General features: G+C 62.2%; 64 protein-coding genes and 2 pseudogenes. 56 read left to right on the top strand and 10 right to left on the bottom strand.

Annotated elements, in window-relative coordinates:
• Positions 1-1,141: 1,141 nt before the first annotated feature.
• From HRF45_05740 to HRF45_05750, 3 genes and pseudogenes are all read right to left on the bottom strand, one after another.
• Positions 1,142-1,348: pseudogene (locus HRF45_05740) on the bottom strand (prepilin-type N-terminal cleavage/methylation domain-containing protein).
• Positions 1,349-1,455: 107 nt separating this feature from the next.
• Positions 1,456-2,430, bottom strand: a complete 975-nt coding sequence (locus tag HRF45_05745; protein MEP0766030.1) for an ABC transporter ATP-binding protein — start codon at positions 2,428-2,430, stop codon at positions 1,456-1,458.
• Positions 2,423-3,385: an ABC transporter ATP-binding protein gene (locus tag HRF45_05750; GenBank protein ID MEP0766031.1), complete on the bottom strand. Its 963-nt coding sequence runs from the start codon at positions 3,383-3,385 to the stop codon at positions 2,423-2,425. Before HRF45_05750 ends, HRF45_05745 begins: the two co-directional genes overlap by 8 nt.
• A 58-nt stretch (positions 3,386-3,443) precedes the next feature.
• Here HRF45_05750 and HRF45_05755 point away from each other — a divergent pair, with 58 nt between their 5' ends.
• From HRF45_05755 to HRF45_05810, 12 genes are all read left to right on the top strand, one after another.
• Positions 3,444-4,097: a response regulator transcription factor gene (locus HRF45_05755; GenBank protein ID MEP0766032.1), complete on the top strand. Its 654-nt coding sequence runs from the start codon at positions 3,444-3,446 to the stop codon at positions 4,095-4,097.
• 141 nt (positions 4,098-4,238) lie between these two features.
• The gene (locus tag HRF45_05760; GenBank protein MEP0766033.1) at positions 4,239-4,823 is read left to right on the top strand and encodes an NADH-quinone oxidoreductase subunit B; all 585 of its coding nucleotides are present in this window, start codon (positions 4,239-4,241) and stop codon (positions 4,821-4,823) included.
• Complete coding sequence (gene nuoI / locus HRF45_05765; GenBank protein MEP0766034.1) at positions 4,820-5,326, top strand: NADH-quinone oxidoreductase subunit NuoI; 507 nt, start codon at positions 4,820-4,822, stop codon at positions 5,324-5,326. The genes HRF45_05760 and nuoI overlap by 4 nt, the downstream gene beginning before the upstream one ends.
• Before the next feature lie 109 nt (positions 5,327-5,435).
• Entirely contained in the window at positions 5,436-6,494 is a 1,059-nt protein-coding gene (gene rpsB, locus HRF45_05770) for a 30S ribosomal protein S2 (GenBank protein MEP0766035.1), read from the top strand.
• Between the two features lie 2 nt (positions 6,495-6,496).
• A complete protein-coding gene (tsf, locus tag HRF45_05775; GenBank protein ID MEP0766036.1) occupies positions 6,497-7,348 on the top strand; it encodes a translation elongation factor Ts in 852 nt (283 codons plus the stop codon).
• 6 nt (positions 7,349-7,354) lie between these two features.
• Positions 7,355-8,098, top strand: coding sequence for a UMP kinase (locus HRF45_05780; GenBank protein MEP0766037.1), 744 nt, complete (start codon positions 7,355-7,357; stop codon positions 8,096-8,098).
• The gene (frr, locus tag HRF45_05785) at positions 8,091-8,648 is read left to right on the top strand and encodes a ribosome recycling factor (protein ID MEP0766038.1); all 558 of its coding nucleotides are present in this window, start codon (positions 8,091-8,093) and stop codon (positions 8,646-8,648) included. The genes HRF45_05780 and frr overlap by 8 nt, the downstream gene beginning before the upstream one ends.
• Complete coding sequence (gene uppS, locus HRF45_05790; protein MEP0766039.1) at positions 8,648-9,439, top strand: di-trans,poly-cis-decaprenylcistransferase; 792 nt, start codon at positions 8,648-8,650, stop codon at positions 9,437-9,439. The genes frr and uppS overlap by 1 nt, the downstream gene beginning before the upstream one ends.
• Complete coding sequence (locus HRF45_05795; protein ID MEP0766040.1) at positions 9,432-10,580, top strand: 1-deoxy-D-xylulose-5-phosphate reductoisomerase; 1,149 nt, start codon at positions 9,432-9,434, stop codon at positions 10,578-10,580. The genes uppS and HRF45_05795 overlap by 8 nt, the downstream gene beginning before the upstream one ends.
• A 6-nt stretch (positions 10,581-10,586) precedes the next feature.
• Positions 10,587-11,657 carry a site-2 protease family protein gene (locus HRF45_05800; protein MEP0766041.1) on the top strand — a complete coding sequence of 357 codons (1,071 nt, stop codon included), beginning with the start codon at positions 10,587-10,589 and terminating at the stop codon, positions 11,655-11,657.
• 124 nt (positions 11,658-11,781) lie between these two features.
• A complete protein-coding gene (locus tag HRF45_05805; GenBank protein MEP0766042.1) occupies positions 11,782-13,089 on the top strand; it encodes a UDP-glucose/GDP-mannose dehydrogenase family protein in 1,308 nt (435 codons plus the stop codon).
• 20 nt (positions 13,090-13,109) lie between these two features.
• Complete coding sequence (locus tag HRF45_05810; GenBank protein MEP0766043.1) at positions 13,110-14,015, top strand: tetratricopeptide repeat protein; 906 nt, start codon at positions 13,110-13,112, stop codon at positions 14,013-14,015.
• A gap of 68 nt (positions 14,016-14,083) precedes the next feature.
• Here HRF45_05810 and HRF45_05815 read toward each other — a convergent pair whose 3' ends face one another.
• From HRF45_05815 to HRF45_05830, 4 genes are all read right to left on the bottom strand, one after another.
• Positions 14,084-14,941 (bottom strand): hypothetical protein, encoded by an 858-nt coding sequence (locus HRF45_05815; GenBank protein MEP0766044.1) that lies wholly within the window; start codon positions 14,939-14,941, stop codon positions 14,084-14,086.
• Complete coding sequence (locus HRF45_05820; GenBank protein MEP0766045.1) at positions 14,938-15,597, bottom strand: HD domain-containing protein; 660 nt, start codon at positions 15,595-15,597, stop codon at positions 14,938-14,940. The genes HRF45_05815 and HRF45_05820 overlap by 4 nt, the downstream gene beginning before the upstream one ends.
• Before the next feature lie 61 nt (positions 15,598-15,658).
• Positions 15,659-16,771 carry a tRNA guanosine(34) transglycosylase Tgt gene (gene tgt, locus HRF45_05825; protein ID MEP0766046.1) on the bottom strand — a complete coding sequence of 371 codons (1,113 nt, stop codon included), beginning with the start codon at positions 16,769-16,771 and terminating at the stop codon, positions 15,659-15,661.
• Positions 16,772-16,776: 5 nt separating this feature from the next.
• A complete protein-coding gene (locus HRF45_05830) occupies positions 16,777-17,157 on the bottom strand; it encodes a hypothetical protein (protein MEP0766047.1) in 381 nt (126 codons plus the stop codon).
• A gap of 128 nt (positions 17,158-17,285) precedes the next feature.
• On the opposite strand from HRF45_05830, the gene HRF45_05835 reads away from it, so the two are divergent.
• Positions 17,286-19,157 (top strand): GAF domain-containing protein, encoded by a 1,872-nt coding sequence (locus tag HRF45_05835; protein MEP0766048.1) that lies wholly within the window; start codon positions 17,286-17,288, stop codon positions 19,155-19,157.
• Positions 19,158-19,631: 474 nt separating this feature from the next.
• Complete coding sequence (locus HRF45_05840) at positions 19,632-20,411, top strand: hypothetical protein (GenBank protein MEP0766049.1); 780 nt, start codon at positions 19,632-19,634, stop codon at positions 20,409-20,411.
• Between the two features lie 75 nt (positions 20,412-20,486).
• Here HRF45_05840 and HRF45_05845 read toward each other — a convergent pair whose 3' ends face one another.
• A complete protein-coding gene (locus HRF45_05845) occupies positions 20,487-20,669 on the bottom strand; it encodes a hypothetical protein (GenBank protein MEP0766050.1) in 183 nt (60 codons plus the stop codon).
• A 531-nt stretch (positions 20,670-21,200) separates the two neighbouring features.
• Positions 21,201-21,931, bottom strand: a pseudogene (locus tag HRF45_05850) (site-specific DNA-methyltransferase).
• 255 nt (positions 21,932-22,186) lie between these two features.
• Here HRF45_05850 and HRF45_05855 point away from each other — a divergent pair.
• The 42 genes from HRF45_05855 (at position 22,187) to HRF45_06060 (ending at position 48,987) form a co-directional block, all read left to right on the top strand.
• Positions 22,187-22,486 carry a hypothetical protein gene (locus HRF45_05855; protein MEP0766051.1) on the top strand — a complete coding sequence of 100 codons (300 nt, stop codon included), beginning with the start codon at positions 22,187-22,189 and terminating at the stop codon, positions 22,484-22,486.
• Between the two features lie 646 nt (positions 22,487-23,132).
• Positions 23,133-23,396 (top strand): hypothetical protein, encoded by a 264-nt coding sequence (locus HRF45_05860; protein MEP0766052.1) that lies wholly within the window; start codon positions 23,133-23,135, stop codon positions 23,394-23,396.
• Positions 23,397-23,865: 469 nt separating this feature from the next.
• Complete coding sequence (locus tag HRF45_05865) at positions 23,866-24,246, top strand: 30S ribosomal protein S12 (GenBank protein MEP0766053.1); 381 nt, start codon at positions 23,866-23,868, stop codon at positions 24,244-24,246.
• Positions 24,247-24,260: 14 nt separating this feature from the next.
• On the top strand, positions 24,261-24,731 hold the full coding sequence (gene rpsG / locus HRF45_05870) for a 30S ribosomal protein S7 (protein MEP0766054.1): 471 nt from the start codon (positions 24,261-24,263) through the stop codon (positions 24,729-24,731).
• Between the two features lie 3 nt (positions 24,732-24,734).
• On the top strand, positions 24,735-26,849 hold the full coding sequence (gene fusA, locus HRF45_05875) for an elongation factor G (GenBank protein MEP0766055.1): 2,115 nt from the start codon (positions 24,735-24,737) through the stop codon (positions 26,847-26,849).
• A 59-nt stretch (positions 26,850-26,908) separates the two neighbouring features.
• Entirely contained in the window at positions 26,909-28,117 is a 1,209-nt protein-coding gene (gene tuf / locus HRF45_05880; protein MEP0766056.1) for an elongation factor Tu, read from the top strand.
• Positions 28,118-28,168: 51 nt separating this feature from the next.
• Positions 28,169-28,477 (top strand): 30S ribosomal protein S10, encoded by a 309-nt coding sequence (gene rpsJ, locus HRF45_05885; GenBank protein MEP0766057.1) that lies wholly within the window; start codon positions 28,169-28,171, stop codon positions 28,475-28,477.
• A gap of 105 nt (positions 28,478-28,582) precedes the next feature.
• Positions 28,583-29,209: a 50S ribosomal protein L3 gene (rplC, locus tag HRF45_05890; GenBank protein MEP0766058.1), complete on the top strand. Its 627-nt coding sequence runs from the start codon at positions 28,583-28,585 to the stop codon at positions 29,207-29,209.
• Between the two features lie 2 nt (positions 29,210-29,211).
• Positions 29,212-29,889, top strand: coding sequence for a 50S ribosomal protein L4 (gene rplD / locus HRF45_05895; protein MEP0766059.1), 678 nt, complete (start codon positions 29,212-29,214; stop codon positions 29,887-29,889).
• Positions 29,886-30,191, top strand: a complete 306-nt coding sequence (locus HRF45_05900) for a 50S ribosomal protein L23 (GenBank protein MEP0766060.1) — start codon at positions 29,886-29,888, stop codon at positions 30,189-30,191. The genes rplD and HRF45_05900 overlap by 4 nt, the downstream gene beginning before the upstream one ends.
• A gap of 2 nt (positions 30,192-30,193) precedes the next feature.
• Entirely contained in the window at positions 30,194-31,024 is an 831-nt protein-coding gene (rplB, locus tag HRF45_05905; protein MEP0766061.1) for a 50S ribosomal protein L2, read from the top strand.
• Positions 31,024-31,305 (top strand): 30S ribosomal protein S19, encoded by a 282-nt coding sequence (gene rpsS, locus HRF45_05910; protein ID MEP0766062.1) that lies wholly within the window; start codon positions 31,024-31,026, stop codon positions 31,303-31,305. Before rplB ends, rpsS begins: the two co-directional genes overlap by 1 nt.
• Before the next feature lie 2 nt (positions 31,306-31,307).
• Positions 31,308-31,886, top strand: coding sequence for a 50S ribosomal protein L22 (gene rplV / locus HRF45_05915; protein MEP0766063.1), 579 nt, complete (start codon positions 31,308-31,310; stop codon positions 31,884-31,886).
• Positions 31,887-31,890: 4 nt separating this feature from the next.
• Positions 31,891-32,646, top strand: coding sequence for a 30S ribosomal protein S3 (gene rpsC, locus HRF45_05920; protein ID MEP0766064.1), 756 nt, complete (start codon positions 31,891-31,893; stop codon positions 32,644-32,646).
• A 3-nt stretch (positions 32,647-32,649) separates the two neighbouring features.
• Positions 32,650-33,231, top strand: a complete 582-nt coding sequence (gene rplP, locus HRF45_05925) for a 50S ribosomal protein L16 (GenBank protein MEP0766065.1) — start codon at positions 32,650-32,652, stop codon at positions 33,229-33,231.
• Positions 33,218-33,427 carry a 50S ribosomal protein L29 gene (gene rpmC, locus HRF45_05930; protein ID MEP0766066.1) on the top strand — a complete coding sequence of 70 codons (210 nt, stop codon included), beginning with the start codon at positions 33,218-33,220 and terminating at the stop codon, positions 33,425-33,427. Before rplP ends, rpmC begins: the two co-directional genes overlap by 14 nt.
• Before the next feature lie 8 nt (positions 33,428-33,435).
• Positions 33,436-33,687 (top strand): 30S ribosomal protein S17, encoded by a 252-nt coding sequence (rpsQ, locus tag HRF45_05935; GenBank protein MEP0766067.1) that lies wholly within the window; start codon positions 33,436-33,438, stop codon positions 33,685-33,687.
• Between the two features lie 6 nt (positions 33,688-33,693).
• Positions 33,694-34,062 carry a 50S ribosomal protein L14 gene (rplN, locus tag HRF45_05940; GenBank protein ID MEP0766068.1) on the top strand — a complete coding sequence of 123 codons (369 nt, stop codon included), beginning with the start codon at positions 33,694-33,696 and terminating at the stop codon, positions 34,060-34,062.
• Positions 34,062-34,421 (top strand): 50S ribosomal protein L24, encoded by a 360-nt coding sequence (gene rplX, locus HRF45_05945; GenBank protein ID MEP0766069.1) that lies wholly within the window; start codon positions 34,062-34,064, stop codon positions 34,419-34,421. Before rplN ends, rplX begins: the two co-directional genes overlap by 1 nt.
• Positions 34,422-34,440: 19 nt before the next feature.
• Positions 34,441-35,061 (top strand): 50S ribosomal protein L5, encoded by a 621-nt coding sequence (rplE, locus tag HRF45_05950; protein MEP0766070.1) that lies wholly within the window; start codon positions 34,441-34,443, stop codon positions 35,059-35,061.
• 15 nt (positions 35,062-35,076) lie between these two features.
• Complete coding sequence (gene fusA, locus HRF45_05955; protein ID MEP0766071.1) at positions 35,077-37,143, top strand: elongation factor G; 2,067 nt, start codon at positions 35,077-35,079, stop codon at positions 37,141-37,143.
• Positions 37,144-37,186: 43 nt separating this feature from the next.
• On the top strand, positions 37,187-37,372 hold the full coding sequence (locus tag HRF45_05960) for a type Z 30S ribosomal protein S14 (GenBank protein MEP0766072.1): 186 nt from the start codon (positions 37,187-37,189) through the stop codon (positions 37,370-37,372).
• 9 nt (positions 37,373-37,381) lie between these two features.
• The gene (gene rpsH, locus HRF45_05965) at positions 37,382-37,777 is read left to right on the top strand and encodes a 30S ribosomal protein S8 (protein ID MEP0766073.1); all 396 of its coding nucleotides are present in this window, start codon (positions 37,382-37,384) and stop codon (positions 37,775-37,777) included.
• Positions 37,778-37,790: 13 nt separating this feature from the next.
• Positions 37,791-38,351, top strand: coding sequence for a 50S ribosomal protein L6 (rplF, locus tag HRF45_05970; protein ID MEP0766074.1), 561 nt, complete (start codon positions 37,791-37,793; stop codon positions 38,349-38,351).
• Positions 38,352-38,364: 13 nt separating this feature from the next.
• A complete protein-coding gene (rplR, locus tag HRF45_05975) occupies positions 38,365-38,724 on the top strand; it encodes a 50S ribosomal protein L18 (protein ID MEP0766075.1) in 360 nt (119 codons plus the stop codon).
• A gap of 9 nt (positions 38,725-38,733) precedes the next feature.
• Entirely contained in the window at positions 38,734-39,282 is a 549-nt protein-coding gene (gene rpsE / locus HRF45_05980) for a 30S ribosomal protein S5 (GenBank protein MEP0766076.1), read from the top strand.
• Positions 39,275-39,478, top strand: coding sequence for a 50S ribosomal protein L30 (gene rpmD, locus HRF45_05985; protein MEP0766077.1), 204 nt, complete (start codon positions 39,275-39,277; stop codon positions 39,476-39,478). Before rpsE ends, rpmD begins: the two co-directional genes overlap by 8 nt.
• Complete coding sequence (gene rplO / locus HRF45_05990) at positions 39,471-39,911, top strand: 50S ribosomal protein L15 (protein MEP0766078.1); 441 nt, start codon at positions 39,471-39,473, stop codon at positions 39,909-39,911. Before rpmD ends, rplO begins: the two co-directional genes overlap by 8 nt.
• The gene (secY, locus tag HRF45_05995; protein ID MEP0766079.1) at positions 39,908-41,215 is read left to right on the top strand and encodes a preprotein translocase subunit SecY; all 1,308 of its coding nucleotides are present in this window, start codon (positions 39,908-39,910) and stop codon (positions 41,213-41,215) included. The genes rplO and secY overlap by 4 nt, the downstream gene beginning before the upstream one ends.
• Complete coding sequence (locus tag HRF45_06000; GenBank protein ID MEP0766080.1) at positions 41,215-41,865, top strand: adenylate kinase; 651 nt, start codon at positions 41,215-41,217, stop codon at positions 41,863-41,865. The genes secY and HRF45_06000 overlap by 1 nt, the downstream gene beginning before the upstream one ends.
• Positions 41,862-42,617, top strand: a complete 756-nt coding sequence (gene map / locus HRF45_06005) for a type I methionyl aminopeptidase (GenBank protein ID MEP0766081.1) — start codon at positions 41,862-41,864, stop codon at positions 42,615-42,617. Before HRF45_06000 ends, map begins: the two co-directional genes overlap by 4 nt.
• Positions 42,618-42,646: 29 nt before the next feature.
• The gene (infA, locus tag HRF45_06010) at positions 42,647-42,883 is read left to right on the top strand and encodes a translation initiation factor IF-1 (protein ID MEP0766082.1); all 237 of its coding nucleotides are present in this window, start codon (positions 42,647-42,649) and stop codon (positions 42,881-42,883) included.
• A 106-nt stretch (positions 42,884-42,989) separates the two neighbouring features.
• Positions 42,990-43,103, top strand: a complete 114-nt coding sequence (gene rpmJ / locus HRF45_06015) for a 50S ribosomal protein L36 (GenBank protein MEP0766083.1) — start codon at positions 42,990-42,992, stop codon at positions 43,101-43,103.
• Between the two features lie 13 nt (positions 43,104-43,116).
• Complete coding sequence (rpsM, locus tag HRF45_06020; GenBank protein ID MEP0766084.1) at positions 43,117-43,494, top strand: 30S ribosomal protein S13; 378 nt, start codon at positions 43,117-43,119, stop codon at positions 43,492-43,494.
• Between the two features lie 6 nt (positions 43,495-43,500).
• A complete protein-coding gene (gene rpsK / locus HRF45_06025) occupies positions 43,501-43,896 on the top strand; it encodes a 30S ribosomal protein S11 (protein ID MEP0766085.1) in 396 nt (131 codons plus the stop codon).
• A gap of 17 nt (positions 43,897-43,913) precedes the next feature.
• On the top strand, positions 43,914-44,552 hold the full coding sequence (gene rpsD / locus HRF45_06030; protein MEP0766086.1) for a 30S ribosomal protein S4: 639 nt from the start codon (positions 43,914-43,916) through the stop codon (positions 44,550-44,552).
• 40 nt (positions 44,553-44,592) lie between these two features.
• Positions 44,593-45,588, top strand: a complete 996-nt coding sequence (locus HRF45_06035; GenBank protein MEP0766087.1) for a DNA-directed RNA polymerase subunit alpha — start codon at positions 44,593-44,595, stop codon at positions 45,586-45,588.
• A gap of 12 nt (positions 45,589-45,600) precedes the next feature.
• The gene (rplQ, locus tag HRF45_06040; protein MEP0766088.1) at positions 45,601-46,032 is read left to right on the top strand and encodes a 50S ribosomal protein L17; all 432 of its coding nucleotides are present in this window, start codon (positions 45,601-45,603) and stop codon (positions 46,030-46,032) included.
• 12 nt (positions 46,033-46,044) lie between these two features.
• A complete protein-coding gene (gene truA / locus HRF45_06045) occupies positions 46,045-46,836 on the top strand; it encodes a tRNA pseudouridine(38-40) synthase TruA (GenBank protein ID MEP0766089.1) in 792 nt (263 codons plus the stop codon).
• Positions 46,833-47,261: a 50S ribosomal protein L13 gene (gene rplM / locus HRF45_06050; GenBank protein MEP0766090.1), complete on the top strand. Its 429-nt coding sequence runs from the start codon at positions 46,833-46,835 to the stop codon at positions 47,259-47,261. Before truA ends, rplM begins: the two co-directional genes overlap by 4 nt.
• A gap of 7 nt (positions 47,262-47,268) precedes the next feature.
• On the top strand, positions 47,269-47,664 hold the full coding sequence (rpsI, locus tag HRF45_06055) for a 30S ribosomal protein S9 (protein ID MEP0766091.1): 396 nt from the start codon (positions 47,269-47,271) through the stop codon (positions 47,662-47,664).
• An 87-nt stretch (positions 47,665-47,751) separates the two neighbouring features.
• Complete coding sequence (locus HRF45_06060; GenBank protein MEP0766092.1) at positions 47,752-48,987, top strand: MFS transporter; 1,236 nt, start codon at positions 47,752-47,754, stop codon at positions 48,985-48,987.
• Here HRF45_06060 and HRF45_06065 read toward each other — a convergent pair.
• The gene (locus HRF45_06065) at positions 48,984-49,394 is read right to left on the bottom strand and encodes a hypothetical protein (GenBank protein ID MEP0766093.1); all 411 of its coding nucleotides are present in this window, start codon (positions 49,392-49,394) and stop codon (positions 48,984-48,986) included. The two genes, HRF45_06060 and HRF45_06065, sit on opposite strands and share 4 nt — an antisense overlap.
• Positions 49,395-50,183 lie beyond the last annotated feature (789 nt).

Raw genomic sequence — 50,183 nt, forward strand, 5'->3', positions numbered from 1 at the left:
CGGCGGACGCGGGCCGGGGCATGGGTTTCGGAGCCCCGGCGCGGTCCTTGGGTTCGCGGTGTGCGGGCGGTGGTTGCATAGCGGCGGACGCGGGCCGGGGCATGGGGTTCGGAGCCCCGGCGCGGTCCCTGGGTTCGCGGTGTGCGGGCGGTGGTTGCATAGCGGCGGACGCGGGCCGGGGCATGGGGTTCGGAGCCCCGGCGCGGTCCCTGGGTTCGCGGGGTACGGGCGGTGGTTGCATAGCGGCGGACGCGGGCCGGGGCATGGAGATACCACTCGCAATAGCGAGAGACGGGACTCGGGCGACAAAAACGATTGGGCGGCGCTGAACGCGCCGCCCAGGTAGGCGAAACCGACGAGAAGAAGCGACCTACTCCAGAGTGTCCCAGAGGAAGCGGTCGTAGTCGATTACGTTGTCGTAGTTCGCATTCATGCCGTCCACGAGCGCCCCACTACGCAGATTCTTCACGTGGCCGTCGAGGAATGCAACCGTAAAGCCCTCACCGAACGGGTGGAACGGGAACGCCTTGCCGAAGGCCGTAGCTGCAGTGGCACACGCCGCGTTGTTCAGGTCGCCCCTGGCGATCGAATAGCAGCCCCAACCGAGCTGGCTGTTGAGGAACGGCGGGGTCATGCCGGCGGGCTTTCGGATCGTGGTGGGAGCGAACGGCGAGTCCACGATGAAGCAGCCGCCACCAGTCGGAGAACCGTCACTGGTTCGACCGTAGATGCTGTCTATGAACAGAACCGTCATTGCTGGAGCTGCGACGCCCGACTGCGTGGCGATGTGGTCCTGTCGGGCAGTGCCGGTACCGGTTACGTACGCGAGCCAGTTGTAGTTATAGCCAAGGTTGGTGTGGAAGCCCTCGCAGATGCGCTTAATGCGCTGAGCGGTATTCGCCGGGACGTCGCTGATGTTTCGCGGGTTCTTAGCGTGATTATCCTCGGGGTCCGCGGGGCAGATCAGAATCTCATAGCTTTTCATGTACCCCTGCATGAGGCTCGGCCAAGCCAAGTCCTCATTGCCCGCAGGAATGGTCAATCCCCATTGGACGTTGTCCAGGCCACGGCGGTTTGTGGGGACGAGGTAGTCGTCGTTGTCGTTCGCGTACATGATCATGGACTTGATGCCCTGGTTGTGGTTCGACTGGCAGCCGGATTGGCGCGCCTTCTCCCGGGCTTGCGCGAAGACGGGGAAGAGGATGGCGGCCAGAATCGCGATGATCGCGATGACCACCAGCAACTCGATGAGGGTGAACCCTCGCTTCACGTTTCTCACCTCTGAATACTTCTGTGGATTGGTGTTGCCCCCGCTGAGCGGGAACGATCGTTGCGCTGTCTCTATCATAGGGACGGAAGAAAACCGCGAATCGTTCGAATGGCCGGACGCTTACGACTCGTCGCAGTCCAATCTAATCGCCTACTATACCCACCCAAGAGCACGGTTTCGTCAAATCAAGCCCGACTCCAACCAGACTCGGCAGCAATCTCCGCGGCGAAGTGGCATCGGACGCGGACTGTACCGTACTCCTGTGGCTCCGGGTCCGACTCGGCGCAGAGATCTCTGGCATATCGGCATCGGGTGCGGAAGGCGCAGCCGCTCGGAAGCCGACTCGGGTCCGGCACCTCGCCCTCCAGCACCGGCGGCAAGCTCCCAAACTCGCCGACCTCCGGCATGGAGCGAACCAGCGCCTGGCTATACGGGTGCAGGGGCTGCCCGACCACCTGCTCCGCTGGACCCATCTCGACCAGTCTGCCCGCGTACATCACCGCCACTCGGTCGGCCAGGTATCGCACCGTCGCCAAGTCGTGGCTGACGAACAGGACCGCTAGGTGCAGGCGCTGCTGGAGGTCCCTGAGCAGGTTGAGCACCTGCGCGCGGATGGACACGTCCAGAGCCGACGTCGGCTCGTCTGCAATCAGCAGCTTCGGTCCCGCCGACAGCGCCCGTGCGATGGCTACGCGCTGCCGCTGCCCGCCCGACAGCTCGTGCGGACGGCGAGAAAGTAGCTCGATATCCAGTCCGACGAGATCGGCCAACTCGCGCGCTCGCGCACGCAGATCATCCCGGCCCGCTCCGCCCTGCACCGCGAGCGGCTCGGTAATCAGCGCCTGAACGCTCCATAGCGGGTCGAGCGAAGCGAACGGGTCCTGAAACACGACGCCGATGCAGCGCCTCCATGCCCGCCAATCCTTTTCTTTGCGCGGAAGCGGCAACCCATCGAATACGGCCTCGCCGCTCGAGGCAGGCACGAGGCCGACAAGGGCCATCGCTACGGTGGTCTTCCCGCAGCCCGACTCCCCCACCAAGGCCAACACTTCGCCCTGCGCGATCTCGAAGCTGACCCGGTCTGCGGCTCGGAAACTGCGTCCGTCCGCGCCGACGTACTCCACGGTCAGGTCACGGACCGAGAGAAGCGTCTCAGGCACGAACGGGCTCCTCCACCGGCGACCAGCATGCCACGGTTCCCCCGCTGAGCGGCTCTAACGTGGGCGGCTCTGCGGCACACCGCTGCAGCCGTCTCGGGCACCTCGGCTCGAACGGGCAGCCGGCGAGTTGTTCGAACGGCCCCGGTGGCTGGCCCGGAATCGGTTCGGGCCTCACGTGCTGCCGCGGGAGAGAGTTCAGCAGGCCCACGGTGTACGGGTGCCTCGGTGCACCAATCACCCTCTGCGGGGTGCCTGCTTCGACGATGCGCCCAGCATACATCACGGCCACCGAGTCGCAAAGTGCGCCGACCACTCCGAGGTCGTGCGAGATGAACACGCAAGCAAGCCCCAGCTCTCCTTGCAGGTCACGCAGGAGCGCCAGAATCTGTGCTTGCAATGTCACGTCGAGAGCGGTCGTGGGCTCGTCAGCGATCAGCAGCTTCGGTCGGCAGGCCAGCGCCATGGCGATCAGCACGCGCTGCTGCTGCCCGCCGCTGAGCTGGTGGGGATAGCGCCGATATGTGTCACTGGGAGCCGGGAGCCGAACGTGCGCAAGTTCCTGTTCCGCGAGCCGTCTCGCTTCTCTTGCCGACACGCTTCGATGCAGCCGAATCGACTCGGCTACCTGGTCTCCCACGCGCATTAGGGGGTTGAGAGAGGGCGAAGGATCTTGGAACACCATGCCGATATCACTTCCGCGAAGCCTGCGGTACTCTCGCTCCCCGATGCCCACCAACTCGCGCCCTTTGAGGCGGATGCTGCCTTGCACGCACGCTCCCGCAGGCGGCAAGCCGATAATCGCGAGGCCGGTCATTGTCTTGCCGCAGCCCGACTCGCCCACCAGGCCTAACGTCTTTCCTTGCTCCAGGGTGAACGAAACGCCGCGAACCGCCTCCACCAAGCCCCGGGAAGTTGGTATAGTTACGCGGAGGCAGGTCACCTCGAGCAGAGACATCGCGGGACAGGATACCAGAGCCGCATCACGGCCTTAGTGAACGCGGAGGACGCACAGAATGGACACAATCCGAGTGCTCGTCGCAGACGACGAGCCGAACTACCGGTCGGCGCTTCAGAAAGTTCTGAAGCTCGCGCCGGAAATCGAGTTGGTCGGCATGGCCGCAGATGGGCGGGAGGCATTCGATTTGGCTCAAGAGACCGAGCCGGATGTGCTCCTGACCGACATCAACATGCCGTACCTGAATGGTCTTCAGCTCACGAACCGACTCACACGCATCATGCCGGAGCTCCAGGTGGTCATCCTCACCGTGAGCGAGGACTCGGAAGACGTGTTCGAGGCCATCCGCTCCGGAGCCATTGGATACATTCTGAAGGACAGCACTCCGAAAGACGTGATCGAGGCCATTCGCGAGGCAATGCGGGGCGAATCGCGCATGACGCCGCGTATCGCGAAGCTGGTGATCGAAGATTTCCGAAGGCTGGTCGGGGCAGGGCGTCCCACCGAGGAAGAACACTTCTACGAGTTGAGCAAGCGTGAGCGCGAGATGTTACAGTTCCTCGCGGAAGGGAAGAAGAACAAAGAGATCGCTGACGCACTATCCCTCGCCGAGAAGACCGTGAAGAATCACGTGTCGAGCATCCTCCGTAAATTGCACGTAAATACGCGGACGGAGGCGGCGATGAAGGCAGTCCGCGAAGGCCTTGTCTAGCGCTCTGCCCTGGGCTGATAGCGCCGGGCCTACGGGGTCCCGGTCATCGCGCCGACATCTCGACAGCCAGTGGCGTAGCATTGAGGGGTCAGACCTGTCGGACTCATCCGACAGGTCCAACTCACCCACTACGGAGTGCCCATGCCGAGAAGAGTAGAGGAAATCATCCTTCACGACTCAGCAACGCCACCCATCGGGGATGTCAATCACGGGGGCGGGGTGTTGATTGGCGTGTTGGACGACCTGATCCGAGAGGCTCGCATCAATAGCCTGTGGCCGCTTACCTTCGGCCTCGCCTGCTGTGCCATCGAGATGATGTCCACCGCAGCCGCGCGGTTCGACATCTCGCGCTTCGGCATGGAGGCTTTTCGCGCGACTCCCCGACAGGCCGACGTGATGATCGTCGCGGGGCGTGTGAGCAAGAAGATGGCGCCCATCCTTAGGCAGATTTACGATCAGATGCCCGAGCCGAAATGGGTCGTCTCCATGGGGGCCTGTGCCTCTTCGGGCGGGGTTTACAACAACTACGCCATAGTGCAAGGTGTGGACCAGGTGGTTCCCGTGGACGTGTACGTTCCCGGTTGCCCGCCCAGCCCGGACGCCCTTCTGTACGGCCTTCTCAAATTGCAAGCTAAGATCAGGGCCGAGCGCCTAGGTGGGTTGATAGAGCTAAAGCCTCGAGTGAAAGAATCCGTTCAGGCAGGCGAGGAGCTGTCGAAGTCATGATACGCGACCTCGTACGGGACATCTTCCGGCCCTTGGCCACGGGCTTCGGCATCACCGGTAAGCGACTGAAACGTGAGAAGGTCACGGTGATGTATCCCGAGCAGCGACGGGAGACCTACCCCCGGACCCGCTGGCGGCATGTGCTGACGCGTTACGACAACGGGCTGGAGCGCTGCATCGGCTGCTCCCTCTGCGCGGGTGCCTGCCCGGCGAAGTGCATCTACGTGGAGGCCGCCGAGAACACCCCGGAAGCCCGCTATAGCCCCGGAGAGCGTTACGCCGTCCGGTACGAGATCAATATGCTCCGGTGCATTTTCTGCGGTTATTGCCAGGACGCCTGCCCCACAGGCGCCATTGTTCTGCGAGACGACTTCGAGCTCGCGGACTATGATCGCAAAGACTTCCTGTACACGAAAGAGATGCTTCTCGAACCGTTCGCGGTTCTGGACTTTGGGAGCGAAGAGCAGCCCCAGCCCGTGGCGCAAGCCGCCTCCAGCGGGTAAACTCGCCCCTCGAATCACACACCGTCGGCCCGCGCCCGCACGGGTCCCGGATTTCCGGGCTTGCAGGAGACCGTACCGACGGGAGGGATAACCCGAAGGAGGAAACAGAATGGCAGCTCTCTCAATGAAGGAGCTCCTCGAATCCGGCGTCCATTTCGGTCATGTGACCCGACGCTGGAACCCCAAGATGAAGCCGTACATTTACGGCGCTCGCAGTGGCATCTACATCATAGACCTTCACCAGACCATCAACCTGTTCGACGAGGCTCAAAAGTTCGTGCAGGATGTGGTCTCCCAGGGCGGGCACGTCCTTTTCGTCGGCACGAAGAAGCAAGCGCAGGCAGCGGTGCGCGAGGCGGCACAGCGCAGCAAGCAGTACTATGTTACTGAGCGATGGCTCGGCGGAATGCTCACCAACTGGAAGACGATGCTCACCCGCATCGCGCGGCTTCGAGAACTGGAGAAGATGGAAGCGGATGGCACCTTTAGCCGCTTCACCAAGAAAGAAGCCATGCAGCGCCGCGAGGAGTTGGCCCGGCTCAACCGCTATCTCGACGGCGTAAAGGACATGCCAGGGCTGCCCAAGCTTATGTTTGTCGTGGACCTGAAGAAGGAAGCCATCGCCGTCGCTGAGGCAAAGAAGCTGGGTATCCCCATTGTGGCCATCGTGGACACCAACTGCGACCCGGACGACGCTACCTATATCATTCCCGGCAACGACGACGCGATTCGAGCCATCAAGTTGGTGGCGGGCAAGATCGCCGACGCAATCATCGAGGTGCTGCCCATCTCCGAGGAAGAGCGGCTTCTGGAAGAAGAGGTCACGGCCGCTGAGGCGGAAGCGGTCGAGGGTGTCTCCGAAGAGGACCTACTCGGCAAGGAGATCCCTGTAGGTCTCGACGAGATCGAGATTGATCGGCTAGCCGCCGAAGTCGGCCTCTTGGACGAGGCTGATATCCTGTCCGACGAAGACCTGAGGGTAGGCGTAGTGGAACTGGAGCCCGAGCCAGAGGAAGAGGTTACGTCCGAAGAGTTGGAGCGCATCAAGCGGCTAACTGCCCAGGAGCTAGAGCGAGAGATGCTCAAGCAGACCGAGGGTGAGGAAGAGGACGTAGAGGAGTTCAAGAGCGGCGCCAAGCGCGAACGAAGAACGAGCAAGGAGGTCTAGGAATGGAGATTACCGCCACACAGGTGAAAGAACTGCGAGAGCAGACAGGCGCGCCGATGATGGACTGCAAGAGGGCGCTTGTCGAGAAGGGCGGCGACTTCGAGGCTGCCAAGCAGTATCTACGAGAGCGCGGCGCCGCTGTACAGGATAAGCGAGCCGAGCGCCACGCCGCCGCCGGCGTCGTAGCGGGTGCGTCCACCCCCGACCACAGGAAGGCTGTGCTCGTCGAGCTCAACTGCGAGACGGACTTCGTTGCCCGCAACGAGGAGTTCATCGCTCTTGCCTCTGCCATTGCGCAGGCGGCACTGGCGGATGGCAAGGCCGGTGCGGATACGGATGCTCTCAACGCACTCACCATCGGCGGTACGAGCGTCGCGTCGTCGGTGGACACCATTCGCGGGAAGATCGGAGAGAAGATTGGGCTCGGCAAAGTCGTTGTCAGAGAGACCACCGGCGTTCTGGATACCTATATCCACCACGATCGCACGAAGGGCGTGATGGTCGAGGTCGAAGGCAACAACTCGGATGCGGTGGTCGAGGCCGCGCATAAGATCGCCACGCACATCGCTTGGGCCGCCCCGGAGTTCATCACCAAGGAAGAGGTGGATCCAGAGCGAGTGCGGCAGGAGATCGAAATCGAGACTCACCGCGCTATCAACGAGGGCAAGCCGGAGTCCCAGGCCGAGAAGATTGCGGAGGGTCGTGTGAACAAGAACTTCTTCCAGAAAGCTTGTCTGCTGGAGCAGCACTACCTCGGCCAGCCCGAGACCATCAAGCAGATTCTCGAGGCAGCGAAGGGAGACGGTGAGGAGCCTAGGGTCACCTTCTTCACGCGCATCGCGGTAGGAGCGTGATCCCTGGTGACGCCCGGAGCCCCCTCGCACCCACGGTATAACCGCGTTCTTCTGAAGCTCAGCGGCGAGGTCTTGTCGGGCGGCAGGGGGTTCGGCATCGAGACCGCCGCGGTGGATGGGATCGCCCGACAGGTCGCGGACGGCTATGCGCTCGGCGTACAGCTCGCGCTGGTCGTTGGGGGTGGGAACATCATCCGAGGCAGCCAAGCATCCAGAGATGGTGCGGAGCGCGCAGTTGCTGACTACATGGGCATGCTCGCCACGCTGATCAACGCCCTGGCTTTACAGCAGGCGCTCGAGCGCATTGGGTTGGATACACGGCTCCAAAGCGCGATCACGGTGCAGTCGGTGGCGGAGATGTTCATCCGAAGACGCGCAATCCGGCACCTGGAGAAGGGGCGAATCGTGATCCTAGCAGCAGGCACGGGTAATCCCTACTTCAGCACGGACACCGCTTCGGTGCTCCGGGCACTCGAACTCGGGGCCGATGCGCTGCTCAAGGCCACCAAAGTGGATGGCGTATACGACAAGGATCCGATGGCGCATCCGGAGGCGAAGAAGTACGATAGCTTGACGTATGATCAAGCAATCGAACAGCAACTCGCCGTAATGGATCAGACCGCGTTCACGATGTGTCGGGAGCACTCGCTGCCGATCGTCGTGTTCGCACTCAACGAGCCGAGCGCGATCCGCAGGGCTCTTCTGGGAGAGCCCATCGGCACTACTGTAGGAGGGCAATCGAATGGTTGACGATATCATCGAAAAGGCCGAGGAAAAAATGAAGCACTCGGTCGAAGCTGCGGCCCACGACTTTCAGCGTTTGCGCACGGGTCGCGCCAACCCCGCGATGTTGGATCGCATCACCGTGGACTATTACGGGACGCCGACACCCCTGAATCAGATGGCCAACATCAGCGTTCCGGAGCCTAGACAACTGCTCGTTCAGCCCTACGACAAGCAGATGACGCCGCAGATTGAGCGGGCGATCATGAAGAGCGATCTCGGTATCAACCCAATCACCGACGCCGCAGGCATCCGCCTCAACATCCCCATGATGACCGAAGAACGACGCAAGGAGATGGTCAAGCAGCTTCATGCACGGGCCGAGGAGGGTTGCGTCGCAATCCGCAACATTCGCCGCGATGCGCATAACCACCTGAAACAGGCGGAGAAAGCGCACGAGATCACCGAAGACGACATGAAAGACGACGAGGCGACTCTACAGAAGCTGACCGATAAGTACATCGCCGAAATCCACGCCATCGCCAAGAAGAAGGAACAGGAGTTGATGGAGGTCTAATGGGCGCAGCCTCCTCGCTGGGCCTGCTCCCACCGACCGATACGCTGATCCGCACACGGGCTCTGGCGGCCGGTGTGGACCTGGAGCGTCTTCCGCGCCACATCGCTATTGTCATGGACGGCAACGGAAGGTGGGCGCAACAGCGGGGGCTACCGCGTCTCATCGGCCATCGAGAAGGCTACAAGAACCTCCGTCGGGTGCTACTCGACGCAGCGGACCTCGGCATTCCAGTTATGACCGTGTATGCCTTCTCCACCGAAAACTGGAAACGTCCCGCAGACGAGGTCAACGGACTGTTCCATCTTATCGAGCGGGCGGCGCGTGACGAGCTGAGGACCCTCCACCAGAGCAACGTACGGGTGTTGGTGAGCGGACGCCTGCACGAAGTACCCGCGTCGCTACGCGATGCGCTTCTCGCTGGAGTCGATCTGACCCGCGACAACAACCGTATCGTCTTCAATCTCGCCATCAACTACGGAGGTAGGGCAGAGGTCGTAGACGCGGTCCGAGCCATCGCACAGGATGCGGCCGAGCGGCGCATAGCCCCTTCCGACATCACGGAGGACCTGATCTCGGCACATCTGTATCACCCCGAGCTGCCGGACCCCGATCTGGTGATCCGCACTGCCGGGGAGCAACGGATCAGCAACTTCCTGCTGTGGCAGTCCGCTTACGCCGAGTACCACGTTTGCCCGGAACCGTGGCCGGCATTCGATGAGAAGTGCCTTTTCAGGGCGGTGAAGGACTACGAGGAGAGGGTCCGCAAGTTCGGGAGCGTCGTGGGTGCCTAGACGGGTCCTGATCCTCGGCTCCACCGGCTCGATTGGCACCCAAGTGCTCGATGTCTGCGCCCGTCTCGGCGACCGAGTGCGCGTGGTAGGGCTCGCCGCACACTCCAACGCCGAGGCCCTGGCATGCCAGGCTGCCGAATGGAAGCCCGACTGGCTGGGCCTTGTCGAGGGTGCTGTCGTGCAGGAAGGCTTGGGCGGCAAAGTTCTTGTCGGTCCGGACGCGCACGCACGCCTAGCACAAGAAGCCGACTACGACGTGCTGGTCGTGAGCGTCTCCGGCATGATTGGACTCGAGCCCACGATGATTGCGCTTAGGCGCGGCAAGACGGTCGCGCTGGCCAGCAAGGAGGTGCTCGTTTCAGGAGGCGAGGAGGTCACCAGAACCGCGGCGCAGTCGGGCCGTATCGTCCCTATTGACAGCGAGCACAGCGCCGTGTTTCAGTGCATGCAAGCCGTCGCGAAAGAGGACGTGGCCGAGATCATCCTGACCGCATCGGGCGGGCCATTCCGAGGGTGGTCCCGCGAGAGACTGCAGACCGTAACGGCAGAACAGGCGCTCGCCCATCCGACATGGCGCATGGGGCCCAAAATCACCGTGGACTCCGCCACGCTGATGAACAAGGGACTCGAGGTAATCGAAGCCCGCTGGCTCTTCGGTCTCCCCGCCGATCGCATCACCGTAGTCGTTCACCCTCAGAGCATCATCCACTCGATGATTCGAACTCGGGACGGCTCGGTTCTGGCCCAAATGGGCCTGCCCGACATGCGACTGCCCATCCAAGTGGCCTTGCTGGACCTAGAGCGGGTGAACACCGGCCTGCCGGTTTTCGACCCGCTACAGTGCACTCCGCTCACCTTCGAACCTGTGGACCGCTCTGCCTTCCCGTGTCTTGACCTGGCCTACGAGGCGGCCCGCCTCGGGGGCACCATGCCCGCCGTGATGAACGGAGCTAATGAGGCTGCCGTACCGATGTTCCTGGAAGGGAGGATCGGTTTCACGGAGATCGCCGAAGTCGTAAGGAGAGTCATGGATGAACACTGTCCCGTGGAAGCGCGTCTCGATGCGGTCCTCGAAGCCGACGCATGGGCTCGCGAGACCGCGCGGAAAGCATCGTGCGCTTCGACAAGGGGAGCTCCGTAGCATCCCATGACACCCATTCTCAGCTTTGTCTTCATCATCTTCCTCATCGTGGTCGTGCACGAGCTCGGTCACCTGCTTGCCGCAAAATGGGCACGGATGAGAGCCGACCGCTTCCAGGTAGGATTCGGTCCCCCCATCATCCGAATCGGGCGCTGGAACGAGACGGAGTTCAGCATCGGCCCATTCCCGCTCGGTGGCTTCGTCGCTATCCACGGCATGGAGCCGAAAGAGTACGCACCCGAAGAGCGCGCCTTCGTGGACCAGCCGCTCTCCAAGCGCATGATCACCATCGCAGCAGGGCCGTTCATGAGCATCGTGCTCGCGCTGGTGCTCTTCATGGTCGTCGGAACCGTGTTCGGCCTCGGCGAGTTCGTGAAGCCGCCGCGCATCGGCGAGGTCGTCGAGGGCAAGGTCGCCGATCTGGCCGGAATCCGCGAGGGGGACCGAATCCTCCGCGCCGGGGTCGTGCCCGTCACGGAGTGGCCCGAGGTGTCTGGAGTCATCCACAACAACGCCGGCCTTCCGGTGTATCTGATCTTGGAGCGGGCAGGGAAGACATTCTCGCTGGTGGTTTTCCCGGAGAGCGACCTCGTCCCCGAGCTGACCGATCCCCTAAGACCGACGAAGCGCTCGGTCGGCCGCATCTTCTGCACCCCACAGCTCACGCGCACCAGGGTCGGGCTGGTCGATTCGGTCAAGATCGCCGTTCAGCACTCCTACATGAACGTCCAGCTCCTGTTCGGGACGCTGTTCAGCAGTCGAGTGATGCAGGACGTGGGTGGGCCGTTAGCCATTGCGGGTTTGTCGGGGAAGGCCGCCAAGCGTGGGTTCGCGGACCTGCTCGAGCTGGCCGGGCAGCTTAGCTTGACCATAGGTATCATCAACCTTTTCCCAATCCCGGTGCTGGATGGCGGACACCTGATGCTGTACACCATCGAGTGGCTCCGCCGGGGCAAGAAGCTGTCGCCAAAGATGCAACTTAGTCTCCAGTACGCCGGCCTGCTGATACTGCTCGTGCTCTTCGTTCTCGTGACGACGCTGGATATCGGACGGATGATCCGAGGGGAGACGCCCTAGCCGCCCGGGACTTTCATAGGTTCCCACCACACGCTTGCCGAACAAGACAGAGCGGGATCCTCCGTGCCGGGCACCAGGTTCGGCTAATCATCGGCCTCAGAAACGCCGAAAACTAGAGTGGGTTATGAACATTTGTGTTGTCGGTACGGGATACGTTGGGTTGGTTACCGGAGTTGTGTTCGCGGACCTCGGGAACGACGTCGTATGCGTGGACAAAGACCCGAACAAGATCGCCATGCTAAAGGATGGCAAATCGCCGATCTACGAGCCCGGAGTCGAGGAGCTAATCGCCCGAGGCCTGGCGGAGGGCCGCCTATCGTTCACCACCGACCTTGCCGACGCATGCCGATGGGCCGAGGTGGTGTTCATCGCGGTCGGGACGCCATCTGGCGAGGACGGCCAGCCAGACCTGAGCCAGGTCGAAGCGGTCGCCCGGTCCATCGCACACAACATGAACGGCTACAAAGTGATCGTAAACAAGAGCACCGTGCCGGTGGGCACCGGCGACTGGGTGCGCGAGATATTGCTGGAGGAAGGTGCCCCCGAGGGCTCGTTCGATGTCGTTTCGAACCCGGAGTTCCTTCGCGAGGGCTCGGCGGTCCACGATACGCTCTACCCAGACCGCATCGTGATCGGCTCATCCAAGCGCGATGCCTCCAACAAACTGGTGGAGCTGTATGCGCCGCTCGAACGCCCAATGCTGATCACCGACCTGCATAGCGCGGAGATGATCAAGTACGCCTCGAACAGCTTTCTCGCGATGAAGATCAGCTTCATCAACGCGATTGCCAACCTCTGCGAGGCGTGTGGCGCCGACGTGGCGATGGTGAGCAAGGGGATGGGTGCGGACAGCCGCATCGGCCCGCAGTTCTTGCAGGCAGGCCTCGGGTGGGGCGGTAGCTGCTTCCCGAAAGACGTGCTCGGCCTGATCACCGTGTCCAACCGGCTCGGCTACCGCTTCGGGCTCTTGGAAGAGACCTACGAGATCAACAAGGAGCAGCCGAAACGCTTCATGGACAAGGTGCGAAAGCACCTGGGCGGTCTGCGGGGCAAGACGGTAGCGGTCCTCGGGCTGGCCTTCAAGCCCAACACGGACGACCTGCGCGATGCCAAGTCTATCGAGCTAGTTAGGATGCTGCTAGACGAGGGGGCAACGGTGCGGGCATACGATCCTGTAGCTATGGACGGTTTCCGCAACCTGTTCCCCGACCTTACCTATTGCCATAATCCTTATGAGGCAGCAGAAGGAGCGGATGCCGTGCTCATCGTCACCGAGTGGAACGAGTTCAAGCAACTCAACCTGGAGCGTCTGCGCTCGGTGACCCGCCAGCCGTATCTGTTCGACGGAAGGAACATCTACGACCCCAACCGCGCGGCCAAAACCGGCTTCCGTTACTTCGGTGTGGGGCGTACCGGACCGGCCAACTCGTAAGGGGCCGAAGGAGGAGCAACGTGTCGGTAGTCGGGAGAATGATGGGTTTCGGGCGCGACGACAACTACGACCGTGCCATTCGGCTGTATGATCAGGGTGACTACCCAGGGGCCATCGAAGCCTTCACACAGGTGCTCGCGTGTGGTAAGGACCCTGTCGTCGTACGTCTGGCAAAGTTCTACACCGCCGAGGCGTATTCGTGTCTCGGACAAGAGGCGATGAAGCGTCACGAATACCGTCACGCGGCCGACTACTATGACAAGGCACTGGCGATTCATCCCAACTACGCCGACCTGCGCTACCATGCCGCCCTCGCATGCCGTAAACTGAAGGACTATGAAGCGGCCGAAGAGCATCTGCACGAGGCGCTCACTATCAACCCGAGGTTTGCGCGCGCGGTGTACGAACAGGGGTTGCTTTCCTATGAACAAGGCAATCGCGAGATGGGGCTCAAGAGGCTACAACAGGCACTGAGCCTTAACCCCCCGTTCCGCAATGAGAAATTCGCCAGGGCCTTCGAACTGCATGAGAAGGGTCAGCATGAGCGGGCTCTCACTACGTTCGAGGCGGTGATAGAGGAAGAAAGCCCCGTTGCAGTTCACGCCCGAGTGGCAGACGCGCTCTACAAACGAGGGCTTTTCCTTCAGGCAGCAGAGGAGTACGAGAAGGCCATCCACCTAGCACCGACCTATGCCGACCTCCGTTGCCACTATGGCCTTGCACTGCACGCGCTGGGACGCACCGATGAGAGTATCGAGCAGTACAAGAAGGCGCTGGAGATCAACCCCAAGTACGTTGCAGCGCAGTTACACCTAGCGGTTACCTACCGCGACACCGATCAACCGGAGATGGCACAGGAGGCCTTCCAGCGCGTCCTCGAACTCGACCCCAACAACATCATCGCCAAGAACAACATCCACCCCTAACCATCCAGCCCTGCCGGGACACACGTAAGTTCGCCGACTCGACAATGAGGTCCAGCGGGACGCCGGGATTACCGCGGTGGCTCGACTGTCAAGCTCAAGCGGAGTGGCTCGCCGGCGCGCATGTCGCTACGCACCTCGCTCCACTGCGAGACAGCCGCCCGTGAAAGGTGGCCGTCGAACCTCGGGAAGAGCAGCATCTCTGCGACGAGCCCTCCAGAGTCTGCCGCGCGAACGCCCCGACCGACCTGGCCAACGCTGTCGTGGACGGACTGCTCCGCCACCGCAGGGCGGAAGACGACCTCCAGCTTCCACATGTCCAACATTTCACCTAGGTAGCGGATATAGGGCCCGCGAGGTGATGGGTCAACGTAACGGTAGTCGGGCAAGAATCGGATGACCCGATCCGGCGCCCCGCCGCTATTCCCCTCCAGCAACAGCAGTGGGGCGAACGAACCGACCACCCGTCCTTCGCGGACCCACTGGACTCCCGGTCCGACGGTGGTCTCGACGAACCGTGCGTCCAGCCCGGAGCCTAATCGGAAGTGCGGCTCGAAATGCGGCCTGGCCCCAGGGCGCGGCTTAGCGGTTCGCATGGGGCGCGTGGCAGCCTGCCGCGGTGCGTCTGGCTGAGAGGCCAGCAACACCGGCACTCGAATGAAGACCGCGTCCTGGGGTGCAAGCGCGTAGCACCGAAGTTCGCACGGCCCCCCGGTGGTTCTCACGCGCCAGGTCGCTGTCGTGCCTGCGACACGCGGTGGCCCGAGCACCTCCGCCCCACGGAGAGGCGCCAGAATGGGTGGCGTCGAGAACCCGGCACTGCGTGACACCGACACCTCGAACGTCTCGCCGGGCACCCGAATGGGACCGACCAGCGGAGGCAGCGTCATGCCCTGCGCTGCCACCACGGCCGCGGCGAGCCAGATCATCCTAGGGTGACCCCGTTCGCGGTCAGGCGAAACACGTAGCCCAGGGTGTCTGCCGACTGCCGGCACATCACCATGCGGTCCAAGAATATCTCGAAATACTCCATCACACTCGCCGAGTCGGTGTCGATCTCCAGCTCGAGGGATATCAGTTTCTTGTCCACCTCCACGTTCACGCGCGAGCGCTGGACGGCATGGTTCACCCGGTCGTGGATGTCGTACGTCTCGGGGATGGGATTCTGCACGCGCGAGTAGTGGACGTCCGATTTATCCGCGATGATCAACGACGCCGTGATCTCGTTGAACGGTAGCCCATCGCGCTCCTCGTGATTCGCGATTGCGCCGATGATCAGAGCCACCTCGGAGGCGTCCATGCCCATCTCGTCCAGAATGTGGAAAGCCATCCCGGCGCCGCTCACGGGGTGCATCGTCCTGCTCATCACGTTCCCGATATCGTGAAGGTAAGCGGCGATGGACGCCAGTTCGGTCCTTCGCGGATCGGCGCCCATCGTGTCCATGATGTATCGGGCGATGGAGGACACGATCCCGGCGTGACGATGCCCGTGCTCGGTGTATCCGATGGCTGCGAGCAACGTGTTCGCACCCTCGATATAGGTCCGCACCTTGGGGTTGCTCCGAACATCTCGCAGCGTGATCAGGTTTGCGCCCTGTGTTTGTGAAGTGGTCATTCCATCCCCCGTGCCTGCTAGCGAAGGAATCTTAGCCTGTTTCGCCCAAACGGTGCAGCGTCTCGTCCACATAGGCGGCGTAGTAACCGTCCAGGATGGCCCGCCTGGCGCCCGCGACCAGTTCGAAGTAGTAGTGAAGGTTGTGGTAGGTCAGCAGCCGTGCCCCCGTCGGCTCCTTCATTCTGCACAAATGTCGGAGGTAGGCCGCCGAGTAGCGCGCGCAGACCGCGCACGTGCACTGCTCGTCCAGGGGGCCGAACCGCTCCTCGAAGGACTTGTTCGTGATATCCGCCCGCCCGGCTGGGGTGTAGACCACGTTGTGCCGCCCGCCTCGCGTAGGCAACACGCAGTCGAACATATCCACGCCGCACCCGATGGCATGGAGGATGTCGGCGGGTTGGCCAACTCCCATTAGGTACCTCGGCTTGGTTTTCGGCAGCAGAGGCGCGGTCATCTGCACCACGGGTCGCTGCAACTCTGTCGGCTCGCCGACGGATACTCCCCCGATGGCCAACCCGTCGAAGTCCATCTCGGCGGTCCGCTCCGCACTCGCTCTCCTCAGGTCCTCATGCACTCCGCCCTGCACGATGCCGAACAGGGTTTGGTCCTCGGCGCGTGCTCTTAGACAGCGTTCGGCCCATCGAGCTGTTCGTTCCGTCGCCAGTGCGGCCTCGTCTCGCGTGCACGGGTAGGGCGGGCACTCGTCTAGCGCCATTCCGATGTCAACGCCCAGTCGCCGTTGCACCTCGGTCACGGACTCCGGGGTCAGCATGTGCTGATCGCCATCCAGATGCGAACGAAACAGCACGCCCTCTTCGCTCACCTTGCGGAACTCGCACAGGCTCATCACCTGATAGCCGCCGCTATCAGTGAGCAAGGCATGCCGCCAGCCCATGAAGGACCCGAGTCCGCCCGCACGCTCGATGAGCCCCACTCCCGGCCGCAGCCATAGGTGATAGGTGTTCGCCAGCACTAGGCGATACCCGAGCGTTTCGAGGTCTTCCTGCGCGAGCGTCTTCACGACGCCGAGAGTGCCTACCGGCATGAAGGCAGGGGTCGGCACGTCGCCGTGGGGAGTGTGAAGAACACCTGCTCGGGCGCCGACCGGGTCTTCGGCCTCTAGCGTGAACCGCAGTCGGCCCATGGCGATTAGCCAGCTCGGCGTCGGCGGACCGGGGCGACAGCCTCGTCCGCTTCGCCCTCTCCGTACTTCAGCATCAGCTTCACAAAGTCACCGGGGTTGAACAGCTTGATGCTCACGTCGGGATACATCTGCTCGGTGAGGGCGATGCGGCGGAGCTTGCGGGTCGCGAGGTTCTTGCGGCGAGTGGTCAGTTCGATGTAGTAGCCGAAATCGGGGAGGTAGAAGTCAGGGGTGAAGGACTCTTTCACTTCGCCGTGTTCGTCCCACTCGAGGACGAACACGTGCGGTTCGTAATCCCATCGCACGCGGTAATAGTCCAGCAGTCGCGCGAACTCTTCCTCGCTGCGATGGGCGAAGCATATCTTGTTGCGCTTTCCTTCGCCCAAACGGACTAGCCTTTTCTCAGGTTTGCATTACTATACCATGGAAGCTTCGCGCTGTCAACAATGCAGGCAAATTTGTCTACATCCCCCGCCCCACGCCGGGGACTTCGAGGTGCCGACAATATCACCGGGTGGAAATCCGCGCTTCCCTACGCATCGTTCTGTATAGCGCCGCCGTCGCATGGGCCGTGGCAAATGGCCTGGATTGGCTATCGGCAGCGCGCGTCTCGGCTCTGATGGCAGCGGCCTTCGGCGCGTCGCTCGTGTTCGCACGCCGGGCGGGTGATCTGGGCTTCCTGGTCGGTGCGTGGCTGGAAGCAGTCTCGGTCGCCTTCCTCTTGTGGCTGGCACCGAGCCGGCCAGAGCTGCTGTGGGTTGTCCTTGTCCCGATGTCCGTCGCGAACCATGTTTCGTGCCGCGCGGCCTCCGTCATGGCTTTGGCGTGTGGTGGGTGCCTCGTCGCATCGGGAATCCAGGCGGGCGTATTGAGCGCAACGCACGCACCGGCTCTCGCTGCGGCCGTTGCTGGTCTCGTATCGGTGCCCTTGTTGTTCCGCAACCACGAGGTGAGGGTGCCGGAAGAACCGATCGAGCGGCAACCCGACCCCGGTCTGCTTGCCGAACTGGAAGCAACGCGAGAGTCGGAGCGCGAGGCCCGACGAGCCTACCGAGAAGTGGTCGGCCTGCACAAGCAGCTTCGCGCTGTCCACGACCAGATGGCATGCTCTTATCGGCTGATGATTGCTGCAACGGATCGGGATTCACCCGGCGAGAGAGTCCTCGATGAGGCCATAGCGATAGCAGGTGCGGGCGCTGGCACGCTGTGGCTCGTGGAGGGTGATGGGGCCCGCCTAGCGGTGCGGTCCTGCAGCGGTCCTCATGCGTTGCGCACTGACCGGATCAGCGTGGACTCGGCCGAGGACCTCGCTCGAACCGTTCGAGAGAAGGGCGCGGCATTCGCATCGTCGCTCTTCTCCGGTCCGACGGCCGGCACAGAGGAGATCGTCATTCGAGATGGCGACCGGCTGCTCGGCTTGCTGACGCTCCGGCCGCATCGCAAGCCCTTGGACCCTACCGCAATCGCGCAGTTGTCGCAATGCCTTCCCGAGGCGGTTCGCATCGTCCTGAGTCGAGAGAGAGACAAGAACAAGCTCGCCTTCGCCGAGGCGCGCGTGCAGGCGACGGACCTCATCGCCTGCTCCGACCCTCCAAGCGGCGTGGCCGCGCGTGCCATCGAGCTAATGCGTCGCTTCTTGGACGCCGAGCACTGGTCGGTGTGGATGCTTCGTGGCAGCAAGCTGGAGATGCTCGCGGAGCGCGGGCGGTCCTTGGATCTGCCTTCGCTGATGGACTTCGGTGCGGGCGGCGTCATAGGCTGGATCGCTTCCGACCATATCCTTTTCTCTGGCGACGCAACGGCCGACGGAACGCTTCGGGGCGAGCAGGCGATTCGTGCCAGGGTGCGATCTGTTCTCGCGATACCCCTCGAGTCGGGAGGGAAGGCCGTGGGTGCGGTATTCGCGGCGCACTCGCTTCCCGACCGGTTTCCGGCGACGGAGCGTGCGCCTGTTTTGCTCCTGGCCACACCTCTGGCGCGCGCCGTGGAACTGTCGGAGATTCGGTCGAGACCTCTTGCGTTGGTACGCCTCGATCCGAGCACAGGCATGCTAGCGTATGGCGAACTCATGGACCGGCTTTCCGAGGACCTAGCGCAGAGCCATCGCCCCGCGCTCATCCGGTTCGCTCTCGGTGCCGTCGTGGACGCAGAGCGGCGCGAGGCACTGGGGAGAGCGATTGCAGAAGCGCTCGGCCGAAGGGGCTTTGCTGCCCCCGTAGGGGAAAGGGAGTTCGTCGTCTGCCTTCCGAATGCGAGCCGCCCCCAAGCCGAAGCGATTGCACGTCTCATCGTGGGGCGCTTCGCCGACATGCGGATCGAGACTCGAGTGGCGATCGCAGGCGAAGACGGCCTTACGAGACACGGTCTCATCGAAGCCTTGGGTTGAGGCTGAGGACAGCCCAGCGAATATCACGGATTGTGCCTGAACGGGAACTCTTTCGGTACATCCTGTGCCTTTGACTAGTTGACATGCCACAGGACCCGTTTGATAATTGATGCCGAGAGCAAAAGAATCTGTCGGACTCGGCGCGTGTCCCGCGTCCGTGTGTTTGAGTTGCCGTCTTTGGCGCTGTAGAGGAAGGGAAGAGAGCATTCGTGAGAAGGGAGCCCGCATCGGTTTTCGACCCCCGATCGGCCGAGGTGCCGGTCGTGGGGTGTTTGCTCCTGTGTCGGTACCTCGTGCCCATCCCACTGCGTCCAGGTCATACGGCTGCCTAGCCCACTGACGCCCGACGGGTGATACGAGCGATTTTGCGGCAACGTTCATCCCGCGACGCGGGGTGGCTGAGAGTGGCGACGATTGGCGGGTAGGGTCGCCCGTCCGCTACGCAAAGAGCCGACGGTCTTAGGTGATTTGCCAATGGCTGGACTGCATGACAACGGGCCTCGGGCCGAGGTCTCGTTGACGGGAGAGGAATACTGCACCGCGGTGCCGCTTGCGGCAGTAGCCAACGCCTTAGGTCTCCAGGATCAGGAAGGCGAGCGGGCTGCTGTTGCGCACTACCGCCAGGCCGCCGAAATCCTGCGGCTATGTGGGCGCTGGACGGAAGCCGTCGAGGCCGCGCGCAAGGCGATCGCGCTGGACCCGCACGACCCGGGCGGCCGCAATCTTCTCGTGGATATTCTCCTCGAGCGAGGCGAGTACGAGGACGTGATCCGTGAGTCCTCGTCCTGGCTCCTACTTCAACCCTACAACTCCGCTGCGCTGGAAGCGTTGGCCAAAGCCTATTGGTACTGCGGCGACCTGGTCGCTGCGCAGCGCGTGATGAACCGTCTGCTAGAACTCAACCCATACGAACCTGCGTACCGCTATCAGCGAGGCGTGCTCCACCAGTATCAAGGGGCGTGGGGTAGGGCGATGGAAGACTTCTTGGCTGTGCTCGAGGCCGCCCCCGGGCCGGAGCTTCGCGTTCACGCAGAGGCTGCCGCTGCCAGCCTCGAAAGGTGGCAACTGCGGCTCATCGCAATGCTGATCGTCGAGGATCCGCTGTTCCGGATCCAGTTCGATCAGGATCCGGAAGGTGCGGTGAACCGGCGCGGTTTTCGCTTGACCGAGGCGGGAACCGCGCTTCTGCGGTGCCTGCCTCACGACTCCGGCATCGAGGGCGTCGGCGAGCACACCGGTTTCCTTCGTCAATGAGTGCGTGTGCACTCCTCTGGTAGGGAGCGGCCTTGGGCTGAGGCTGCTCCCTTTCTTTCCCTTGTCAGCGATATACTATGGAGCAGCGCTCCTGGCACGGCGCGCGCAAAGAATCAACGGAATCAGCAGCGCCCAGAGCGCGCTCGGCTCCGGCACCGGGCGGGAGAGCCATAGGTCATAGCCGGACTGCGTCTTCGTCAGCCACAGCACGTCACTGTGCGAGTTCGCCACGATCGACTCCCATGCGTACAGCGTCATCGGGTCCACGCTGGCTTCCCTCGTTAGGTTGTGGCTCCCGATGAACAGACCGTGATCTCGTGTACCACCGCCGATCCATACCGGAACCTCCCCAGCGAAGCCTACCGGACCCGCCCACCGCTCATCACCGAGCAGATCGTGCGTGAGGTTCGCCCTGTCCAGGAAGATGTCGGAGTTGCCGGTACCGAGCTAATCCGAATTCCCGACCCTCAGCACGCGGCCCGAGCGTGAGACCATGCCCGGACGGGAGTGACTCGTTCTGCGCGTGGGCCCAAGGAGCTCCGACAGGTTCTCTCAGTTCCGATACACATCCCACACCTCGCCCGTGTTTCCCAGAGTGTCTCGCTTGGAGTACGTCACATAGTAGCGCCGAACCCCAATCTTGTCAACACAATTCGCAGCTCGACACCCCGTGCACACGTCCAGTGCCCGAGTACACAAAGTGCCCCCAGCTCCCACGCTCGAAGCTGAGCAAGCCCTGCTAAGCGGGGGACATACGGGTGCAGACGAAACCTCTATGATACGCCTAGGTCACAGATCGGGGGCGTCCGTCGCACTGCACCCGACCCACTCCACATCCTCACCCAGTCGCCCGCGCATGACCCGGATGGCCCCCGGGTTGTTGTCTATAAGGATGAACCGCCTGCCGAGTGCCGCCGCCGCAACCCCGGTCGTCCCGCTGCCAGCGAAGAAGTCCAGCACCACGTCGCCGGGGCGCGAGGACACCGAGACGATGCGCCGTAGGATGCCGAGTGGCTTCTGGGTGGGATAGCCCGTGCGCTCCGGGCCCGAGGTGGGCACTATGGTGTGCCACCAGGTGTCGGTGGGTAGCTTGCCCAGCGCAGCCTTCCGAGCACCCACCAGGCCGGGTGCCATGTACGGGATGCGGTCGGCGGCGTCCGGATCGAAGTGGTAGAGTGCGGGGTCCTTTACATCGTATCGTGCTTGGTCGGCCAACACCGCTTCGAGCGTCCGCCGTAATCGTATGCCCAGATGATCTCGTTCACGAAGCACTCGCGCCCGAAGATGCCGTCGAGCAGCACTTTGCAGTAGTGCACCTCTCGGTAGTCGAGATGCACGTACAGGCTGTCGGTAGGCTTGAGCAGGCGGTGTGCCTCGACGAAACGCGGCTCCAGAAGACCGAGATAGTCATCGTGGTGGTCGGAGAAGCTGATGGTGCTGACCGGTTCCGTTCGGTAGCGAGTGCCTCCGAAGCCCGCCCGCTCGCCCTGCTCCGAGCGCTGAGCCCGGAGTCTCTGCATCCGACGAACCGAGCCTGTGTTGAAGGGCGGGTCCACGTAGATCAGGTCCACGCTCTCGGGTGGAGGGATTCGGAGGAAGGGTAGGGTGTCACCGAGGTAGACGACGTTACGCACTTCTCCCGGAGCATACGACCGAGGGACCTGCTAAGACTTATGGCTCACCAGGGAACCGCACCGCAACGCGACACGTCTCTTACTCGTCTCTGTTTTGTCGTTGGCAGTGTTCCACGTTGATAACAAAATACAGGAGGTTAAATGCAGAAACGCTCGTTGAACGGGCAACAGGGGCTCATCTATCCCGCTCCTTACTCGCAGGTATCGAAGCGCCGCAAGAAGCGGGGCAGCACATGGGATCTAGACAGCTTGTCGGAACTACTCGTCGACTCCAGCGAGGTTCAGGCCAAGGTTCGCATCGTTCGCAACGGGTGGGTGGTAACGGACACGGAAGGCAGCCAGTTCTACTACACCGACCCGACCGACGCGCTCCACGCCATCGCCGTTCATCTCGAGATGCCCCCCGTGAACCCTCTGGCCGTTCTCGCGGCCACCGACTAGAGCGTTCGGACACAGTCTCTGGGGCCGCGGAGCCACACCGCGGCCCCTTTCGCGTTTTCCCTGAACCTCCGTTCCCCGCCGGCCACCAGCCATCTTTCCACCCGCTATCGGGTGGAAAGCGGGGCGATGCGGACACCAGGCCCGGTTTGCCTCCATCCGAGGGCGAGGGTGGGTCGGTGACAACGAGCGCTGCGGCCGCCCGTCATGCTGAGCCTGTCGAAGCATGCCTTCGTGAGCCGCATGGCAGTAGTATCGTGAGTGAGGTTCGCGGCCAGTGCAGGCATGCTTCGACAGGCTCAGCATGACGGATACCACTGACCCAGTCTTGAGGGCGGATGGGGGCCTCGGAGTTTGCCGAGGCGGCGTATTCCCGGCGTCCCGCCAGTTCCGATCGTGACGGGGGATGGCGAACCTAGGAGTGCCCCGGCGCGGTCCCTGGGTCCGCGGGAGGCGCAGTCGTCGCAGAGCCCGGCGGGGACGCCGGGCCAGGGCATGGCGGACACCTACATCGCCGCGAAGGCGAACGCACGCCTCCGGTCCCGGGACCCGCAACCATTCGGTGGGCGCAACCGTCTAACCCTTCGCATTTCTGCAGCGAACCTTGAGAAAAACAAGCAAACGCTGCCTCAAGAAGGAGGCGAGGCCCATGCCAAGCCTCGACGGTCGCCAGGTGGCGTACCCAGTTCCGTTCTCTGTCGGAAAGGGATTCGGACGCAGCTCGTGCTCGAGCCTGTTCGATGGCGACTCGTGCACCGTCACGGTCGAGGCTCGAGCGAACGGATGGGTTGTGTACGACAGCTTCGGCAACCAGTTCGTGTACGTGGAGCCTACCGACGTGTTGCATGCCGTGGCTCTGCACCTCGAGCTGCCTCCAATCAACCCGCTGAGCGTTCTGCCACAGCGCGGCTGAAGAAGAGGCCTGACGCGGATGTTTCACGTCTCTCGGTTTCCATAGTCAACATAGGGCGGACGAGCAGGGAAACGGGCTGGGGCCCGTTTCCCTTTGAGCCGCAGCGAGTCGAATAAGCCGGTATTCATGCGCGGATTCGCGGTAGATCGGCCCCGTCGTGGGTCTGGTGCTCGTCCCCTCCGGCGGCCCAACGCTTCTTTTCCTGGGCGTTGTTGACAAAATCATGGAGAGTGGGGCACAATACCCCCTCGGCGGCTCGGCCTGGCCGAGCCGCGTGCCAGTCCGAAGCGATTGTAAGGAGGGCGAAGCCTTGGCCCGGGGGTTTTCCCGTGGGCCGGCAGCAAGAAGGCAAGCGACGAGTTCTGAGCCGCACGAGGCCGAAAACGACGATGAGCCCTCCGCACGCGTGGATGAGGGCTTTTTTGGTGTGTCGGGCAAGGAGCCCGGCCCAAGCGATATCGGAGGATGAATGCCAACGGTTAACCAACTGGTTCGCAAGGGGCGCATGACCCCGAAAGCCAAGAGCAAGTCGCCTGCACTGCAGGAAAATCCTCAGCGCCGCGGCGTTTGCACTGTCGTGCGTACTGTCAACCCGAAGAAGCCCAACTCGGCGCTTCGGAAGGTCGCCCGCGTGCGCCTCACTAACGGTATCGAGGTCACCGCGTATATCCCGGGTATCGGCCACAACCTGCAGGAGCACAGCGTGGTTCTGGTGCGTGGTGGCCGTGTGAAGGACCTACCCGGAGTGCGCTACCACATCATCCGAGGCACTCAGCAGACTGCCGGGACTGCTAACCGCATGCGCGGCCGGAGCAAGTACGGCAGCAAGCGCCCGAAGGCGTCGTCGTAAGGAGGACCTACCACATGCCAAGGAGAGCAGCGACACAGCGAAGACGAATTCCCCCGGACCCCGTGTACGGCAACGAGATGGTGCAGCGATTCATCAATCGTCTCATGCTGCGCGGCAAGAAGTCGGTTGCCGAGAAGATCACCTACACGGCACTTTCGGCTCTCGAAGAGCGAACCGGCAAGCCTGCCATCGAGGTGTTCGAGCGAGCGCTGGCGAACGTCACCCCTCAGGTCGAGGTGCGCTCCCGCCGCGTGGGTGGCCAGACCTACCAGGTCCCCGTCGAAGTGAATCCACTGCGCAAACGTTCGCTGACCCTACGGTGGCTCATCACTTTTGCACGGAAGCGTTCGGGTAAGAGCATGGTGGACAAGCTAACCGCGGAATTGCTCGACGCCTACAACAATACCGGAGCGGCGGTCAAGAAGCGGGAGGACACTCACCGCATGGCCGACGCCAACAAAGCATTCGCACACTATAAGTGGTAAACCATGCCTCCAGCTCCTAGCCTACAACAGACCAGGAACATCGGCATCGCCGCTCACATAGACGCCGGTAAGACGACGACTACGGAGCGGATGCTTTACTATACCGGTCGTATCCACCGCATGGGAGAGGTGCACGAAGGCGCCGCTACTATGGACTGGATGGCTCAGGAGCAGGAGCGTGGTATCACCATCACCTCCGCAGCTACTACGTGCTATTGGAACGACCACCGCATCAACATCATTGACACCCCCGGCCACGTGGACTTCACGGTGGAGGTGGAGCGGTCTCTCAGGGTGTTGGACGGTGTGGTAGCAGTGTTTTGCGCCGTGGGTGGAGTTCAGCCTCAGTCGGAGACCGTGTGGCGACAGGCCAATCGCTACGGCGTTCCACGCATTGCCTACGTCAACAAGATGGATCGTCTGGGTGCGGACTACTTCGACGTGGTGGACAAGATCAGGGCGCGCTTGGGCTCCAACGCCGTGCCGATCCAGGTTCCTATCGGCGCCGAATCAGCCTATGTCGGTTACGTGGATTTAGTGACCCGCCAAGCCCACTACTACATGGATGACGAAGGTTTGGAAATCGAAGTCCGCGACGTTCCCTCCGAGATGGCAGACGCAGTAGATGCGTGGCGAGAGACTCTGATCGAGGCTCTCGCGTACTTCGACGACACGCTGATGGAGAAGTACCTCGCAGGGGAGGCGATCACGGTCCCGGAGCTAAAGGCCGTGATCCGAAAGGCCACACTGAGCTGCGACCTCGTCCCCGTCATCAGCGGCTCATCCTTTAAAAATAAGGGCGTGCAGGCGCTGTTGGACGCAGTCGTTGATTACCTCCCGAGCCCGATCGATAAGGGCGCGGTGACCGGCACGCACCCCGACACAGGAGAACCACTCGTTCGCGAGCCGGATCCTTCGGCTCCGCTGTCCGCTCTGGCATTCAAGATCGCTACGGACCCGTACGTCGGCCGTCTCACCTACGTCCGGCTCTATTCCGGCACGCTGAAAAAGGGCTCGCAAGTCGTGGTGCTCAACAAGACCATGCAGGGCCTCAAGGAGAAGTCCGAGAGGGTCGGCCGCATCCTTCACATGCATGCCAACTCTCGAGAGGACGTGGATTCTGCGGAGGCCGGTGACATTGTAGGAGTCATCGGCCTCAACAATGTTTTCACTGGCGACACGCTGTGCACCAAGTCCCATCCCATTCTTCTGGAGCGCATCGCGTTCCCCGAGCCGGTCATCAGCCTGGCCATCGAGCCCAAGTCGAAGGCCGACCAGGACAAACTCGGTGTCGCGCTGCAGAAGCTGGTCGAGGAAGACCCTACGCTGCGCGTCACGACGGACGCCGAGACGGGACAGACCATTCTCTCGGGGATGGGCGAGCTGCACCTGGACATCATCTTGGACCGTCTGAAGCGCGAGTTCAACGTTGAGCCCAATAAGGGCAAGCCTCAGGTGGCTTACAAGGAGACCGTACGCGCAGCAGCCAAGGCGGAGGGCAGATACATCCGGCAGACGGGAGGGTCCGGCCAGTTCGGGGTGTGCGTGCTCGAGGTCGGTCCGCTTGCCGAGGGCCAGGGCTTTAAGTTCGAGAACGCCACGGTGGGCGGGGTCATACCCAGGGAGTACATTCCGGCCATCGAAAAGGGCGTGCGCGAGGCGATGGAGGCCGGGGTGCTGGGCGGGTATCCCGTCGTGGACGTTCACGTAAAGCTGTTGGACGGGCAGTTCCACGAGGTGGACTCGAACGAAAACGCTTTCAAAATGGCGGGTATACTGGCTTTCCGCGAGGCCGCGAGCAGGGCTCGGCCCTGTCTCAAAGAGCCGATCATGTCGGTTGAGGTCACGACCCCGGAGGAGAATCTAGGGGACGTCATGGGTGATATCAACCGGCGGCGCGGGCGCATTGAATCGACAGAACCGGCCGCCGGCGGAGTGCACGTAATCAGGTCGCAGATCCCGCTGGCGGAAATGTTCGGGTACGTTACCGAACTCCGTTCTCTTACGCAGGGACGCGCGTCTCCTAACGTGACTCCGTCCCACTACGAAGAAGTGCCGCAGAATCTTGCGGAGGAAATCGTCAGTCGCGCACAAGGCCGACAACTCGTGCAACGCTAGGCATGGAGGCCGCTGTGGACGACCGACAGGAAACAGAAAACTCGTGAATGGAGTGACATATGGCCAGAGCCAAGTTTGAGCGGACGAAGCCGCACTTGAATATCGGAACCATCGGCCACGTGGACCACGGGAAGACCACGCTGACCGCAGCGATCACGCGCGTGCTCAGCGAACTCAAGAGCCTGGCCAAGTACCAGAGCTTCGACCAGATCGACTCGGCCCCCGAGGAGAAGGCACGCGGCATCACCATCAACATCTATCACGCGGAGTACGAGACGGAGAACCGTCACTACGCCCACGTGGACTGTCCCGGCCACGCCGACTACATCAAAAACATGATCACCGGCGCGGCGCAGATGGACGGAGCCATCCTGGTGGTCTCGGCAGCGGATGGACCGATGCCGCAGACCCGCGAGCACATCCTGCTCGCCCGTCAGGTCGGCGTTCCCGCCATCGTCGTCTTCATGAATAAGGCGGACATGGTGGACGACCCAGAACTGCTGGACGTTGTGGAGATGGAGATCCGCGAGCTACTCTCGAAGTACGAGTTCGATGGGGACAACATCCCGATCATCCGCGGCAGCGGTCTTAAGGTCCTCGAGGCTCCAACTCTCAGCCCGGACGACCAGTGGGTCAAGGCCATCTTCGAACTGATGCAGGCCTGCGACAGCTACATTCCGGAGCCGCAGCGCGAGATTGACAAGCCGTTCCTGATGGCCGTAGAAGATGTGTTCACCATCACGGGCCGTGGAACGGTCGCTACGGGACGCGTCGAGCGCGGCTTGCTCAAGGCTGGAGAGGAAGTGGAGATTGTCGGATTGCGTGCCGGCAAGCCGTTGAAGACGGTCTGCACCGGCGTCGAAATGTTCCGCAAGACCCTGGACGAGGCTCGCGCAGGCGACAACGTCGGCCTCCTGCTCCGAGGTATTGACCGCAAGGACGTGTTGCGCGGCATGGTCATCGCGAAGCCTGGCTCGATCACTCCGCACACGAAGTTCGACGGCGAGGTCTACGTGTTGACCAAGGAAGAGGGCGGACGCCACACGCCGTTCGTTTCCGGATACCGGCCGCAGTTCTACTTCCGCACCACCGACGTCACGGGTACGTTGAACCTGCCCGCCGGTGTGGAGATGGTCATGCCCGGCGACAACATCACCATGACGGTGGAGTTGATCGAGCCTATCGCCATGGAGGCCGGGTCGCGCTTCGCTATTCGCGAGGGCGGCCGCACGGTCGGCGCCGGCCTGATTACGAAGATATACGAGTAGTGCCGATGGCGGCGGGGCAATCACCCCGCCGCCATCCACGAAGGGAATCGGATGCGTCGAGACAAGGTAAGAATCAAGCTGAAGGCGTACGACCACCGGGTGTTGGACCAGTCGGTGGAGAAGATCGCAGACACCGCGCGGAAGACCGGCGTGCGGGTCGCGGGTCCCATCCCGCTGCCCACCAACATCCGCAGGTTCTGCGTCATTCGAGGGCCGCATATCGATAAGGAATCGATGGAGCACTTCGAGATCCGTACGCACAAACGGTTGATAGACATTCTCGAACCGACAGCGAAAACGATCGACGCGTTGATGCGCTTGGACCTGCCTAGCGGCGTCGACATCGAGATCAAGAGCTAGTCGAAACATAAGCCTCGCAGCGAGACGGTCGGCGACCCGTCCTACCCACACGGGGAATGCCGCAGGGGACCGTCGGTAGCGATGAGGCGGAAAGGTTGGAACCCTATGCTTCCAGGTCTTCTGGGGCGAAAAGTGGGAATGACGCACGTGTTCGACACGGACGGCAAGATGATACCGGTGAGTGTTATCGAAGCCGGACCGTGCCTTGTCACCCAGGTGAAGAGCCCCGAGCGCGACGGCTACTCCGCCATCCAACTCGGTTTCGGTTCGATCCCCAAGAAGCGGGTGAGAAAGCCCCAGGCTGGGCACTTCCAGAAGGCGGGAGTCGAACCGACACGGTACCTGCGGGAGTTCCGCACAGAGGACATCACCGACGTTCAGGTCGGCCAGCGTGTCGGTGTCGAGATCTTCGAGCCGGGCGAGAAGGTCCAGGTCGCTGGAACGAGTAAGGGCCGAGGCTTCGCGGGCGTCGTCAAGCGATACGGTTTTCGCGGACAGACGGCCACGCACGGCTTCATGACGCACCGTAGGCCCTTGGCCGCGGGTGCCACGGGGCCGGCTCGCGTGTTCAAGGGGCACAAGAACCCCGGCCACATGGGCGCCGAGCGAGTGACACAGCTCGGCCTCAAAGTCGTGAGTGTAGACGTCGAGAGAAACCTGCTGTTGGTTAGCGGGTCCGTTCCCGGCGCAAACGGTGGTCTCCTGGAAGTGCACAAGGAGACGAGGAAGTAGCCATGCCATCGGTCAAGCTATACGACAACCAGGGAAAGGAAGCGGGTGAGCTGCAGCTTTCGGACAGCCTCTTCGGACTCCGAGAGACGCGAACGCGCACGATCGCCGGCGAGAGCGTGGAACTGTCCCGGGATCTGGTTGCCAACCTGCACCAGGCCGTTGTGGCCGAAGAGGCCAACCGCAGGCAGGGCACGCACAAGACGAAGGGCCGCAGCGAGGTCAGTGGCGGCGGGCGTAAGCCGTACCGTCAGAAGAAGACCGGTCGATCCCGCCAGGGCAGTATCCGTTCTCCTCTGTGGAAGGGTGGCGGTGTCGTCTTCGGACCGACGCCCCGCTCGTACCGACAGCGGATCAACCGCAAGGCGAGAAGGCTTGCCATCCAGTCCGCCCTCGGATACAAGATCGCTGAGGGAGCACTCGTCGCGGTGGACGGTGTTCGCTTCGAGCGAATCAAAACGAGAGACGCCGTGGACTTCCTCAAAGCTCATGGGTGCGAGGGTGTTCGGTCACTGGTTCTGCTACCCGAGCACGACGAGACGGCGCTGCGCTGCTTCCGGAACATTCCGAACGTCGATCTCCGCTATGTACCCGCAGTGTCGGCGCGCGACGTGATCGTGGCGCATCGGATCGTTGCGGACCGGGCCGCGCTGCAGAAGCTCGAGGAGTTGTGGTTGAAGTGAAGAGCCCATACGAGATCATCCTGCTGCCGCGAATCACCGAGCGCGCACTTCGGCTGGCCGAGATCGGCAAGTACACGTTCATCGTTGCCGAAGACGCGACGAAGCCTGACATCGCGCGGGCTATCGAGCAGCACTACGCAAAAAGCAAGGACAAGGTAAAGGTCGTGGCCGTGAACACTTCTCATGTTCGCGGTCGCATCAAGGGCCGCAGCCGTTTCCGAAACCCCGGCCATACCCCTAAGTGGAAGAAGGCCGTGGTCACGCTTGCACCAGGGCAGAGACTGCCCGACTTCGGAGTGTAATCATGCCAATACGAGAACACAAACCAACGTCGCCAGGCAGAAGGTTTCTGAAGTCCTCGACCAACGAGGAGATCACGAAGCAGAAGCCGGAGAAGACACTCACCGAGTACCGCAAGCGACAGGGTGGACGAAACAACTCCGGCCGCATCACGAGCCGGTTCCGCGGAGGCGGGAAGAAGCGTAGGTATCGTCTGATTGACTTCAAGCGGGACAAGTTCGAGATCCCCGGCAAGGTCGCGGCCATCGAGTACGACCCGAACCGCACGTGTCGCATCGCCCTGATCCACTACGCCGATGGGGAGAAGCGGTACATCCTCGCACCGGATGGCCTGGGGGTCGGGGCATCCATCGTGAGCTCTACCACCGCCGACATCCAACCCGGGAATGCGCTGCAGCTCAGGGACATCCCGCTCGGAACCCAGATCCACAACATCGAACTGACCCCTGGGAAGGGCGGTCAGATCGTTCGCTCCGCCGGGACCTCGGCCCAGGTGATGGCGAAGGAGGGCGATTACGTCACGCTCCGCCTTCCGTCCGGTGAGATGCGAAGAGTGAGGATGGAGTGTCGGGCGACCGTCGGTGTCGTCGGCAACGCCGAGCACGAGAACGAGGCGTACGGAAAAGCCGGCAGGGTGCGCGCGAAGGGACGCAAACCGCATGTCCGCGGCGTCGTGATGAGCCCACGAGACCATCCACACGGTGGTGGTGAGGCCAAGAGCCCTGTGGGACGCAAGAAGGGTCCTGTGGACCGTTGGGGCAACGCCGCCAAGGGCAAGATTACGCGCAGCAACAAGCGCACGGATAAGTTTATCGTCCGCCGGAGGAACCGCTGATGGCTAGGTCGGTAAAGAAGGGACCGTTCATAGACGGGCACCTTCAGAAGAAGATTGACGCGATGAACAGCGCGGGCGAGAAACGGATCATCAAGACTTGGTCGCGTCGCAGCACCGTGATGCCGGAGATGGTCGGGCACACGATAGCCGTACACGACGGTCGGAAGCACGTGCCCGTGTTTGTGACGGAGAACATGGTCGGCCACAAGTTGGGTGAGTTCGCCCCGACGCGCTTGTTCCGAGGCCACGCGGGTTCTGAGAAGACCCATAGGGTGCGATAGAGATGGAAGTTAGAGCGGTTGTCAAGTCGAGGAGAGTGCCGCCGAGGAAAGCTCGGCTCGTCGTGGACCAGGTCCGCGGCATGAGGGCTGTGAAGGCGGCGCAGTTGCTCCAGTTCGTGCCGAACAAGTCTGCGCACCTTGTTCGCAAACTCATCCGTTCGGCGGCTGCGAACGCCGTCGAGAACCATAGCATGAACGAAGAGGACCTGGTGATCACTCGGGCCTTCGTGGACGAGGGCGCCAGGCTCAAGCGCATTCAGGCACGCGCGATGGGTCGCGCGAACCGCATCCTCAAACGCACTTGCCACATTACGGTGGTGGTCGAGAGCATTCCCGAGGAGCCGCGACCGAAGCGTCAGGTGCGCAAGACAGAGCCGGGGCCGAAGCCCGGCAAGCCGGAGAAGGCGAAGGCAGAATCGGTCGTGGCCGAGCCCGCAGCTACCGTCTCGGAGCCGGAGTCGCAGGTGGCGGAAGAATCGGTCGTTGCCACTCCAAAGACAGAGGAGCCAGAAGCGGCAGGGCCGGTCACTGAAGAGGGCGTGGAGCCCGCCGAGGGCGAGGCAGAAGGGAAGCAGGAGTAGAGCTTTGGGTCAAAAGGTCAATCCAATTGGTTTCCGGCTGGGCGTCATCCGGACGTGGGACAGCAAGTGGTTCTTCAACAAGAAGGTTTACCCGGAGATGGTGTATGAGGATCACCTGATCCGCACAATGTTGAAGCGCCGCTGGGCGAATGCGAGCATCTCGCGCGTCGAGATCGAGCGCCCCGCTGATCTCGTGAAGGTGACGATCCATACCGCTCGGCCCGGCGCCGTCATCGGGCGTGGCGGGAAGGGCATCGAAGAGATCAACGCCGCCGTCGAGCGCACCGTGCACAAGCGGCACAAAGACGCACAGGTGTACATCAACGTTGCCGAGGTGCAGAAGCCGGAGATGGACGCCCAGCTCGTAGCGGAGGGCATTGCGAGCCAGATCGAGAAGCGCGTCTCGCACCGACGAGCCATGCGCCAGGCCGTGATGCGAGCAACTCGCCAAGGCGTGAGGGGGATTAAGGTGATCTGTGCGGGCCGTCTGGGTGGCTCGGAAATGGCCCGGCGCGAGATCGAGAAGGATGGCAAGGTGCCGCTGCACACCCTTCGGGCGGATGTGGACTACGGATACTGTGTCGCTCGGACGATCTATGGCGCGGTGGGTTGCCGCGTGTGGATCTACCGCGGCGAGGTGTTTCAGGAGAGGGCGCGGCGCCGGGACGACTTGCTGGACGCACCGGGTCACGGCTCGGGCGACCGAGAGCGGCGGCCTCGGCGGCCGCGCAGAACTATTGCGGAGCCGGCGGGAGAGTAAGCCATGTTGATGCCTAAGCGTGTAAAGCATCGCAAACAACACAGAGGCCGAATGACGGGTAAGGCCTCGGGTGGTAACAAGATTGACTTTGGTGAGTTTGGCCTGCAGGCCCTCCAGCCTTGCTGGCTGACCAACCGTCAGATCGAGGCTGCCCGTATCGCCATCACCCGCTACATCCGGCGCGGTGGAAAGGTGTGGATCCGGGTCTTCCCGGATAAGCCGTTTACCAAGAAGCCGGCGGAGACGCGCATGGGCTCCGGCAAGGGTTCGCCCGAGGGGTGGGTCGCCGTGGTCAAGCCCGGACGCATGCTGTTCGAGCTGCGCGGCGTCAGTGAGGAAGTGGCGAAGGAAGCCGTGAGAAGGGCCATTCACAAGCTGCCGATCCGGGCGCGCTTCGTCACCCGAAGGGACTTCGAGCATCTCTATACAGAGAAGGACCGCGCGGCGGATCTGCAGCAGCAAAATGCGTTCGAGGCCACACTGACATCAGGGGCGCTCGACGTCGTGGAACCCGAGGAGCCGGCCGTTAGCACCGAGGAAGCGACGCCCACAACGATGGAGGAGAGTGGCGATGAAGGGGCTTAGAAGCTCGGAGCTTCGCGAGAAGAGTACCGAAGACCTCGTGGAGGAGCTGGAGAAGGAGCGCGAGGCCGTGTACAACGTGCGACGCCAGATCATCTTCGGCCAGGTGAAGGACTTCAAGGCGATCTCCGTACACCGCAAGAACGTGGCCCGAATCATGACCCTGCTGTCACAGCGTCAGCGGGAGGGTAAGGAATGAGCGAGATGCTGGAGCGAGGAACCCGCAAGATTCGCGAGGGCACCGTCGTCAGCAACAAGATGCAGAAGACGGTCGTGGTGCAGGTCGAGCGCAGAGTCAAGCACCCGCTATACGGCAAGATCATCCGCCGTACGGGCCGGTTCAAGGCGCACGACGAGCAGGCGTGTGATGTGGGGGACTTCGTGGAGATCGTGGAGTGCCGGCCGCTGAGCAAGGAGAAGCGCTGGCGCGTGAGCAGGATTCTTGAGAAAGTGAAGTAGGCCGCGATGATACAGATCTACACGCGACTGAAAGTGGCAGACAACACGGGTGCGAGAACGCTGATGTGCATTCGCGTACTCAAGGGTTCGCAGCCACGTTACGGAACGGTCGGCGACGTGTTCGTCGGTACCGTGAAGAGTGCCACGCCGAACATGCCGGTCAAGAAAGGCGACGTCGTGAAGGCGGTCGTGGTTCGTACCAAGAAGGCGCTCCGGCGCCCAGACGGCTCCACGGTCCGCTTCGACGACAACGCATGCGTGCTGATTGACAACCAACGGGAGCCCCGAGGTACGCGCATTTTCGGACCGGTCGCGCGTGAACTGCGCGACAAGGCATACATGAAAATCGTGTCCTTGGCGCCTGAGGTGCTGTGATGGAGAAGAAGACGTCGGGTGCGAAAGCGCCCAAGTTGAAGATCAAGTCCGGTGACGAGGTAGAGGTTATTGCTGGCAAGGACAAGGGCCAGCGCGGCAAGGTCGTGGAGGTGTTGCGAGATCGAATGCGTGTGCGCATCGAGGGTCTGAACCTCGCGACGAAGCACGTGAAACCGCAGCGCAGCGCAGCGGGTACTCGGCCGGGCGATCGCATCTCCCGCGCGATGCCCATCCATATCTCGAACGTGAAGCTGGTAGACCCGCACAGCGGCAAAGCTACCCGTGTGGGGCGCAAGGAAGTGAACGGCAAGCTAGTGCGATACGCCAAGGTGTCCGGCGAGCTGATTGACGCCGACTAGGCGGCGGAGTGAACACAGAATGGCAAAAGCTAAAGAAGCGACAAAGGACAAGGGCAGTAAGGAGAGCGTCGAGACCGGAGTGATGGACAAGGTGCCGGTCTCGCGCAAGCGCACGCATTACCTCGAGAGCGTGGTGCCAGCGCTGCGCGAGCAATTCGGCTACACCTCCATCATGGCCGTGCCTCGCCTCGACAAGATCGTCGTGAACATGGGAGTCGGCAAGGGTGAAGAGGATTCCAAGCACCTCGAGAACTCGGTCCGAGACTTATCGCTCATCGTTGGCCAGAAGCCTATCATCACCCGAGCCAAGAAGGCGGTTTCGAACTTCAAGATCCGAGAAGGTCACAGAATCGGTTGTTGCGTCACGCTCCGAGGCGAGCGCATGTACCACTTTTTCGACAAGCTGGTGTCCATCGTACTACCCCGCTTGCGCGACTTCCGAGGCATATCCCCCAAGTCCTTCGATGGACGCGGCAACTTTGCCGTCGGTCTGAAGGAGCAGATCGTGTTCCCGGAGATCGCCTACGATACGTTCGACAGGATCCGAGGCATGGACATCATCATCTGCACCACCGCAAAGACAGACGAAGAGGCGCGCGTCTTCTTGCAAAAGATGGGCATGCCCTTCCGAGAGAACTAGGAGAGAACTGGATTCTTGAAACGGTTTAGCGCAGACAGGATACGGAACGTCGCAATTGTCGGCCATGGCGGCGCGGGCAAGACCACGCTTGCGGAGCACATGCTGTATGTGGCAGGAGTTGTGGACCGAATCGGTACGGTGGAGACCGAGAATACTGTCTCCGATTTCGACGCGCTGGAGCACAAGCGCAAGATCAGTCTGAACGCGAGTGTGCTACCGCTCGAGTGGCACGACCACAAGATCAACCTGATTGACGTTCCGGGGTACCCGGACTTTATCGGCGACCTTTTTGGCGTCGCCCGAGTCGTAGACGCCATGCTGATGGTCACGGAAGCCAAGGATCACGTGGACGTCGGCTTCGAGAACGCTTGGGAATTGGCAGAAGAGCTGTCCGTGCCCCGTATGATCTTCGTGAACAAGATGGAGCGGGACAACGCCGACTTTCCCGGTCTTCTGCGATACTTCGAGAACCTTTACGGCAAGCGGATCGTTCCCATCCAGATGCCCGTGGGTGCACAGCTCGAGTTCAAAGGCGTGGTGGATCTGTTTTCGATGAAGATGATCACCGGCGCGGACCGCGAAGCATCGGCCACCGACCTCAACCCCGAACTGGCCGCCGAAGCAGAGAAATGGCACGAAAAGCTGATGGACGGCGCCGCCGAAGCGGACGACGAACTGGCGATGAAGTACCTCGAGGGCGAGCCACTCACCCAAGAGGAGGTGATGAAGGGCCTGCTTCTCGGCGTAGAGGCCGGGAAGGTCGTTCCCCTCTGCATCGGTTCTGCTGCCCACGGCATCGGAGTCAGCACACTGATGGACCGGATCGTCGGCGTCTTGCCCTCGCCCGCGGATATGCCGCACAAGGCCGGTGACACGTTTCTCAAGCCGGATGACAACGCGCCGCTGGCAGCGCTCGTGTTCAAGACGACTGCCGACCCATACGTGGGCAAGATCAACTACTTCCGGGTCTTCAGTGGCACCTTCTCCTCGGACAGTCATGTGTGGAACGCTTCGCACGAGAAGGACGAGAGGGTAGGTCAGGTCTTTTTCCCGTTGGGCAAGAACCAGGTGTCCACTCCCGCCGTCTATGCCGGTGACATCGGCGCTGTGGCGAAGCTGCAGGAGACGAAGACGGGGGACACACTGACCGTCAAAGGTAGTGGCATCCTGTTCGAGGAGATCAAGTACCCCAACCCAATCTACACCATCGCCGTTCACGCCGCAACTAAGGCAGATGAAGACAAGTTGGGTCCGGCCCTTACTCGAATGGTGGACGAGGACCCGACCTTCCACATGACGCACGACCCAGACCTGGGACAGGTGTTGCTGTCTGGAATGGGTGACCTGCACCTGGACGTGGTCATCGAGCGTCTCAAGGCGAAGTTCGGGGTGAATGTCGAGGTCGAAGAAGCCAAGGTCCCGTACCGCGAGACGATCCGCACCAGCGCCAAGGCGCAGGGGAAGCACAAGAAGCAAACTGGTGGCCGTGGCCAGTATGGAGACTGCTGGCTGGAGCTATCGCCTCTCGATCGGGGCAGCGGCTTCGAGTTCATTGATAAGGTAGTCGGTGGCGCGATTCCGCGCAACTTCATCCCCGCGGTGGAGAAAGGCGTGCGGGAGGCCCTAGCCAAGGGCATTCAGGCTGGCTACCCGGTTGTAGATCTCAGTGCTACCGTCTACGATGGTTCGTATCACGACGTGGACTCGAGCGAGGCGGCGTTTAAGATGGCGGGGCAGCTCGCCTTCCGCAACGCGGCTGCTCAGGCGCAGCCCATCATCCTCGAGCCCATTCTTCAGGTCGACATCATCGTGCCGGAGGAGTTCGTTGGTGACATCAACGCGGACCTCAACGGTCGGCGTGGTCGGCTACTCGGCATGGAAGCGATTGGTGGAGGAAAGCAGCGCATTCGAGCCCATGTGCCCATGGGAGAGATGATGAAATACGCACTCGACCTGCGGTCCATAACGCGGGGCCGAGGCAAGTTTAGCACCGAGCTGGACCACTACGAGGAGCTGCCGGCGAACCTGACTCAGGAGCTGGTGAAGAAGTACGAGAAGGAGCGCGCGGAGGCCGAAGGCTAACCGCCCGTTTCGTGGGTGGTCCTGCCGCGCGACTGGAGGAACGATGCCAAAAACCTGTCTGATTGCGAAGGCGCAACGAAAACCGAAGTTCAAGGTGCGAGCCTATAAGCGCTGCAGCGTGTGTGGGCGCGCCAAGGGGTACTTCCGGTATTTCGGGCTGTGCCGAATCTGCCTGCGGGAGATGGCGCATAAGGGCGTCCTTCCGGGCGTGACGAAGGCGAGCTGGTAGGAGAACAGGATGCACAGCGACCCCATTAGCGACATGCTGACGCGGATACGAAACGGCGGCAACGCCAGAAAGCCCTTCGTGGACGTGCCCATCTCGAAGGTCAAGGTCGAGATCGCACGCCTGATGCAGGCCGAAGGTCTCATCAAGTCGTCTGAGGTGATCACGGAGGGTAAGTTCCCCGTGCTGCGGATACACCTCAAGTACGACTCGAAGAAGCGGCACGCGATTTCCCACATCCGACGCATCAGCAAGCCCGGCTTGCGTGTGTACGGTTCCGCTGACACCATCGTCCCCGTGCGCAGCGGACTCGGTATTCGCCTCATCTCTACGTCGCAGGGAATCCTGACCGACCGCGACGCTCGACGGCGGCACATCGGCGGTGAAGTGCTGTGCGAAGTGTGGTAAGGAGCTTGTTTCGATGTCCCGTGTAGGAAAACAACCGATACCGATCCCCTCGGGAGTGACCGTTACGATTGATGGTGGTCACGTCGCCGTGAAGGGACCTAAGGGCGAGCTGTCGTGCGACATCGAGCCGCGTCTCATCGTCCAGCAGGAGGATGGGACGCTCACGGTGGATCGCCCGAACAACGAAGCGTACATGCGGCAGCAGCACGGCCTCGCGCGCACGCTCATTGCCAACATGGTGACAGGCGTGACTGAAGGGTTCGTGAAGAAGCTGACCCTGGTGGGCGTCGGCTATCGGGCCAACTTGGAGGGAAACACTCTCACGCTGAGCCTCGGGTTCTCCCACCCCGTAGTGATCGAGCCGAGGCCGGGTGTCAGCTTCGCGGTGGAGCAAGCGGATCGGCAGCGGCAACAGGTGATCTCGGTCTCCGGGATCAACAAGCAGCAGGTCGGACAGCAGGCGGCGGATATTCGTCGCATTCGTCCGCCCGACTCCTACAAAGGTAAGGGCGTGCGATATCTTGGAGAGGAAGTCAAGACCAAGCCCGGTAAGCGCGGCGCGACCGGCAAGTAGTAGGTTGTAAAGCATGGCAGTTCGAAACGCGTATTTGCAAAGACTGAGACGGCACCGGAGAATCCGGAAGAAAGTGACGGGCACTCCGGAACGTCCGCGCTTGTGCGTGTATCGCAGTCTCAAGCACATTTCTGTCCAGCTCGTGGACGACGTCGGCCGGTGCACCATCGCCAGCGCGTCAAGCATGGAGAAGGACCTCCGGCAGAAGTATGGCGGCAACGTCGAGGCGGCCAAGGCGGTCGGCGCCCTCATCGGTGCGCGGGCCAAGGAGAAGGGCCTGACTAGTGTGGTGTTCGACCGCGGAGGCTACCGCTACGCCGGTCGAGTGAAGGCTTTGGCAGACGCGGCACGAGAAGCCGGGCTCAATTTCTAGGGAGCAAGTATGAGAAGAATCGAACGCAGGGATACGGCCGGAAGCGAGTTCGATGTCCGTGTGGTCCGCAACAACAAGGTCTTCAAGACTCACAAGGGAGGAAAGACCGCTAGCTGGTCGGTGCTCGTCGTGGTCGGAGACCATGCTGGCCGCGTCGGGGTCGGCTTGGGCAAGGCGCGCGGTGTGCCAGACGCCATCCGAAAGGGCGAGGAAGCAGCACGTCGAGCGATGGTCGAAGTTCCGATGATTGCCGGTACACTGCCCCACGACGTGCGCGCAAAGACCGGGGCAACTCTGGTCTGGCTGAAGCCTGCGTCACCCGGAACCGGCGTCGTTGCCGGCGGAGCGGTGCGTTCGATTTTGGAAGCCGCGGGCGTGCAGGATGTGCTCGCAAAGGTGTTCGGCTCTCGAAATGCCGTGAACTGTGCGTGGGCCACGGTCGCAGCACTTCAGCAGCTCAAGACACCGGAGGTCGTTGCGGAGTCCCGCGGGTTGCCGGTGCGAGAGCTAGTGCCTTGGATTCCGAAGCTACGTGGAGAGGCGGGAGCCGATGCTTAGGATCACTCTGAAGAAAAGCCCGATTGGGTATAGCATCAAACACAAGCGTACAGTGCGTGCGCTCGGACTGCGGGGGCTGAACGCCTCCGTGACCGTACCGGACAATGACGTGATGCGCGGGATGATCCGCAAGGTGCAGTTTCTGGTGGAAGTGTCCGTCGTGGACAACGGAGAGGAAGGCCGGAAGGATGCTTAGACATGACCTGCGCCCCGCCGAGGGCGCGAAGACCCCAAAGATACGCCGCGGGCGAGGTATTGCAGCAGGCAAAGGCAAGACCGCCGGTCGAGGCACCAAGGGCCAGAAGGCGCGTGAGCAGGTGTGGCAGGGCTTCGAGGGCGGTCAGACCCCCATGCACCGCCGCCTGCCGCAGAAAAAGGGTTTCCGCAACCCGAACCATAAGGAGTTCGCGGTCGTGAACCTGGACACGCTGAGCGAGCGCTTTCAGGAGGGAGAGACCGTGGACCCCGAGAGCCTGAAGGCCAAGGGCCTCGTCAGCAAGCCGCTGGATGGCATCAAGATCCTCGGACGAGGCGAGATTTCGAAGAAGCTGACCGTGTCGGCGCACTACTTCAGCAAGACCGCCGAGGAGAAGCTTCGCGCAGGCGGATGTGAGGTCACCAAGCTGTGAATTTGCGCGAGACGCTCGCGGCGGCGTGGGCCACCCCCGACCTGCGAGGCAGGATTCTCTTCCTCTTCGCGATGTTCACGGTCTACATCATCGGCATTCACATCCCGGTGCCTGTGCCCGGCGTGGATCCCGAGAAGGTACACGATCTGATCGCCTCCAACGCTGCTCTGGGCTTTATCAATCTGTTTGGCGGAGGGGCGCTCAAGAAGCTGTCCATCTTCGCACTGGGCCTGAACCCCTACATCACCTCGTCCATCGTGATGCAGCTCATGACCGTCGGCGTTCCGTCGTTGCAGAAGATGCAGCGAGAGGAGGGCGAGTACGGTCGGCGCAAGATCAACCGCATCACTCGCTGGCTCACCATCGTACTCTGCTTCTTCCAGTCGTGGGGCTACACCAAGCTCATCACCTCGCTGGCGTCGCAGGCGGGAGCCTCTCACCTCACCTTCGTAGACCAACTCGTCATTATCGCCTTCTGGACCGCTGGCGCGATGTTCGTGTTATGGCTCGGTGAGCAGATTCAGGAGAAGGGAGTCGGCAACGGCGTATCGCTGATGATTTTCGCAGGCATCATCGTGCAGTTGCCCTACCAGATCCATCAGCTCTACCAGAACCTAACGATTGGCCAGAACTCGAGCCTGGACGTGATGCTGCTGGCTGCGTTGTTCCTCGGTACCATCTGGATCATCGTCTTCTTCACGCAGGCGCAGCGACGAATCCCGATCCACCACATGCGGCGCATACCAGGTAGGCGGGCGATGGGCTCCCAGACCGTGTACTTGCCTCTGTCGATCAACTCGGCAGGAGTCATTCCCATCATCTTCGCGATCTCGCTTATGTACCTGCCCGGCACCTTCGCGCAGGCTTTGGGCACGGGATCACCTATTGGTGGCTTCTTTGCCACCATGCAACAGTTGTTCTCGCCCGGGAGCAGCATTCTGGGTGCCGCCATCTACACGCTGATGATCTTCGGCTTCACCTACTTCTACACCGCGGTCGTCTATAACGTCGAGGAGATGGCGGATAACCTGAAGCGGAGTGGCGCTTTTGTGCCGGGCGTCCGACCCGGCTCGCCGACGCGTGATTATCTAGACGGGGTGATCAGCCGCATCACCTTGGTAGGCGCTGCGTTCCTTGCCTTCGTGGCACTGCTCCAGTACTGGGTGCCGGCGTGGACGAACACTATCAACGTCTTCACTCTCGCCGGCGGAACCTCGCTGCTCATCGTAGTCGCAGTTGCCCTGGACACGATGCGCCAGATCGAGTCGCAGGTCATCATGCGCGGCTATGAGGAGGTCCGCTAGTGCGATTGGTGCTGCTCGGCCCCCCAGGCGTCGGAAAGGGAACGCAGGCAAAGCTGCTTCAAGAGCGTCTCGGGGTGCCGCAGATCAGCACCGGCGACCTTCTGCGGGAGGCGGTGGCGCGAGCCACCCCCATCGGCCTAAAAGCCAAGACGTATATGGACGCGGGCGAGTTGGTGCCGGATGACGTGATCATCGGCATTGTGGAAGAGCGCCTAGCCAAGCCGGACGCACGAGAGGGTTTTCTGCTCGACGGCTTCCCGCGAACCGTGCCTCAAGCCGAAGCTCTTGCCGCACTACTCGACAAGCATTCGATCCCACTCGACGCCGTGCTCGCACTTGAGGGCAACGAGGAAACGCTCGTCCGCCGGCTGTCCGGAAGAAGGGTGTGCAGCTCCTGCGCGGCGACTTACCATGTAGACAATGCCCCTCCGAAGGTGGAGGGTGTGTGTGACCAGTGCTCGGGCAGTCTGATCGTGCGCGACGATGACAGGCCGGAGGCCATACGCAACCGCCTGCAAGTGTACGCCCGGTCTACGGCCCCGCTCCTCGATTTCTACCGAGAGCGAGGACAACTCCTGACGGTAGACGCATCCGGAACGGCCGCCGAAGTCTTCGAGGCAGTATGGGCGGCACTCAACCGGGCCGCATGATTATCCGCAAGTCACCGGAGGACATTGACAATCTGGCATCGTTGGGCCGCCTGCTCGCAAGCATCCTGAGAAGGCTTGCAGAGAGCATACGTCCCGGGGTTACGACGACTCGGGACTTGGACACGCTGGCACTCCGTCTTCTCGAGGAGAACAACGTGTATCCTGCGTTCAAAGGGTACCGCGGGTACCCGGATGCTCTTTGTGTAGCGGTGAACGAGCAAGTGGTGCACGGCATTCCGAACGACAAGCCGTTGCTCGAAGGCGACATCGTCGGGCTGGATATCGGTATCGTACGGGACCGCTATTACGCCGATGGCGCCTGGACCTATCCGGTCGGGCAGGTCTCGAAAGAGGCCCAACGATTGATGAACGTGACCCGAGAGGCCCTATACCAAGGGATCGCGCAGGCCAAACCCGGCAATCGCGTGGGGGATATCTCGGCTGCCGTACAGCGGTACGTCGAGAACAATGGCTACTCGGTGGTCCGTGAGCTGGTGGGACACGGGATCGGCTTCGCCATCCACGAGGATCCCGCAGTGCCCAACTTCGGGCGGGCCGACACGGGTCCCCGGTTGGAACCGGGTATGACGATTTGCATCGAGCCCATGGTGAACATGGGCACGAAAGACGTGGAGTTCTTAGATGACAAGTGGACGGTCGTGACTCGCGACCGCAAGCTGTCGGCGCACTTCGAACATATGGTCGCAGTGACGCAAGACGGCCCGCTTATCCTCACCGTCGAGGAAGGATGAGCCAGAGCGCATGAACCCTATGGAGGAATATGGCCAAACCGCGAACGAGCGATAAGGAACGCGGCATACAGGTAAGCGGTGTGGTCGTCGAGGCCTTGCCGAGCGCGATGTTTCGCGTGAAGCTGGACGACGGCCCCGAGGTGCTCGCGCACGTCTCCGGCAAGATACGGATGCACTACATCCGCATCCTCGCCGGCGACCGAGTGCTCCTCGAGCTGACACCGTACGACCTGACCCGTGGCCGCATCGTGTACCGCTATAAGTAGGTCCGAATGGGGTTCACCCGGTCGGGTATAATCACCATTCGCGTGCCTCGGGGTGCTCCCGTGGGCGTTGTTCGGTCGCCTGGCCGGGAAGGTTGGAGGAATCGGCGTGAAGGTTCGCGCTTCAGTAAAACGGATTTGTGACAAGTGCATCATCATAAAGCGGAAGGGCGTTGTGCGCGTGATCTGCAAGGTCAAGAAGCACAAGCAGCGCCAAGGTTAGGCGGAGGAGTAAGTTGGCCCGTATAGCCGGTGTTGACCTGCCGAGAGACAAGAAGATCGAATATGCGCTGCCTCATCTGTATGGGGTCGGCCTCACTACGGCACGCATGCTGCTGGACACAGTGGGAGTGGACCGCAATACGAGGGTGCGCGACTTATCCGACCGAGAGATCGCTGCCATCCGCGAAGCGATTGACCGAGCGGTAAAAGTGGAAGGCGACCTGCGCCGGGAAGTTCAACAGAACATCCGACGCCTCATCGAGATCGGTAGCTACCGTGGGCTCCGTCATCGCCGCGGGCTGCCCACCCGAGGGCAGCGAACCCGGAGCAACGCCCGAACTCGCAAGGGACCGAAGCGCACGATTGCCGGAAAGAAGAAGGCGAGGAAGTAAGGCACCATGGCTAGGAAACGAACAACCGGAAAGACGAGGGTCAAAGAGCGCAGAAGTGTGCTGCAGGGCGTCGCCTGCATCCACTGCACGTTCAACAACTGTATCGTCTCCATCACGGATATGGACGGGAAGGTTCTCTGCTGGGCCAGCGCCGGGGCCGTGGGGTTCAAGGGTTCGCGCAAGGGAACGCCTTTCGCTGCGCAGCTCGCCGCCGACCAGTGCGCCCGAAAAGCGTTGGAGTTCGGCCTCCGCAAGATTGACATCGTGATCAAGGGTCCCGGCTCGGGCCGCGAGACCGCGATGCGCAGCCTCTGCGCCTCCGGCCTCGAGGTCGTCTCCATTCGGGACGCTACGCCCATTCCACATAACGGTTGCCGGCCGCCGAAGCGGCGAAGGGTCTAAGGGGAGGACATTAGGGAGTGTCAGTAGTCTGGGAATCGAGGTGCCGATACTGCCGCAGGGCGCTGCAGAAGCTGTACCTGAAGGGCGATCGGTGCCACACCAGGAAGTGCGCGATGGAGCGCGAGCAGCGAGTGAAGGCCCCCGGGCAGCATGGTCAAGCGGGTCAGAAGCCGCGTATCACGGAGTACGGCGAGCAGCTCTACGAAAAGCAGAAGCTGAAGAGGATGTACCAGCTCCGCGAGGGCCAGTTCTCGAAGTACATGGAGCTAGCTCAGCGACGGCGTGGCCCTACGGGCGAAAACCTGCTCCAGTTGCTCGAGATGCGACTGGACAACGTCGTGTACCGCCTGGGCTGGGCGGTCTCTCGTGGCATGGCGAGACAGATGGTTTCGCATCGCTTCTTCACCGTGAACGGACGGCGAGTCAGTGTGCCCAGCATCCAGCTCCGTCCGAACGACGTTGTGGATTTGCATCCCTCGAAGCGGGACACCGCGCTAATCAAAGCGAGTCTGGCCCGCATGGCCACTCATAACCCCGGCTCGTGGCTCGAGCTGGATTCCAATACCTTTGCAGGCAGGGTGCTACATGCGCCCGCAAGAGACGAAGTCACGACCGACATCAAGGAGCAGATGATTGTTGAGTATTACACCCGATAGCGAACGCGAGTTCGAGCCGACCCCGGCCGAACAGCAGGCGCTGCCCCAGATCGGGCTCATCGATCAGACCGAGTTCTCTGGGCGCTTCGTGTTGGAGCCGCTGGAGCGGGGATATGGTCATACGATTGGCAATGCATTGCGGCGCGTGCTGCTCTCGTCCATTCGGGGCTGTGCCATTACGGGCATCAAGGTGGACAAAGTATTACATGAGTTCGCCGCTATCCCCGGGATCAAGGAAGACGCGACCGAGCTGATTCTGAACCTGAAGGACATCGCCGTGCGAGTGGACCACGACGTGCGGCCGCCTGCAGGGGAGGACATCACGTTGACGCTGGACGTGAAGGGCCGTGGCAAGGTTACGGGCGCCGACATACAGTGTCCCCCGGGCGTAGAGATCACCACCCCAGAGACCTATCTGGCAACCATCAGTGAGAAGGATGCCGCGTTGCGGATGGAGATCTACGTGAGCACCGGTGTCGGATACGTGCTGCCGGAGAAGCACGAGAAGCACCGTCAGGTAATCGGCGTGATTCCCGTGGGCTCGCAGTTCACACCCGTCCGAAGGGTCAGCTACCATGTGGACTCGACTCGTGTTGGCTACAAGACGGACTTCGAGCGGCTCGTTCTCGACGTGGAGACCAACGGCACCGTCTCGCCCGCCGAAGCGGTCGCGGAAGCCGGGCAGATGCTCGCGCGTTACTTCCAGATGTTCACCGACCTCGTGGAGCAGCCAGTCTACGAAGGCGAGCGACCCAAGGAGCAGGTGCTCGAGGGGCTGGAGCACGTGCCAGACAAGCGGATCGAGGAGATGGACTTCTCCCAGCGCACGTTCAACTGCCTGCGTCGGGCCAGCCTACTCACTCTGCGCGAGCTGGTCCAGGTCACCGAGAGCGATCTCAATAACATCCGAGGGTTCGGCAAGAAGTCCCTCTCCGAGGTGAAGGAGAAACTGTCAGCGCTCGGGTTGGAGCTTCGGCCCCCGAAGGGCGGCACGAAGCAGGCCTACGTCGAAACAGACGAGGACGACGAGGGCTAGGGAGCACGCACCATGCGACATCGAACTCAACACCGAAAACTGGGCCTGCCGAGTGATCAGCGCAAGCACCTTTTGAACAACCTGGTGCGGCAGATGGTGATGCACGGCCGCGTGCATACCACCTTGTATCGTGCCAAAGAGGTCCGGCCACTCGTGGAGAAGCTGGTGACGACCGCGAAGACCGACACGCTGCACGCCCGGCGATTGGCGAGACGAGTGCTGGTAGGCCACTCGGCCAGGCAAACCGGCCGGCGCGTCAAACTCATGAAGCCGAGTGAGCTCGAGGCCAGAAGCCTGATCACCGGCGAGGACCTGGTCAAGCACCTGTTCGACAAGGTGGCGCCCCGCTTCAAGGAGCGCAACGGCGGCTACACGCGCATCGTTCGAACCGGGTATCGGCGGGGCGATGCCGCTCCGACCGCGCTGCTGGCTTTCGTCGAGTAGCCGACACGAGCAGTGCCCATCGTCCTAGTTGTCGAGTACGATGGCACCGAGTTTCACGGATTTGCCCGGCAGCCGGGGCAGAGAACGGTTGCAGGCGTCCTGACTGACGCCGTAGCCCGGATCGAGGGCCAGAACCTTGAGTTGTTTGGAGCAGGCCGCACCGACAGCGGCGTGCACGCGAGGGGACAGACGGTTCATTTCGAGAGCCGCCTGCCCATCCCGCCAGCCCGGTGGCGAAAGGTCCTGAACCGCTCGCTGCCCAGGGACTTGCAGGTGAGAAGCGCGCGCAAGGAGCCTGATGGATTCCATGCGCGGTTCTCGGCAACTTCGCGCGTGTATCGCTACACGTGGTTGTGCAGAGCCTACGCAAGCCCGTTCGCAACGCGGTTCGCGTATCACGAGCCGAAAACGCTCGACGCCGAGCGGATGAACGAAGCGGCACAGGTGTTTCTCGGCGAGCACGACTTTCGTGCTTTGGCTAAGGCCGAGGCTTGGAAGGGACCCACCTGCCGGGGCATTCTGTCGGCAGGCGTGCGGCGAGTCGGTCCGCACGTGCGCTTCGACGTAGAGGGCACGGGCTTTATGCAGGGCATGGTTCGTATGATGGCCGGCGCACTGTCCGAAGTCGGCCTGGGTAGATGGTGTATCGAGGAGGTGCGTCGCCTGCTGAATGAGCCCATGGCGGCGAGGCGACCCCCGATGCTCCCGGCACACGGGCTTTGCCTGATGAAGGTGAACTACGCGCAGACAGGCCGTGAGGCGGCTGTCGCAACGAACAAGTGGACGGACGAGGAAGACGAATGATGACAACCTTTTCGGCGAAACCGAAAGAAGTAGACAGGGATTGGTACGTCATAGACGCGGCGGGCAAGCCCCTAGGCCGCGTAGCCAGCCGTGCCGCGCAGGTACTCCGTGGAAAGTACAAGCCTACGTTCACGTACAACCAGGACGTCGGCGATCACGTGATCGTGGTCAACGCCGAGAAGGTGGTGCTAACGGGCAACAAGCGCGAGGAGCTGATCTATTGGCACACCACGTGGCCGGGGGGCCTGCGGTCGATCTCTCGTGGCAAGGTGCTGGACACGCGCCCGGAGCGATTGCTCCAAAGGGCCATCTGGGGCATGACCCCGAAGACAAGACTCGGTAGGCGAATCATCCGCAAGTTGCGCATCTACCGCGGGATGGAGCATCCGCACGCGGCGCAGAACCCGAAGACGCTGGAGGTATAGAACAGGAATGTCCGACAAGGTTCGATGTTACGGGACGGGAAGGCGAAAGACCGCCGTGGCCCGCGTATGGATTCAGCCAGGGTCGGGGAACATCACCGTCAACGGTCGCAAGGCAGAGGAGTACTTCGGGAGGCCGACGCTGGCTGCCATCATTGAGGCTCCGATGAAGGCCGTGGACCTCATCGGGCGCCTGGACGTGACGGCTACCGCAAAGGGCGGCGGCACATCCGGCCAGGCAGGAGCACTGGGACACGGCATCGCCAGAGCAATCCTCGAGTACGATGCGGACCTTCGAACTCCGTTGCGCCGAATGGGATTCCTGACCCGCGATCCCAGGGTCAAGGAACGCAAGAAGTACGGTCGTAAGCGCGCACGACGCGGGTTCCAGTTCGTCAAGCGCTAGCACAGCGCGCCCGGATTCACTGGGGCACGTCCGCGGCTCGATTCCGGCGGCGTGCCCCTTGGACTTTCTATGGTCGAGACGCGCGATATGCAGTCGGTAGAGGGGTTCGGGGCGAGCCTTCCCGTTTGGCGCCGTCCTCGCATTCTCTCGCTGCTGGTCATCGCCGTCTGTGCCGAGCTAGGCTACGCGGTGCTCAACATCTCTGCGATGCCGCCCTATCTCTATCTGGAGCTCGGCGTCTCGCCCAAGTTCATCGCGCTGATCATCACCGTCTTCCTCGTGTCGGAGGCGGTGTTCAAACAGTTCATGGGCCATCTGGGCGACCGGAACGGTCGGCGGAATATGTTGGTGGTCGCGCCCGTCATCTCCGTCTTTACTGCTCTGATGAGTGCGGTGACGCACAACGCCTGGGGGTTCGTGCTGCTCCGAATCGCAGATGGTATCGGCGCAGCCATGATCTGGCCCAACGCCTTCGCAGCGGTGGGCGGCGCGGTGACGAAGGAGGAGCGGGCCGAGGCGCTGAGTGCCCTCAATATGTGCTACTGGTTGGGCATTGCTCTCGGGCCGTTCCTGGACGGGCTCGTCGTGAAGCTCACAGGGATGCGAGTGGCGTCCTTCTATCTCGTCGCACTGCTCTTCGCAGTCGCATCGTTTGTCGCGTGGCGCTGGGTGCCTGCCGACGGGCGACAGCAGTCCGTCGTGACGAGTGACGGAGTGGAAGAGCCGAACCACATCCCGAGGCCCGCAGAGCTGCTCGCCATCATGCGCGAGGTACCCGGTCACATGCTCCTCTCGATGCTTACCTTCGTTGGCATCGGATTCCCTACGACGATGGTAAAGCTCTATGCCCACAAGGCGCTGAAGATAACGGACCTCGAGTTCGGTGCCATCGTGCTGCCTGCCGCCATCGCTATGGCGGTACTTAGCATGCCGATGGGGCGCATGGTGGAGCGCGTGGGGCGTCCTGCGTCCGTGCGAATCGGGCTCCTTACCGGTGCCGCCGGGCTATGGATCATCGCCTTCACGTTGAACAAGTGGATTCTGGCGCTCGTTGGCTCGATCGTCGGCCTGGGGTTCATTCTGGCCATTCCGGCATGGCTCGCGCTGGTCAGCGACATAGACGAGAAGCGCCGGGGCTCCTTCCTTGGGGCAATCCAGACTGCGCAGGGTGTCGGAGCCGTGATCGGGGCGCCGCTGGGCGGCGTGCTGTTCGAGAAGGTGAGTCTGAACGCGCCGTTTGTGGGCACGGCTATCGCGCTCTCGGTCGCTGCGCTCGTCAGCTTCGTCGTTATCCGCGGTCCGCGGCCTTCGGCGCACGCCTAGAGGCCGGTGCTGATGGAGCCGGGAGCCGTCTCCCCGGGCGCGGTGGGGCCGCCCGACCCCGAGCCTGAGCCGAGGGGGCTGAGGTCGCCACCTTCCAAGTAAGGTCGGTCCGGACCCACTGCCCCAGGCGGGGGCTGGATGGTTGGTCTCGGCGTCGTTCCATCATCCAACGCGGGGGCTTCGAACCCGGCAGGCGGGCGCTCTGGTAGTCGCTCGGTGGCGCCGATGTCCGTCAGTGGCGCCTGGGAGGCGTCGGATTTCGGCGGTGCCTTCCCCGATTCCGGGATCTCCACCTTCGGGCGCATCTTCTCTATGTCAATCGGGGTGAGCTGGCCCGACTGCTCCTGGCAGCCAACGAGCCAGGCTGCCGCAAGCACCGCCGGGGCGAGTGTGACGAAGGCTTTCACACAGGGATTCTTGGCCGACGCGGGCTCCTAACCTAGGTTGCTCCCTGGGCCACGTCTCGACATGGCCGTCTGTCAGGCGCGTCGTGGTGGGTGGAACTCGACTGCGTCTCTGGGCGGATTCCGTGTGCGGCCAGCACACGCCCTCAGAACGGGAGTATCGTGTCTGGGGGATCTGGGGGCGCACTCTTTCCCTCCAGGAAGATAGACACCCCAGCACACCTACCAGGTTGTGGGATTCTGCACTTTTTGCGGCTCCGGAGAGGTAACGTTTTGGGGTGGAAGTGACTCCTATTCGATGGAGAACCTCCCCGTTTCCGGTATTCTTACCGGTGCCGACCCCGAAAGGCCGGGATAGGATGAGAGAGGCTCCGAGAGTACCGGGGTGTGCTTATGCTTTGTCTGAATGCTTCTCCTTGGATGGGTCGTAAGGTCGGAGTACCCGGCCCCTGCCCCGAGAATGTCGCTGGGCTCTGGCACACCCTGTCTTCCCGGCGTCAGTCCGCCGGCGTGTCATCTCCCCTGTCATTCCGAGCGAAGCGAGGGATCCCCCTCTGAAGAAAACCGCCCTCCCGTAACCCCGTGTGTGCAGGCAGCCTCCAAGGGGAGAGAAAGCGATTCCTCGCTTCGCTCGGAATGACAGGGGAGCCAACGCCGGGAGCGTCGTGGCTCATATAGATGGAGTATGCAGTGTGCCGTACGGTTCGTTCTACGACTACTTCAGCCACCGTATGCAGAAGCGTAACATCGGTCTGATGCTGATGGGTGGCTGGGATACGACGGCGATCTTCG

It is taken from the genome of Fimbriimonadia bacterium (assembly GCA_039961735.1).
GTDB lineage: Bacteria > Armatimonadota > Fimbriimonadia > Fimbriimonadales > JABRVX01 > JABRVX01.

Bases quoted from the DNA above. Each gene is read 5' to 3' on its own strand.
- map (MEP0766081.1), top strand. From the start codon at position 41,862: ATGATTATCCGCAAGTCACCGGAGGACATTGACAATCTGGCATCGTTG.
- frr (MEP0766038.1), top strand. From the start codon at position 8,091: ATGGTTGACGATATCATCGAAAAGGCCGAGGAAAAAATGAAGCACTCG.
- HRF45_05760 (MEP0766033.1), top strand. From the start codon at position 4,239: ATGCCGAGAAGAGTAGAGGAAATCATCCTTCACGACTCAGCAACGCCA.
- HRF45_05840 (MEP0766049.1), top strand. From the start codon at position 19,632: ATGGCTGGACTGCATGACAACGGGCCTCGGGCCGAGGTCTCGTTGACG.
- tuf (MEP0766056.1), top strand. From the start codon at position 26,909: ATGGCCAGAGCCAAGTTTGAGCGGACGAAGCCGCACTTGAATATCGGA.
- rpsK (MEP0766085.1), top strand. From the start codon at position 43,501: ATGGCTAGGAAACGAACAACCGGAAAGACGAGGGTCAAAGAGCGCAGA.
- HRF45_06060 (MEP0766092.1), top strand. From the start codon at position 47,752: ATGCAGTCGGTAGAGGGGTTCGGGGCGAGCCTTCCCGTTTGGCGCCGT.
- rpsJ (MEP0766057.1), top strand. From the start codon at position 28,169: ATGCGTCGAGACAAGGTAAGAATCAAGCTGAAGGCGTACGACCACCGG.
- rplB (MEP0766061.1), top strand. From the start codon at position 30,194: ATGCCAATACGAGAACACAAACCAACGTCGCCAGGCAGAAGGTTTCTG.
- rplC (MEP0766058.1), top strand. From the start codon at position 28,583: ATGCTTCCAGGTCTTCTGGGGCGAAAAGTGGGAATGACGCACGTGTTC.
- rplO (MEP0766078.1), top strand. From the start codon at position 39,471: ATGCTTAGACATGACCTGCGCCCCGCCGAGGGCGCGAAGACCCCAAAG.
- rpmD (MEP0766077.1), top strand. From the start codon at position 39,275: ATGCTTAGGATCACTCTGAAGAAAAGCCCGATTGGGTATAGCATCAAA.
- fusA (MEP0766055.1), top strand. From the start codon at position 24,735: ATGCCTCCAGCTCCTAGCCTACAACAGACCAGGAACATCGGCATCGCC.
- rplR (MEP0766075.1), top strand. From the start codon at position 38,365: ATGGCAGTTCGAAACGCGTATTTGCAAAGACTGAGACGGCACCGGAGA.
- HRF45_05960 (MEP0766072.1), top strand. From the start codon at position 37,187: ATGCCAAAAACCTGTCTGATTGCGAAGGCGCAACGAAAACCGAAGTTC.
- rplE (MEP0766070.1), top strand. From the start codon at position 34,441: ATGGCAAAAGCTAAAGAAGCGACAAAGGACAAGGGCAGTAAGGAGAGC.
- rplX (MEP0766069.1), top strand. From the start codon at position 34,062: ATGGAGAAGAAGACGTCGGGTGCGAAAGCGCCCAAGTTGAAGATCAAG.
- rplN (MEP0766068.1), top strand. From the start codon at position 33,694: ATGATACAGATCTACACGCGACTGAAAGTGGCAGACAACACGGGTGCG.
- rplF (MEP0766074.1), top strand. From the start codon at position 37,791: ATGTCCCGTGTAGGAAAACAACCGATACCGATCCCCTCGGGAGTGACC.
- rplD (MEP0766059.1), top strand. From the start codon at position 29,212: ATGCCATCGGTCAAGCTATACGACAACCAGGGAAAGGAAGCGGGTGAG.
- HRF45_05755 (MEP0766032.1), top strand. From the start codon at position 3,444: ATGGACACAATCCGAGTGCTCGTCGCAGACGACGAGCCGAACTACCGG.
- HRF45_05865 (MEP0766053.1), top strand. From the start codon at position 23,866: ATGCCAACGGTTAACCAACTGGTTCGCAAGGGGCGCATGACCCCGAAA.
- rplP (MEP0766065.1), top strand. From the start codon at position 32,650: ATGTTGATGCCTAAGCGTGTAAAGCATCGCAAACAACACAGAGGCCGA.
- rpsH (MEP0766073.1), top strand. From the start codon at position 37,382: ATGCACAGCGACCCCATTAGCGACATGCTGACGCGGATACGAAACGGC.
- rpmC (MEP0766066.1), top strand. From the start codon at position 33,218: ATGAAGGGGCTTAGAAGCTCGGAGCTTCGCGAGAAGAGTACCGAAGAC.
- nuoI (MEP0766034.1), top strand. From the start codon at position 4,820: ATGATACGCGACCTCGTACGGGACATCTTCCGGCCCTTGGCCACGGGC.
- rpsS (MEP0766062.1), top strand. From the start codon at position 31,024: ATGGCTAGGTCGGTAAAGAAGGGACCGTTCATAGACGGGCACCTTCAG.
- rplM (MEP0766090.1), top strand. From the start codon at position 46,833: ATGATGACAACCTTTTCGGCGAAACCGAAAGAAGTAGACAGGGATTGG.
- tsf (MEP0766036.1), top strand. From the start codon at position 6,497: ATGGAGATTACCGCCACACAGGTGAAAGAACTGCGAGAGCAGACAGGC.
- rplV (MEP0766063.1), top strand. From the start codon at position 31,308: ATGGAAGTTAGAGCGGTTGTCAAGTCGAGGAGAGTGCCGCCGAGGAAA.
- HRF45_05815 (MEP0766044.1), bottom strand. From the start codon at position 14,941: ATGATCTGGCTCGCCGCGGCCGTGGTGGCAGCGCAGGGCATGACGCTG.
- rpsG (MEP0766054.1), top strand. From the start codon at position 24,261: ATGCCAAGGAGAGCAGCGACACAGCGAAGACGAATTCCCCCGGACCCC.
- HRF45_05800 (MEP0766041.1), top strand. From the start codon at position 10,587: ATGACACCCATTCTCAGCTTTGTCTTCATCATCTTCCTCATCGTGGTC.
- rpsB (MEP0766035.1), top strand. From the start codon at position 5,436: ATGGCAGCTCTCTCAATGAAGGAGCTCCTCGAATCCGGCGTCCATTTC.
- tgt (MEP0766046.1), bottom strand. From the start codon at position 16,771: ATGGGCCGACTGCGGTTCACGCTAGAGGCCGAAGACCCGGTCGGCGCC.
- rpsI (MEP0766091.1), top strand. From the start codon at position 47,269: ATGTCCGACAAGGTTCGATGTTACGGGACGGGAAGGCGAAAGACCGCC.
- HRF45_05860 (MEP0766052.1), top strand. From the start codon at position 23,133: ATGCCAAGCCTCGACGGTCGCCAGGTGGCGTACCCAGTTCCGTTCTCT.
- rplQ (MEP0766088.1), top strand. From the start codon at position 45,601: ATGCGACATCGAACTCAACACCGAAAACTGGGCCTGCCGAGTGATCAG.
- infA (MEP0766082.1), top strand. From the start codon at position 42,647: ATGGCCAAACCGCGAACGAGCGATAAGGAACGCGGCATACAGGTAAGC.
- HRF45_05855 (MEP0766051.1), top strand. From the start codon at position 22,187: ATGCAGAAACGCTCGTTGAACGGGCAACAGGGGCTCATCTATCCCGCT.
- uppS (MEP0766039.1), top strand. From the start codon at position 8,648: ATGGGCGCAGCCTCCTCGCTGGGCCTGCTCCCACCGACCGATACGCTG.
- HRF45_05805 (MEP0766042.1), top strand. From the start codon at position 11,782: ATGAACATTTGTGTTGTCGGTACGGGATACGTTGGGTTGGTTACCGGA.
- HRF45_05750 (MEP0766031.1), bottom strand. From the start codon at position 3,385: ATGTCTCTGCTCGAGGTGACCTGCCTCCGCGTAACTATACCAACTTCC.
- rpsE (MEP0766076.1), top strand. From the start codon at position 38,734: ATGAGAAGAATCGAACGCAGGGATACGGCCGGAAGCGAGTTCGATGTC.
- HRF45_05845 (MEP0766050.1), bottom strand. From the start codon at position 20,669: ATGACGCTGTACGCATGGGAGTCGATCGTGGCGAACTCGCACAGTGAC.